Origin of the sequence: Pantoea sp. CS_6, assembly GCF_041954745.1 — a bacterium.
GTDB lineage: Bacteria > Pseudomonadota > Gammaproteobacteria > Enterobacterales > Enterobacteriaceae > Pantoea > Pantoea stewartii.
In genome coordinates this window covers 113,408-171,078 of the sequence record NZ_JAVAYG010000010.1, presented here as the reverse complement: position 1 = coordinate 171,078, position 57,671 = coordinate 113,408, and the positions used below count along the sequence as shown (strand labels likewise).

Below are 57,671 nucleotides of genomic sequence, written 5' to 3'. Positions count from 1 at the left end.
TGATCGCCACAGTCATCAACATCATTGCCTTTGATCTGTTTTTTGTGGCACCGAAAGGCACGATTGCCGTCTCCGATTTACAGTACCTGGTGACCTTTGGCGTAATGCTGGCGGTCGGCGTGATCGTGGGTAACCTGACGGCGGGCGTGCGCTACCAGGCGCGCGTCGCGCGTTATCGCGAACAGCGCACCCGGCAACTGTATGAAATGGCTAAATCGTTGGGCAGCGGTCTGACACCCGAGGATATCGCGGCCACCAGTCAGCGCGTGCTCGACGCCACATTGCAGGCCCGATCCCTGCTGCTGCTGCCGGATGAGCAGGGCGAGCTGCAAACCCTGGGCAACGCGCTGCCGGGAAATGAACCGGACTGGGCTATCGCCAAATGGAGCTACAGCAAAGGCCAGCCAGCCGGCGCAGGCACAGACACGTTACCGGCCGTGCCCTACCAGATTCTGCCGCTGAAGGTAGGAGAATCCTGTCGCGGACTGCTGGTCGTCGAGCCAGAAAACGTGCGCCAGTTGATGATTCCCGAACAGCAGCGGCTGTTAGAAACCTTCACCGTCCTGATTGCGAACGCGCTGGAACGTCTGGCGCTGTCGCAGAGTGAAGCGGCTTCGCGGCTGGCCGCCGAGCGTGAACAGTTACGCAATGCCCTGTTGTCGGCGCTGTCTCACGATTTACGCACGCCCTTAACCGTGCTGTTTGGTCAGGCGGAAATGCTGATGCTCGACCTGGCCAGTGATAATTCAAAATATGTGCCCCAGGCCAGCCAGATTCGCGAACAGACCCTGAGCACGATTCGTCTGGTCAGCAATATGCTGGATATGGCGCGTATTCAGTCCGGCGGTCTGAATTTACGGGAAGAGTGGCTGGCTCTCGAAGAGGTGATCGGCGGGGCGCTCAGTAGCATGGCACCGTCGCTGAAAGGAAAGGCGGTCGAACTCGATCTGCCTGCGGATATCGTCCTGATTAAGGGAGACAGCACCTTGCTGGAGCGGGTGTTTACCAACCTGATCGAAAACAGCCTCAAATACGCCGGTAACTGCGCGCCGCGCGGGATCCGCGCCTGGTGTGATCATGCCCGCCTGGAAATTGCCGTCTGGGATGGCGGTCCGGGCATCGCGGAACAGGACATGACCCGTATTTTTGATAAGTTTTCGCGTGGCGACAAAGAGTCGGCCGTGCCAGGCGTCGGACTGGGACTGGCCATTTGTAAAACCATCATTGAGAGTCACGGCGGTCAGATCTGGGCGGAAAATCGCCCGGAAGGTGGGGCCTGTTTCCGCCTTTCTTTACCCTTGCCGCCCGCACCTGAAATTTCTCCTGAAGGGCTGAAATAACTTCACAGATGATCGGTTATAATGCGCGACTTTACTGCTTATGACTGGGAAATTATGGAACGTTTTACCGAAAACCTGATGTATGCATCGCGCTGGCTGTTGGCTCCCGTTTACATTGGACTTTCGCTGGGATTACTGGCACTGACCATCAAATTTTTCCAGGAAATTGTTCACCTGTTGCCCAACATTTTTAGCATTGCAGAAAACGATCTGATCCTGCTGTTGCTGTCACTGGTGGACATGACGCTGGTCGGCGGGTTGCTCGTGATGGTGATGCTGTCTGGCTATGAAAACTTTGTCTCCAAACTCGATATTGATGAGGGCAAAGAGAAGCTGAGCTGGCTGGGTAAGATGGATTCCGGCTCGCTGAAAAACAAAGTGGCGGCGTCGATTGTGGCTATCTCCTCCATCCACCTGCTGCGGGTGTTTATGGACGCGCGCAATGTCGAAAATGATAAGCTGATGTGGTACGTGATCATCCATCTGACCTTCGTTTTGTCGGCCTTTGTGATGGGCTGGCTGGACAGCATGTCGCGGGCAGAGAAGAAAAACGTGTAACCGACGGCACGCGTTATCCGCGCCGGCGACTGACGTCGCTTTTCCCGCGAGATGCCGGCGTCAGCCTGACGCCGGCCGTGCCCCCGCCAGATGAGGCAACACCGCCTTGATCATGGCAAAAAACGCAGTCAGCCGGGCAGGATAATAGCTCGCCCAGGGATAGGTCAGCCATACCGGTAACGCCGGAGCCTGCCATTCCGGCATGAGCTGGACCAGCCTGCCCTCTGCTAAATCCTCTTGTATCACCCACGACGAGACGATGGCGGCCCCCAGGCCCGCCAGCGCGGCTTTGCGTACCGCATAGAGGCTGTCGCTGCTTAAAACAGGGGCGATCGGCAGATTCACCGGTTCACCTTTGTCCTGATGCTGTAACGCGATTTCGTTACGGTAGAAGCTGGTTAACGCGAGCCAGGGCAACGCGCCCAGCTGTTCGACCCGGGTGATCGGTGCATGCTGCCGGAGCAGCTCAGGGGCCGCGACAACAATGCGCGGCACTTCGGCCAGCAGCACCGCCACGACCGAAGGATCGGTAGGCGCGCCGACCTGAATGGCGCAGTCAACGTTCTCGGCCACAAAATCGGGTGTTCTGTCGTTAAGCATCCACTCAATGCGTAAACGGGGATAGCGGCGCATAAAGTCCACCAGCGGGGCGACCAGTTGATCCTGACCAAATGCATGCGGCGCGCGTACCCGCAGTGTCCCGACGGGATCGCTACCTGCGCCGGTTAAATCGTCTTCCAGCGCATGCCAGGTGGCGAGCAGTTGCCGTGCCTGTGCATAACAGCGTTCGCCATCATCGGTGAGCTTGAGCGCGTGCGTCGTGCGCAGTATCAGCTTCACGCCGAGCCCGTGCTCAAGCGCCTGCAACCGACGGCTGATAGTGGGCTGCGTTGTGCCAAGTTGCACTGCGGCGGCAGACAAACTGCCGCTTTCGACAATGCGAATAAAGGTATGCATCAATGCGATACGATCGTTATTGCTGAAATTGATCATGCGCCCCACGTATAACCGTTTTGTTTTTTATCAGTCTACCGCGTATGCCAAAAACAGGCTTTACTTGCCACACGCTTTTTTCGAGGATTTCACTATGACAGTGGTACACAACCTGAACCGGCATTCAACTGAGCGCCTGCCTGCGCCCCTTGTTTTTACGTTAGCAACCGGTGCGGGTCTGAGCGTGGCATCGATTTACTACAGTCAGCCCATGCTCGACATCATCAGCAAGCAGTTCCAGATAAGCGTTGGCAGCGTCGGTATGGTGCCCATGTTAACCCAGGCGGGTTATGCGCTGGGGATCCTGCTGCTGGCCCCGCTCGGCGATCGCCACGATCGTCGCACCATTATTTTGATCAAAGGGTTACTGCTAGTCATGGCGCTTCTGCTGTGTGGCTTTTCCGGCGGCATCAGCGCACTGCTTATCGCCAGTTTTATCACCGGCCTGACGGCGACCGTGGCACAGGACATTGTTCCGGCGTCGGCCGCGCTCGCCCCGGTGGCCAGCCGGGGTAAAACGGTTGGCACGGTGATGACGGGTTTACTGGTCGGCATTTTATTATCCCGTGTCGTTAGCGGTGTGGTGGCGGAGTATTTTGGCTGGCGCACCATGTACATGATTGCGGCTGTGGCCGTGTTGCTGATCAGCCTGACGCTGTGGCGCGTACTGCCACGCTTTGCGCCGGGTACGTCGGTAAGCTATCCCCGCCTGCTGTTGTCACTGGTGCACTTATGGCGTGCGCATCAAACCCTGCGGCGTGCGGCGCTGGCACAGGGACTGCTCTCCGTGAGTTTTAGTGCATTCTGGTCAACGCTGGCGATCATGCTTAGCGACCGCTTCCATTTTGACAGTGCCATTGCCGGTGCTTTTGGCCTGGCAGGGGCGGCAGGCGCGCTGGCGGCGCCGCTGGCCGGGAACGTGGCGGATCGTATTGGCCCGGCGCGCGTCACCCAGTTTGGTGCCGGTCTGGTGACGCTCTCTTTCGCGCTGATGTTTTTACTGCCTTTCCTGCCGCTGTCAGCTCAACTGGCCGTCATTATTATCAGCACAATAGGTTTTGACTTAGGCGTGCAGGCGACCCTGGTGGCCCATCAGACATTGATTTACGGTCTGGTTCCCGAGGCGCGTAGCCGGCTAAATGCCCTGCTGTTTACCGTGGTGTTTATCGGTATGGCCAGCGGGGCGGCACTGGGTAGCCTGGCGTTGGCGAACTGGGGCTGGAATGGCGTTGTCGTGTTATCCACCGTTGCCGCCGCTGTCAGCCTGTTGATCCGCCTCGCCAGTCGTCACCTCAGGGACTGATTCTTCCGCCCGCCAGCAAATGTGCCAGGCTTAGTCATAAACTCAATTAAAACGGTGCGTTATGAACTTCATTGCCTGGACAGCTGCGACGGGCTGTCTGCTGTTATTAATGTCGCTGGCATCAGGGTGGATCCACCGCGGCCCCGTGACCTCTTTTGGTCTTTTTTTATTAACCGGGATCGCCTGTGGGCCGTGGGGATTTGATGTGATTGAAATCGATATCCTCCGCCACGCTGAACTGGTCGCGCATATTACCGAGATAACGATGGCCGCGTCGCTGTTCATCACCGGGCTCAAGCTGCGTCTGCCGCTGAAAGCCAGGCAATGGCGCGCGGGCAGCCTGCTGGCGTTTCCGGCCATGTTGTTGACGGTCGCCGCAATGACGCTGCTGTCTCACTGGCTGGTGGGGCTGTCGTGGCCGATTGCGCTGGCCTTTGGTGCCATTGTTGCGCCCACCGATCCTGTGCTGGCCAGCCTGATTTCCGTCAGCGATGCGCAGGACGATGATGCCCTGCGCGTTGCGATATCGAGTGAGGCGGGCATGAATGATGGTTCGGCGCTGCCGTTACTCATTCTGGCCCTGTTGCTGTTTAACGGTGAAAGTCTGGGCACGGGCATGCTGGCACGCTGGGCAGCCATTGATGTGGTGTGGGCCATTGGCGGCGGCATTCTGCTGGGGTTTGGTCTGGGGCGGTTAGTCGGCCTGCTGGCCGCACGGCTTCGTCATGCGCATGGTGATGTCGCACCCAATGACTTTCTGGCGCTGGCGCTCATTGCGTTGAGCTATGCCCTTGCTGAATCGCTGGGCGCGTCGGGCTTTCTGGCTACCTTTGCGGCAGGCCTGGGATTACGTCGGGCTGAACTGGGTGTGTTCAAACGTTATCAGCCTGATGATATGCCGGATGACGATCGGGTGCTGCCTGCGGAAGCACTGGTCAATCCCAACCAGCGTTTACAGCAACACGGTAGCGGTATGGTGAAATCGGTCGGTTTAGTGGTAGGCGACGCGCTGTCTTTTGGCGATACTATTGAGCGTTTACTGGCGGCCACAATGATGGTGGTCCTCGGCGTGACGCTGGCCCATCACTGGAACATGCAGGGCGTGATGCTCGGCCTGTTGCTGTTTGTGGTCGTCCGGCCACTCGCCGTATGGCTGGTCACGCTGCGCTGCGGCGTATCGCTTCCTCACCGTTTGCTCATCGGCTGGCTGGGGATTCGCGGTATAGGTAGTCTTAATTATATTGCGTTTGCCTGGGTCCATGGTATGGGCGGCTCGCAGGCAACGATGATGGTTGATATGGCGCTGACGCTGGTGGTATGCAGCATCGTGGTGCACGGCGTGTCGGTAACGCCGCTGCTAAACTGGCGCCAGGCCCGACTGGATGCAAAGCAGCGCCAGTCATGAAAGTGGGTTAACTGATAACAGGAGAAGACGATGAAGATATCTCAGATACTGTTGCTGAGCGTACTGGCCTCTGGCAGTGCGCTGGCGGCAGACGACACGGAACAAAGTGCTTACGCCAGCCAGCTGTGTCACATCGTGAGCAGTGAAAAAAGCGTATCGACAGCCGATCAGTATGTCGAAAAAATGAAATCCAGCGTCGCAGGATCGCAGTCCTCTTCCGCCTTCAATAAACCTGAATTTGACGAGGAACTGGCGAATGAAGTCGCCAGCGCATGGCTGCAACTGGGTGACGAAGAGCGCGCTAAACTGCGTAAAAATACGCAGCAGTGTGAGCAAACGGTGATGACGCAGTTCCAGCAGGAAGATTAACCGCAGTTAAATCGTCAATAAACGCGCTAAAATGGCGCGTTTTTTAATGGATTTTCATGCCCGATTGCGTACATAATCGCCAGCGTCTTCACCAAACGTGCGATACATAATAAAAACGCAGCGGACCGACAGGGCCGTCTGACCTTTCTGGCATAGATTTAACAGGCATCATGATTACGCGTCGACGCTTTATTTTCGGCACAGGAGCGCTTGCGCTTTCACTGGCTACCAGCAAACTGTTTGCCCGCGATGATATTATTCCCCTCTGGCCGGACGAACCGCCCGGCGGTGGCGGCCCTGGCGGAAAATTACGTGTTGATGCATGGGGCTCCTGGTCGAATATCGTCAGCCCGGCGATTCAGCGTTTCAGACCTGAAAACCCCAACGGTGAAGCGGTGCTCATCGCGGCAGGCGGCGGCTACCGCTGGATCGGTATGGGACGTGAAGCCTGGCCCGTTGCACACTGGTTAAATGCCAACGGCTATACCGCCTATGTTCTCAGCTACCGTTTGCCGCGTGAAAAGTGGCAGGCCGGAAATCTGGCGCCTTTACAGGATGCCCAGCGCGCGCTGCGTCTGCTTCGCTCATTCGAACGAAAAGTGCATGTATTAGGATTTTCGGCCGGTGGGCATTTGCTGGGGATGGCGGCGGCGCGTCCGGACTTTCAGTCCTATCCCCCCATTGACAGAGTGGATCAGGAAATCCCCAAAGCGGACAGTGTCGGGCTGATTTATCCGGTCATTACCCTGGAAGCCCCTTATCAACATACCAATACACATCTGATGATGGTCGGTAATGATGCCAGCCCACAGGAAGAAGCCAGTTGGTCTGTGCAAAATTATGTCACGCACGCTTATCCGCCCACCTTCCTGGCGCAGGCCGGTGACGACCACACTTCGAAACCCTTTAACACGCAGTTAATGCGCGATACCTGTCGCCGCAATCGCGTGCCGGTTCAGTTGATTCAGCTTTCCAGCGGCGGGCATGGTTTTGGCCTGGGTAAAGCGGGCACGCCGGCTGCGCTGTGGGATCAGGCCTATGTGAAATGGCTGGAAAACCTTGATCAGAACCCCTCACCGTTGACGCATCGGTCTGCCACTGTCCTTTAGTTATCCTGGCGACGCCGGTCATAAAAAAAGCCGGCAGTTGCCGGCCTCGCTAAAACAGCGATTCTCAGGATTGAAGCGACACAGGGCAAAGCATGTGATAAAGCACGGTCACTGCGATTAAAACTGATAGGTCAGGCCCATCCCGACGCTGTCTTTCGTAGTGATACCGGTAGCACGAGTAAAGTCATTATCTTTCAACAGGTTAATGCGGTAATCCACATAGGTCAGCATGTTCTTGTTGAAGTAGTAATAGGTGCCCACCGCAATATATTTCTGCATGGTCTGGCTTCCACCGGCAAAGTTGCCTGCGCCTTGCAGGTTTTCCCCACGCTGCGTGACAAAACCAATGGAAGGGCGTAAGCCGTTGAGGAACTGATATTGCGCAATGGCTTCGAAGTTATGCGTCTTATCAGCAATCTGCGACAGCTGGCCGTACGGGGTCACATCGTTGGCCTCACCGTACATCGCGGCAAGGTAGATTTGGTTCGCATCGTATTTGGCCGAGGTCACCCATGCCGTCGCATCGTCACCCTGACCGTCAGCTTGCTGTGTCAGCGTACGATTGGCTTTCATACCGGCCGCAGCAATGCTCAAACCATCGGTAATGCTGTAGGTCACACCGGCACCGTAGCCGTCGCCGTTTGCCAGCTTAGCGGTTGAGCGGTCGTTTTTCCCCTGATACTGAAGAATGACCTTCAGGCCGTTCCAGTCTGGCGAGTGCCAGGTGGCCAGGCCGGTTGAGCGTTTTGACAGGAAGTTGTCGTTGGTGGTCATGGTGCCGGAACCGTAAATCGGTGCCATATCGGTGTAAGCCGATGCGGTATACAGCACGCCAAAGCTGCGGCCGTAATCGAATGAGCCAAAGTCAGCCAGTTTCAGACCTGCAAAACCCAGACGCGTCGCATTCCCGGTTTGTGCGTCAGTGCCGCCTTCGCTGTGGTTCAGCTGGAAGTTATATTCCCATTGACCATAGCCTGTCAGCTGATCGTTAATTTGGGTTTCACCTTTAAAACCCAGGCGCGCATAAGAGTTATCACCATCTTCGGCGGTATTGTCCGAAAAGACATGACGCGCATCGACTTTACCGTACAGATCAAGTTTATTACCGTTTTTATTATAAATTTCAGCGGAGCATGCAGAAAATGAGATCAGCAAACACAGTGCATGCGGCGCGCATATTTTTATTTTACGTTGCATATCATCTACCCTTTAATGTTGGTGAAGCATGAGGTTTATTTCCGCACAAGGCGGCATTGTTCAAAAATGTCAGTTTCGTTATGACGAAATAATTAAAAGCGTTACGTGGCTACATCATGTGGCCGTATTTTTATGGTTTTCCCTGGTGTTGATTATCAGGGCGCATAACGCCTTGATAATGTATTTATTATTAAATGGCTAAATCAGGTATATCGCTCAATATCGTTTGCGCGCCACTGTGTAAATATTTACGGGCGACAGCAGGGTCATTAATTGTGGCAATCGCAAATTCAATACCGGAATCGGCCAGGCGTTTCAGGTCGTCATCCGTCGCAAAGTCCGCCAGGAAGTGCAGGATCTGACAGCCGGTTCTGGCCAGTAATGCCACAGGATCTCTGGGAGGAACGCACACGGCCAGTCCACGCGGGACGTCAGGCATGATCCTTTCCGCAACCTTCAGCGAGAGCTCAGAAAAGCTGCTGATAAAGAGCTTCTTTTCATCCGCAGGCCACAGCGATTTCAGCTGCGTAATGGCAATTTCCGCAGTTTCAATTTCCTGACCTGACGTTGGTTTGATCTCCAGCTGAAGGCCAATACCTTTATCCAGCACAAATCCCACGGTTTCTGCCAGTGTAGGGACTTTAACGCCTTTGAACAGGTGGCCATAACAGACGCCCGCATCCAGCGACCGGATTTGGTCCAGGGTTAAATTGGCGACATAGCCGGTGCCATTTGTTGTCCGATCCACCGCGTCATCGTGAATGATGACCGGGTGCCTGTCTTTGGTCAGTTTGACATCCACCTCTATCCACGTCGCGCCATGCTCAACGGCCGCCTGAAAAGAAGGCAGTGTATTTTCTGGTGCCAGCAGAGGCGCACCACGATGTGCAATCAGGCGGGAATTCACTACGCGTACAGGGTGTTTTTTTGTCGGCATGCTCAGCGTTACCTTCTGTTGTCGGGTTAGCACAGGCTTACTTAAGTAAGACCTGGTTAGAAAATTCGGTTCTGACTTCGTCGCCCAGCGGTTTAGGCATGAACTGGGTGCCATGAACACGTTCTTTGCTGTTGATCAGACCAGCATCGCGATTCACTTCTTTATTTTGTGGCGTAATGCCATAAACCTGTTGAAACAGCCTTTGTGTCGTGGGCAGCGTCAGCCAGTGGATAAACAGCAATGCTGCCGCTTTGTGTGGCGCATTCTTGGGAATCGCCACCATATTTCCGCCGCCGGGCATGCCAAAATCGGGGATGTAGAGTCGGATGGTTTTGGGGACTTCGCCGTGGTTTTCTAAGCCCACCAGATAGTCTTCCCAGGCGGGGACCAGCAGAAACTCACCGCTCACCAGTCGCGTTACGCTGTCGGCGTTAGAGGCGGTAATGATGTAATCAGGACGCAGTTGTTTGAACCAGTTCCAGGCCGGTTGTAAGGCCGTCAGGCTTTTTACATCCGCATCGCCTTTAGTGAAATCAAAGCCAGGCACCAGCGTACGCGTGACAGATTCAATAAACGCCGGACCGGAACCGCCGTTTTCCACGTTAAAGCCAAACTCCTGAGGATGAGTCTGCAGGAAGGTGGTGAGCTGCGGCAGGGTACGGGGCAACTCGCTTTCTTTCATGCGGCGCGAATCGTAGGCCAGGCCCGTCTGATTGCCCCAAAATGCCACGCCATAACCTTTACTGTCCGTACCCTCAATGGTGTAGTTCAGGGTTTTGCCTTCCGGCAGCAGCGTATTAATCGGGCCAAAAAACGTTTGCTGAGGCGATACCGTACCGAATGCGCCTCCGCCAATCGAAAACACATCAATATCGCCTGTTTCCCGTCCCCGGTCAGCCATGAGTTTATTAATATTGCCTTGCAGCGGACCTTCAGAGATCGTAACAGCAATACCGTACTGTTTTTCAAACAGGCTGACCTGCTCTTTAAGACGATCCTGGTAATACCATTGGTACCAGGTTAATTTCCCTTCTTTTTTAGCCTCGTCAACAATATGTTGCCAGTCCATTTGTGTAATATCCTGAGCCTGAGTACAAAAAGCCCACGCAAGTAATAATAAGGTGGCAGATCGTCTGAACATGATTTTCCCCAGTTAAGCGAGTTAATAACCGTCAGCCTTTTCCAGCAAAAGCGGCGACGGGATTCTTTGTCAGTAATTTTTCAGCTATCAGCATTAAAATGACATTCGGCACGACCAGCATTAAAGAAATAACAGCGGCATTAGGTCTGATAAAGTTGTAACCCAGATAAGAATAAAGAATGGTCGGTACGGTAATAAAATCCGGCGAGCCGACAATAAAGCTAATGGCGAACTCTTCGATGGATAACGTAAAGACAATAATTAAGGCCGCAAATATGCCGGGTCTGATAGTTGGCAGGCAGGCAACTAAAAAACGATTTACTACAGACGCGCCCATATCGCGGGCGGCATCCAGGGTGTCCTGACGTATTTGAGAAAAGGAAAGGGTCAGAATCCTCACGGCATAGGGCATTAAGATGATGGTATGTCCCAGTAAAATGCCGACAAACCGACTGTGGATGCCCACCACGTTCAACAGCATGGAAAAAAACAGCGCAATCACAAAGCCGGGCACAATGAGCGGAAGCAAAATCGCATTCTGTAGCAGGGATTTACCCGTAAACGACATCCGGCCAAACGCCCAGGCCGCTGGCAGGGCCAGTAGCAACGTGAGCACAGAGACGGTTGCCGCCAGTAAATAGCTGTTCTTCAGCGCCTGCGGCAGGGCCGTGGTCGTCCAGACTTCGACCCAGCGGCCCAGGGAAAGCACGGGCGGCAGGGCATCCGGCCAGGCCCAGGGATGTGTTTTATCCACCAGGGACCACAGCACGGTCAGAATAAAGGGGATCACCAGCCACAACATGAACAGTGCGGTAATCAGGATCATCATCATGATACGCAGGGGCGACATGCTTTTTCTGGCTCTCATCATTTATGTTCTCCCACTTTTTGCAGCCACTTCGCCAAACCGGCCAGCACCACCGCACCGACAAACGCCGCCAGCATTAATATCACCGCCACCACGGCCGCAAGGTTCCAGCCCTGGGCGCTGATTTCCGGAAAGCGCAGCATGTATTGCGACAGGGAGAAAACGCTGGTGGGGCCAGCCACGACCTGGAATGAAAAGTCGCCCAATGCGCCAATGAAGATCAGGATCAGCGAGACCTGAACGGCTTTGATGGATAAGGGCAGAATGATCTGTAAAAGGCGGGCGGTTTTGCCTGCGCCCAGATCGCGGGCCGCATCAACGATTTCGTCCCCGATAGCGCGCAGGCTGCCGGTGATGATCAACAGGGCATAGGGAAGCTGTTTCCAGACCTGCAGGATAATGACACCAATGCCCCAGCGATCATTCTGCATACGGATGGGTTGCGAGATGATGCCCAGTTTGAGCAGGCCGAGGTTAATAAAGCCTTGCCAGGAAATCAGATTGATGAACAGCAGGGCGGCGACCAGCCCGTGTACCATCAACGGGGCTTTCAGTAAGCCGCTCATCAGCACAGAGCCGGGAAAGGGCTTTCTCAGCCACAGCGCCAGCGGCAGGGCCAACGCCACAGACAGGACGGCACTCACCACGCCAATTTTCAGGGAATAGCCGGTGGCGCGCCACAGCTGACTGTCGTTCAGGATGGTTTCCCAGTACTGCAGCGTAAAATGCGCAGGCGCGCCAAAGTTGAACAGTCCGACAGATTGCGCGATGGCCATAACGACGATCAGAATCAGGGTGAGCACGACGGGAGCGACCGCAGGCAGCACCAGTAACCAGGCGACTATGTTTCGGTTGTGCACTTTCATGACCAGCTTTCCTGCAAAAAGCGAATCCTGTCAGGCGCGATGGAAAAATTAACGCTATCTCCTTCCCGAATGTGATTTTTACCGACTAACTGAATATGCCACTGGTATTCCGGCTCTTCATGGTCCTTTGGGTAAACCTGTAGCTCGGACAGGTTGCCCAGAAAGCTCACGGCACCTATTTCGAAAGCACGGGTATTCATACCGGTTTCCTGTTCGCTCAGCAGAGCATCTTCCGGACGCCAGAAGGTGTATACCTTGTCGGAAAGGGGCGGAACAGGACTGTGAATGTTCATTTCACCCAGCACGCAGGAAACACGATACATTCCGGTGTGACTGTCACCGTCGATGACATGCGCTTTCATCACATTCGCCTGGCCAACAAAGCCCGCAACAAACCGGTTAACCGGCGAGTAATAAATATCTTCAGGGGTGCCGGTTTGCTCAATGCGTCCGGCGTTCATAACCACGACGACGTCAGACATGGACAGGGCTTCTGCACGGTCATGGGTCACATAGATAGCGGTAAACCCGTGTGAACGCTGCAGCTGGCGGATTTCGAGGCGGACTCTGTCGCGTAATGTGGCGTCGAGATTCGACAGCGGTTCGTCGAACAACACGATTTCGGGCCGCACAGCCAGCGCTCTGGCCAGCGCGACACGCTGCTGCTGACCGCCCGATAACTGCGCAGGCAGCTTCGGTAAGTGGGCGTTTAACGAGACCTGAGCGGCGGTTTGCGTGACGCGATCCTGTCTCTCCGCTTTGGCCATTTTCCTCTGCTTCAGCCCAAACCCAATGTTTTCGGCCACAGACAGGTGAGGGAACAGCGCATAGGACTGAAAGCACATGGCCGTATCGCGGTGCTCAGGTTTAACCTGATGCATGTCCTGCTGGTGAATCAGGACTTCCCCGCTGTCCAGGCTGTAAAAGCCCGCAATCACTTTGAGCAGCGTGGTTTTGCCACATCCAGACGGACCCAGCAGGGAAACGAACTGTCCTTTTTCGGCCTTAAGTGAAATGCCGTCCAGCGCGACAAAGTCGTCGAATCTGAGCATGGCATTATTGATTTCAAGCGTATTCACGTATGGCTGCCCCGTCATTGAAGAAATGTGTGCATCTTAATTAATGCGATGTGCATAATAATTTGATGCGGCGAAATTAGGCAATTTCAGGCAGGTTAAGAATTTATTAATTTTATAAAACCCATATTTAACATGATAATAATGAGTTGCTTTGATTTCGTACATTTACTCTGCTAACTATTATCATGCATAGTGAATAATATTGAAGGCAGAACGTTTGTCGGTCATATGAAGAAAAAAGCGGGGGAGGACAGCGCCGAAACGCTGTCCTGAAAAAACGGCAGGAAGAGAGCGCGGACTGACGGATATTCAGGCGGGGGTAAAGCGGGGGTGCGGAATAAACTGGGCGGAAAGGCGATTGAGTGCCGCGGTGCCAACACTCACATGTGTTGAACTTTTTTCCTGGCTCCCGGCCAGATGAGCATCCAGCCCTGCGGCTTTGCATAGGGCATAGCCCGCGGAAACATCCCACATACTGCTGAAGCACTCCTGATAGCCATCGACATAGCCCAGCACACTAAAGCTTAAACCGATGGTGGCACAGCGGTAGCGCACCACATTCCAGCCAGTATCCCGGTACGCTTTTTCAATGCAGAGCTGGTGGGTGAAGTCCCATGAAGGACTGTCGCCAATGGCAACGGTTTTGAGTCCCTGGGCGATTTCGGGTCGCGTAAAAGGCTGGCCGTTGAAATAAATGCCGGCCTCCTTGCCCCCGCTCAGCATGATGTTTAACACCGGATGAACAATCACCCCGATGACCGGTTTGCCGTCGATGACATAACCGACAGAAATGCCCCATAACGACGAGCCACGGAGAAAGTTACTGGTGCCATCAATCGGATCGACTGACCAGTAACGGTCACTGAGTTCGCCGCCTTGCTCTTCGCCAATGACGCGTTCATTGGGGAAATATTGCGCCAGACGTTGACGAATCAGCTTCTCAACCTCCTGATCTGCTTCACTGAACACATCCTGGGGCCTTTTTTCGCAGATTTCTAATTCACTGAGCTGCCTGAAATAATCCAGCGCCAGCTGTGATGCCTCTTGAGCAATACGTTCAATCACCTTTACGCGCGTATCCATTCTTAATCCGTTCATTTTGTGAAAGGTCCTGAGCTCGTTCGTTTACCTTGTGCTGCACAATGACTCAGCAACGGGAAACGCTGATTTAATATAATGCTTTACGCATGAAATTAGAGTGTCGGCCTGTTTTGTGTCAGTATTATGATGATTTGGTGATGCGATTTTTTTTAGGAATATCGTCCTGAATCAGCATGTTCACACAGCACGTAAAGGTCAGGCGCATGACTATTCGGAATGCATAAAAGCGTGCTAGGGTGTAACAGAACCTGTCATTAAAACGGTGAGGATAACGTGGTGGTTCATGGATATTCAGGTCGTGATGAAGTCGAACTTAATCGCAGTGAAAAACTTATTCTTGAGCTTGTTCGCCGCAATCACGGCATTTCCCGCTCCTCGCTGGTTTCACAAACGATTCTGAATCAGTCATCGGTTCACCGTATTGTTGATACACTGACCGAAAACGGTTTTCTCAGCCTGGGGGAATCGCCCTCACAGGGAAGGGGTAAGCCCAGCCCGTCGTTATCCCTGAATCCGGACGCACGTTACAGTTACGGTATTTCCATTAACTCTGACAGCGTGGCGGCAAGCCTGATTAATTTCCGCGGCGATATTATCGAATACTGCGTGCTGGACACGCTGCCCGGCAATCCTGCCCGAACGCTGCTGGATCTCAAACGCCATTATCTGGATACCTTAAAACATATTGGTATTTCGTCAGAAAAAGTGTGTGGCGTCGGATACAGCATGGCGGGCTTTCTGTATGACGCCCGGAAATATTTTAATCCGCCAGAACCGCTGAAAAACTGGATGGGCATTGATCTGCGCCGTGAAATTATGACGCTGTTTGACCGGCCCGTCTGGATTGAAAATAACGCCACGACGGCCGCGCATGCAGAAGCTTTTTTGGGCGCGGGCCTGCACTACGAGACCTTCGGCTACCTCTCTTTTAATTACGGCTTTGGTGGCGGCATTGTCATTAACGGCAAACCGTTTCAGGGCGCTTTTGGTAATGCGGGCGAGATCAGCCGGATTTTTTCGCCGGAAGAGGGCAAACTGCGTCCTGCGCTGGGGATCTTAATTGATCGACTGCGCAACGGCGGTATTGAAATTCACAACATTCGCGATCTGAATAATAAATTCGATCCGGACTGGCCCATTGCCCGGCAATGGGTCAACGAAGTCACGCCCAATTTACATCGGGCCATGGATGCCCTGAATGCCGTTATCGATCCCGGTGCCATTATTTTAGGCGGCGAATTGCCCCGTAAGCTGGGCGAAATGTTTTTAGCCATGCCCCGGGTCAGTTCGGGCAAACGCTGGAATATTTCGGCGGAGTATCCGGATATTCTGCTGAGCACTATTGAGGGCGACAGCTCGGCACTCGGTGCGGCGTTGACGCCGCTGCGGGAAACCTATTTCAACTGATAAATCGCTCACTGGCGCGAAGGCCAGCGAGCGGTGGTCTCTCTGCTGTCTGTCGGCAGCAGAGAGGAACGGGCTAGCGCATGGTGACAAACTCTTCCGCCGCCGTCGGGTGAATCGCCACGGTATTATCAAAGTCTTTTTTGGTCGCGCCCATTTTTAACGCGACCGCAAAGCCCTGCAGCATTTCGTCCATACCACTGCCAATGCCATGAATGCCGACGATTTTTTCCTCCGGACCGACGCAGACGAGTTTCATGCGGCACGGCTGGCGATGCTGCGTGACGGCGGTGTACATCGCGGTAAAGGCGGACTTGTAGACTTTCACCTGGTCATCACCGTACTGTTCGCGCGCCTGCGGCTCTGTCAGGCCCACCGTGCCGATGGGGGGATGGCTGAACACCACAGTCGGGATATTGCGGTAGTCCAGATGCTCATCCGGTTTGTTATTGAACAAACGCTCTGACAGGCGACGGCCCGCCGCGACGGCGACCGGCGTCAGTTCGACGGCACCGGTGTTATCGCCGACGGCATAAACGCCAGGCACGTTGGTGTTCTGGAATTTATCGACCTTGATGTAGCCTTTCTCGTCCAGCGCCACACCCGCTGCCTGAATATTCAGGCCGTCGGTTTCAGGAACGCGTCCAATCGCCCAGACCAGGCAATCAACCGTGTATTCACTGCCGTCTTCCAGCTGCAGCGTCAGGCTGCCATCGGCATTTTTTACTACCGCTTTTGGCGTCGCCTGCGTATGCAGCGTTGGGCCTTCCGCGTTCATCACCTCAACCAGCGTATCCGTAATTAGCGGATCAAAATTGCGTAGTGGCGCATGTTTGCGAACAAACAGATGGGTTTCTGAACCTAATGCGTTTACCACGCCCGCCAGCTCAACGGCGATATAGCCCGCGCCGACCACGGCGGTACGTTTTGGCAGGGCATCCAGCTCAAAGAAGCCGTCAGAATCAATCCCGTATTCCGCGCCGGGAATGTCGGGATGACTCGGGCGTCCGCCCGTAGCAATCAAAATATGATCGGCGGTGATCGTTTCGCCATTCACCTCAACGGTATGGGCATCAATAAAACGGGCAAAACCGTGGATCACATCGACCTTATTTTTCCCCAGAACATTGTCGTATGATTGGTGAATACGATCGATATAGGCGCTACGGTTTTTCACCAGCGTGCCCCAGTCAAAGCGATTAACGGTGGTATCAAAACCATAATCCGGCCCGTAAAGATGAATGGCCTCGGCAATTTGTGCGGCGTGCCACATTACTTTTTTCGGCACGCAGCCGACGTTGACACAGGTTCCGCCCAGCGCTTTGGCTTCAATCAGGGCGCACGTCTGGCCATAGCTTGCTGCACGGTTAATTGAAGCGATACCGCCGCTGCCGCCGCCGATGGCGAGATAGTCATAATGTCGGGTCATGGAAGTTTCATCCGGTTACTGGGAAAGTGATAGAGAGTGTAACGCCGCAGGGTACGGCGTCGCAAAAATTGCGCCTATGATTGTAACAGGCCTTATCGTTTCATTATTTACAGGGAAGCATAGCATGTACCTGACTTTTCTTGGCACCGGCGGGGGCGCGCCGAGTCTGCAACGCAATGTCACTGCCATCGCATTTACCCGCGACAAAAGCGGCGCCACCTGGCTGTTTGACTGCGGTGAGGGCACGCAACTCCAGTTTATGCGCTCAGACCTGAAGCCTGGCAAACTCGATAAAATCTTTATCACCCATCTTCATGGCGACCATATTTTTGGGTTGCCGGGCCTGCTTACCAGTCGCTCGATGGCGGGGTTAACCACGCCAATGACGGTTTACGGTCCAGCAGGGCTGAAAGCCTTCGTTGAAACGGCACTGTCGCTGTCCAGCTCGTATACCGATTACCCGCTGGAGATCGTCGAGATCGCCGCGGGTGAGGTACTGGATGATGGCGAATTTCGCGTGACCGCCTGGCCGATGAATCACACCATTGCCTGCTTTGGCTATCGCATTGAGCAGCATGACAAACCCGGTTTTCTGGATGCGCCTCGCCTGAAAGCAGAGGGCGTACCGCGCGGACCCTGGTATCAGCAGTTAAAGCAGGGCGACACGATTACGCTGGAAGACGGGCGTACCGTTAACGGCGCTGAGTATCTTGGGCCGCCAGTGAAAGGCAAAACGCTGGCCATTTTTGGTGATACTGCGCCCACTGACGTCGCGCTACAGCTGGCGGCGGACGTTGATGTGATGGTGCATGAAACCACGCTGGAAGAGGCGCTGGCTGAAAAAGCCAACGGGCGCGGTCACTCTACTACCTTACAGGCTGCGACGGTGGCAAAGCAGGCCGGAGCAAAGCGCCTGATTGCCACCCATTTTAGTTCGCGTTACCTCGCCCGGGACATGGCGCGCCTGCTGGCAGAATGCCAGCGCATTTTCCCTGACACCGAGATGGCGCACGACCTGGCGGTCTTCACGCTGTAGGGATCAGTGCGCCAGCGCAGGGTAGGTAAAGAACAGCAGGTGGGCCATGTTGAGTGCAAAATGGAACGCGGTCGCCAGCCACAGGCGGCCGCTCCAGTGCCAGACCAGGCCATAAATCAGTCCGGCCAGCGCGGCAAAGATCATCAGCAGCACCCCGCCAGATGCATGGGCCAGACCAAACAGCAGTGCCGTTACCAGCAGGGCGATCACGCCGCCCCATTTCTGGCGCAGGCGCTGCTGGAGATAACCCCGGAAAAACGCCTCTTCGGCCAGTGAGACAAAAAACAGATTGGCCAGCGCAAACGCCCCCAGCCAGTCCGGAAGGTGCGTTTCGACGGCAAGGCCGCCCAGCAACACGGCGCTGCCCAACAGCAGCGGCACGGCGGCGACAGGCGCGAGCCACCAGGCCGGCGAGCGCGGCGGATGCGCCTCTGCGTTGAACAGCGTCGGCAGACAGGCCAGCAGCAGAAAAGGAATCAGCGCTTTATCGAAATTAAAGGAAAATGAGAAGGGCACGCTGCGGGCACCGACCTTAACCGCCTCGACCTGCAGGGGATTATTGAATCCCGGAATAAGGTGCAGCATCAGCGCCAGCGCAATCAACACCAGAAGGGCTTCGCTGACGATCTGCCATCGCCGACTCCGGCGATCGTAGATACGAAACGCGACCAGGGCAGCGACAGCCGCAAACACAAAGGTAACGGGCCAGTCGAGGACGTTATGATAAACGCCCAGCGCCGTTGCCAGCGCGAGCAATAACAGAGAGAGGCGTTTCGCCGGTTGCAGGGCGGCCAGCGCGCCCGCCAGGATGATCCACATAAAAATGACCTACGTTCAACGCCGCCGTGCTGTGCGCGGCGACGTTAAGCTGGGAAAGGAATTATTCAGGTACGATTTGGTTAACGCTGAAATGGCCTGTGCCGGTTGGCACCAGCTTCTGATGCAGCCACGGCAACAGCGTGTTCATCTGATCGGCCAGCTTCCACGGGGGATTGATGACAATCATGCCGGACGCGGTCATGCCACGCTGATCGCTATCGGGGCGCACGGCCAGCTCAATCTGCAGGATATTACGGATGCCCGTGGCCTCCAGCTCGCGCAGCATATGTTTGATTTGCTGACGCAAGACGACCGGGTACCACAGCGCATAAATACCGGTACCGAAACGTTTGTGACCTTCCTGAATGCCTTTTACGACGGCCTGGTAATCACTTTTCATTTCGTAAGGCGGATCAATCAGTATCAGTCCACGACGTGACAGCGGTGGCAGCTTCGCTTTTAGCTGCTGATAGCCATCGGCCCTTTCAACGCGCGCGCGACTGTCTTTGCTGAACTCGGTACGCAGCAGCGGATAATCGCTGGAATGCAGCTCGGTCAGCTGAATCTTATCTTCAGGGCGCAGCAGATGGCGGGCGATTAGCGGAGAGCCGGGATAGTAGCGCAGCGTGCCGTTACGGTTCAGGGCATGAATCGCATCGAAATAGGGTTGCAGCAGGGCGGGCGCGTCCGGTTGTTGCCAGATGCGTCCGATGCCTTCCAGATATTCACCCGTGCGCTCTGCGTGCTCGCCGCTGAGTTGATAACGTCCTGCACCGGCGTGCGTATCCAGATAGAGAAACGGTTTTTCTTTCTCTTTTAACGCAGTGATGATGAGGCTCTGTACGGTGTGCTTAAGCACGTCGGCATGGTTGCCAGCGTGAAAACTGTGGCGATAACTCAACATAAAAAAGGGTATGTCCGCGGTTGAAGCTAAAAATAATCAAGTTGGCCCGATTATAACGACAGATAAGAATAATTGCTGGCATTTCGCGCACGGCAGCGGGCCTCTGGCCCTGGATTACAGGGTAAACCTTCTGCGCCATCGGTGTGTTAGCCTGTTTTATCCTCTGCTATGGTTAATCCAAACGCCGGCGGAAGGCCAGCCTGGCGCTATTCTGCTATTCATGACCGGTTACACCATTGATTTTCAGCATTCCAGACCGCATGTTAATAAGATTGCGTTGCGCGATTCATCGCGCCCCACACATTGTTAAAGGACTGCGCTATGACTAATCCGTTACTCACCTCGTTCACGCTTCCCCCGTTTTCGGCGATTAAGCCTGAGCACGTGGTGCCTGCCGTGACCGACGTTTTAAATGAATGCCGGGCGATGGTGGAAAAAGTGGTAGCGCACGGCGCACCTTACACCTGGGATAATCTTGTCCAGCCGCTGGCAGAAGCCGACGATCGCCTGAGCCGTATTTTTTCGCCGGTCAGCCATCTGAACTCGGTTAAAAACAGCCCGGAACTGCGTGAAGCCTACGAGCAAACGCTGCCGCTGCTGTCTGAGTACAGTACCTGGGTTGGTCAGCACGAAGGGCTCTATCAGGCTTACCGGGATTTAAAGGAAGGCAGTCATTACCGCACGCTGGATCAGGCGCAGCAGAAAGCCGTCGATAACGCCCTGCGTGACTTTGAGCTGTCCGGGATTGGTCTGGAAAAAGACAAGCAGCAGCGCTATGGCGAAATTGCCGCGCGTTTGTCTGAGCTGGGCTCTGCCTACAGTAACAACGTGCTGGATGCCACGATGGGCTGGAGCAAGCTGATCACTGACGAAAGCGAACTGTCGGGCATGCCGGAGAGCGCACTGGCCGCAGCGAAAGCGCAGGCTGAAGCCAAAGGTCAGGAAGGCTGGTTGCTGACGCTGGATATTCCCAGCTACCTGCCGGTGATGACCTACTGTGATAACGCCGCGTTGCGTGAAGAAATGTACCGTGCTTATTCCACCCGCGCCTCCGATCAAGGCCCTAATGCGGGCAAATGGGATAACGGCCCGATTATGGCCGAGGAGCTGGCTCTGCGCCACGAACTGGCTCAGTTGCTGGGTTTCGACTCCTTCGCGGATAAATCGCTGGCAACCAAAATGGCGCAAAGCCCTGCTCAGGTGATCGATTTCCTGAACGATCTGGCCGACCGCGCACGTCCACAGGGCGAGAAAGAGCTGGCGCAACTGCGTGCTTTCGCGAAGAAAGAGTACGGCGTGGAGACCATGAATCCCTGGGATCTGACCTACTATGGCGAAAAACAGAAACAGCACCTCTACACCATTAGTGATGAGCAACTGCGTCCTTACTTCCCGGAATCCCGTGCGGTGTCTGGCCTGTTTGAAGTCGTCAAACGCATCTATGGCATCACCGCCAAAGAGCGGACGGATGTGGATGTTTATCACCCGGATGTGCGTTTCTTCGATCTGTTTGATGAAAGTGGCGAGCTGCGCGGCAGCTTCTACCTTGACCTGTATGCGCGTGAGCATAAGCGTGGCGGCGCGTGGATGGATGACTGCGTTGGGCAGATGCGTAAAGCCGATGGCAGCCTGCAAAAACCGGTCGCTTACCTGACCTGTAACTTTAACCGTCCCGTCAGTGGTAAACCGGCGCTGTTCACGCACGACGAAGTGATCACCCTGTTCCATGAGTTTGGTCACGGCCTGCACCATATGCTGACCCGCGTTGAGGCGGCTGGCGTGTCAGGCATTAACGGTGTGCCATGGGATGCGGTGGAACTGCCAAGTCAGTTCATGGAGAACTGGTGCTGGGAGCCGGAGGCGCTGGCGTTTATTTCCGGGCACTACGAAACCGGCGAGCCACTGCCTGAAGACCTGCTGAATAAGATGCTGGCAGCGAAAAATTACCAGGCGGCGTTGTTCATCCTGCGCCAGCTGGAGTTCGGTCTGTTCGATTTCCGTCTGCATACTGAATTCAACCCAGAAAAAGGCGCACAGATCCTGGAGACGCTGCGCGAAGTGAAAAGCAAAGTCGCCGTGGTCCCCAGCCCGGAATGGGGCCGCTTCCCGCATGCGTTCAGCCATATCTTCGCGGGCGGATACGCAGCGGGTTATTACAGCTATCTGTGGGCCGATGTACTGGCGGCGGATGCGTATTCACGTTTTGAAGAAGAGGGCATTTTTAACCGCGAAACCGGTCAGTCCTTCCTCGACAACATTCTGACGCGCGGCGGTTCGGAAGAACCGATGGAGCTGTTTAAACGCTTCCGTGGCCGTGAGCCTCAGCTGGATGCCATGCTGGAACACTACGGTATTCAGGGATAAGCCGTACGTGAAAATTTGTTTGTTTGATGAAACAGGCGCCGGTGACGGCGCCTTATCTGTTTTGGCCGAACGCTGGCAACTGACGCATTGTGACGATGCGGTGCTGGCGCTGGTAAAGACCGCAACGCATCTTGAACTGCGTAAGCGGGATGAGCCTAAACTGGGCGGCATCTTCGTGGATTTTGTTTCCGGTGCCATGGCGCATCGCCGGCGTTTTGGCGGTGGCCGTGGCGAAGCGGTAGCAAAAGCGGTCGGCATTAAAGGCAGTTACCTGCCCGATGTGGTGGATGCGACCGCCGGGTTAGGGCGCGATGCGTTTGTGCTGGCGGCCTTAGGCTGTCGGGTGCGCATGCTGGAACGGCATCCCGTGGTGGCGGCGCTGCTGGAAGACGGGCTGGCGCGTGGCTATCAGGATGCGGAAATTGGTGGCTGGCTGCGTGAGCGTCTTTCACTGATTCATGCCTCCAGTATTCAGGCACTCACCGATATTGCGCCACCGCCAGATGTGGTTTATCTCGATCCTATGTATCCCCATCGACAAAAAAGCGCCATGGTGAAAAAAGAGATGCGGGTGTTTCAGTCATTAGTCGGCGCGGATGAGGATGCGGATGCCTTGCTGGAACCGGCACGCCGTCTGGCAAAGAAGCGTATCGTGGTGAAACGTCCTGATTATGCGCCACCGCTGGCCGGTGTCGTGACGCAGTCTGCGGTGGTCACGAAAAGCCACCGCTTCGATATCTATCCGCCGCTCGCGGAGTAGTCATGTCAAGCCGGTCGGCGACGACGTTCCTTCACGTCAACCGCCCCGGCTTTTTTCGTGCGGGTTATTCGTCATCCTCGTCGCGCAGTGGCACGATCAACATGTCGATATGCACGGTGTTGATCAACTGACGCGCTGATGACATCAGCTTGCTCCAGAAGTCCTGATGATGACCGCACACCACCATGTCCACGTCGTATTTTTTAATCGCATCGACCAGCACCTGGCCCAGATCGCCACTGCCGCTCAGGGTTTCGGTGATGGGATAGCCCGCTGCATCTGACAGATTTTTCAGCGCCAGATGGGTTTCTTCAGAAATCCGCTTTTGCATATCGCCCAGGTTGACGTCAATCAGGCCGGTGTACAGATCAGAGTAATTCACATCGACATGAATCAGCGAAATTTTGGCGTCGTAAGGGCGCGCGAGCGAGACAGCTTTATCCACTAATAACTGACTTTCTGGCGAAAGATCGACTGCAATCAGGATATGTTTATAAGCCATGATATAACTCCTTCCACGAGATTCAGAATGGCAGCGGTTTCCAGACGCGTCACAGCTGCGAAATCCATTGCGCGAACGGGCGATGAGCGCCACCAAAATGGGTAACCTGCAATACAGGCAATGCTGTTGTTATACCTGAAAGTATAGCCCTGTGTGTTAACAAATGCTTCTGAAGCCGTCTGGCTTGTGAATAAGATCAATGATGAATGATTTTTACTCGTATAAAACGAAAATCCTCGCTGGTAAAAAATTGAACATTTCTCCTAAACTAAAAAAAGCAGCCTTGATCACATGGCTGTTACTTTTCTGATGATTCAAAAATAAAACTACAAATCGCTTAACGGGGTTGTTGGCAAATTCTGCAGGGACTGTTCAGCACGGTGCGCGTTCTGCACTGTTCTGCGGTGCCGGTAAGGAGGGTGACATGATCAGCACTATCGCGCTTTTTTGGGCTCTTTGTGTGGTATGCCTTGTAAATATGGCGCGCTATTTCTCTTCGTTGCGTGCGCTGCTGGTGGTTCTCCGGGGTTGCGATCCCCTCTTATACCAATATGTTGACGGCGCGGGTTTTTTCACCTCCCATGGTCAGCCTGGCAAGCAGGTGCGGCTGGTCCGCTATATCTGGGCAAGGCGCTATCTTGATCATCATGATGACGAATTTATTCGCCGGTGTGAGCGGGTAAGAGGCTTGTTTTTGTTGACCAGTTCGCTGTGCGGATTAGTCATTATCAGTTTGATCGCCCTGGCTATCTGGCATTAAAAAGGGCGACCGAAGTCGCCCTGATGTGCTGCTTACTCAGATGAGCTTCAGCGCTATCCAGTAGAGTGAACCTGATAACAAAATACAGACCGGCAGGGTGAAAACCCAGGCCATGGCGATGTTTTTGATCGTTTTACTCTGCAGTCCGCCACCGTCGACCAGCATGGTGCCGGCCACGGAAGACGAGAGGATGTGGGTCGTGGAAACCGGCATGCCGGTGTAGCTGGCAATCCCTATGGACACTGCGGCAGTAACCTGCGCCGACATGCCCTGCGCATACGTCATGCCTTTTTTACCGATTTTCTCACCGATGGTGGTGGCCACACGGCGCCAGCCAATCATCGTGCCGATTCCCAATGCCAGTGCGACCGCCATGATAATCCACACCGGGGCGTACTCAATGGTGTTCAGCAGGTCGCCTTTGAGCTTGCCCAGGAAGCGTTTATCCTCTGGCGAGGTTTCCGGCAGCTTCGCCGCTTTATCGGCCGTATCGGAAATACACAACAAAAGGCGACGCATCTGGCTGCGTTGCTCAACCGACAAGTCGTTGTAGTTTTGCAGATTGTTCAGAAGCACCTGCGCACGCTGCACGGCCTGAAGCGCACGTGCACTGTCGCAGTGAAACTCTTTGGGACTGGTGGGTTCGACTTCTTCCGGCGTGGGCAGCTTAGGCGGTGCCATCTGGATAATATGGGTCAGTGATTCGCTGTGCTGCTGGTAATACTGTTCCAGGTGATTCACAGCATCGCGCGTTCGCGTGATGTCGTAACCCGACGCGTTCATATTGACCACAAAGCCCGCTGGCGCAACGCCAATCAGGACCAGCATAATCAGACCAATGCCTTTTTGCCCGTCGTTAGCACCATGTGAATAACTGACGCCAATGGCGGAGATAATCAGGGCGGTACGGGTCCAGAAAGGCGGTTTTTTCTTGCCGTCAATCTTCTCACGGTCAGCGGGCGTCATATGAATCCGTGCACGCTTTTTAGTGTTGCTCCAGTAACGGCGCAGAAGGAAAATCAGGCTGCCCGCAATCACCAGACCGACAATGGGGGAGAGAATGAGCGACAGGAAGATATTCAGCACTTTCGGAATGTTAAGCGCATCCACCACCGATGTCCCGCTCATTAACGCATTGGTCAGGCCAATACCGATAATCGCGCCGATCAGGGTGTGAGAACTGGAGGCCGGAAGCCCTAAATACCACGTTCCCAGGTTCCAGATAATCGCGGCCAGCAGCATGGAGAAGACCATAGCAAGACCGTGAGCGGAGCCAACATTGAGCAGCAGATCGGTCGGGAGCATATGCACGATGGCGTAAGCCACGCTTAATCCGCCGAGCAGCACGCCAAAGAAATTGAATACCCCAGCCATTAACACAGCAAGCTGAGCACGCATAGCGCGTGTATAGATGACCGTCGCAACCGCGTTGGCCGTATCATGGAAGCCGTTAATTGCTTCGTAAAACAATACAAACAGCAGAGCAAGAACCAGTAACAGGCCGGTGCTAAGATCGAGACCAGCAAACAGATGTAGCATAGACGTTACGCCATTTTGGAGGACATGAACGCGGCGCATTATCCGCGACAATATGTGGTCTGGGAAAGGAAAATATAGACCTGAACCGGCTTAAAAGTGTCAATTTTGTAAGCTTAAAGGCGTAAATTCCTTAAAAATTATAAAGTTACATTATGACATAATTGCGGCAATTTTTTGACACTGGCATCAACGCAGGCAGATCACTACAATCTGCCCCTCTTTTATCAGGTGGACAATGGCAGTGGAACAGTTTGACGTTATCGTGATTGGAGCAGGGGCCGCGGGGCTTTTTTGTGCCGCGCAGGCTGGACAGCGCGGTCGCCGCGTATTACTGCTGGATAACGGCAAAAAGCCGGGCCGCAAGATTTTAATGTCAGGCGGTGGGCGCTGCAATTTCACCAATCTCTATACCGAACCGGCCGCCTACCTGTCGAATAATCCCCATTTCTGTAAGTCAGCGCTGGCGCGTTATACCCAATGGGATTTTATCGATCTGGTGAATCGTCACGGCATTGCCTGGCACGAGAAAACGCTGGGGCAACTGTTTTGCGATGAGTCTGCGCAGCAGATGGTCGATCTCCTGCTTGCCGAGTGTGAAAAGGGGCGCGTGACCCTGCGTTTGCGCAGCGAAATCCTGAGTGTAACCCGCGATGAAGCGGGCTACGTCCTGCAACTCAACGGCAGCAGCGTACAGGCAGAGAAGCTGGTCATCGCCAGCGGCGGGCTTTCCATGCCGGGCCTGGGCGCGTCACCGTTTGGCTATAAAGTGGCCGAGCAGTTTGGGTTAACGGTGTTGCCAACCCGTGCCGCCCTGGTGCCCTTTACGCTGCATAAACCCCTGCTTGAACAACTGCAGACACTGTCCGGTGTGGCGCTGGACACGACCATCGAAGCGAAAGACGGCACCGTCTTCAAAGAGGCGATGCTGTTTACCCATCGTGGCCTGTCCGGCCCGGCGGTCTTGCAGATTTCCAGCTACTGGCAGCCGGGTGAGTTTATCTCGGTCAATCTCTCGCCTGCCACGCCGCTGGATGCGTTCCTCACGATTCAGCGTGACGCGCACCCGAATCTGAGTCTGAAAAACAGTCTGGCGAAAATTCTGCCTAAGCGCCTGGTCGAAATTTTACAGGAAATGCAGGTGGTGCCGGATGTCACGCTGAAGCAACTGAACAGCAAGCAGCAGTTAGCGCTGGTGCAGACGTTGCACAACTGGCAGGTGCAGCCCAACGGCACGGAGGGTTACCGTACCGCTGAAGTCACGCTGGGCGGTGTGGATACGACTCAGCTGTCCTCTAAAACAATGGAAGCACGTGACGTGCCGGGACTCTATTTTATCGGTGAAGTCGTTGACGTGACCGGCTGGCTGGGAGGCTATAATTTCCAGTGGGCCTGGAGCTCGGCCTGGGCTTGCGCGCAGGCCGTGTAACGAGCTTCGCCATCAGTGACGCGCTCAGGCATAGCGCGAAACCGCATAGTCTGCGTGCGCAATCTCGGGCTGTTTGCCTGAAATCACATCACTTAACAGTTGGCCGGATCCGCAGGCCATCGTCCAGCCCAGCGTGCCATGTCCGGTGTTCAGCCACAGGTTGGTGAAATGTGTATGACCGACAATCGGCGTGCCGTCAGGCGTCATCGGCCGTAATCCGGTCCAGAAAGTCGCCTGCTCAACGCGGCCGCCACGGGGATAAAGATCGTTTACCACCATCTCAAGCGTTTGCCGTCTCGCGGGCAGCAGGGTTTTGCTGTATCCCACGATTTCCGCCATACCGCCGACGCGGATGCGATTATCAAAACGCGTGATGGCAATTTTATAGGTTTCATCCAGTACCGTGGAAACCGGGGCACCGGCCTCATCGGCGAGGGGAATCGTCAGGGAATAGCCTTTCAGCGGATACACCGGAATGTACATCAGTGGTCGAAGCAACTGGGTAGAGTAAGCGCCAAATGCCATAACGTACCCGTCCGCCGTCAGCGTCTGATCGCCACAGACAATCCCGCTGATCCTGTCACCTTCGGTCAGTAGCGCATCCACCTGCGTGTTAAAGCGGAACGTGACGCCGGCATCGCGCGCCAGGGCGGCAAGTCGCTGGGTAAACAGCTGGCAATCGCCAGTCTCATCGTTAGGCAACCGTAAACCTCCCGTCAACTTGTGCTTGACGTCAGCCAGTGCAGGTTCGACGGTCGCCAGCTGGTCGGCTTCAAGCAGTTGATACGGCACGCCAGCCTCCTGCAGCACGGCAATATCACGCGCTGCGTTTTCAAACTGCTGTTCTGTGCGAAACAGCTGCAGGGTGCCGCCCTGGCGTCCTTCATATTCAATTCCTGTGCTGGCCCGCAGCGCACTGATACAGTCACGGCTGTACTCTGCCAGTCTGACCATCCTGGCTTTATTGACGGCATAGCTGTGAGGATTGCAGTTTTTCAGCATTTGCATCATCCAGGCCAGCTGGAAGCGAGATCCATCCGGCCGTACCGAAAGGGGCGCATGGCGCTGCACCATCCACTTCACCGCTTTAAGCGGCACGCCTGGTGCGGCCCAGGGCGCGGCGTAGCCAGGCGAGATCTGACCGGCGTTGGCGGCGCTGGTACCCAATGCCGGGCCCGCTTCACGTTCGATCACGGTGACCTGATGCCCTGCCTGCTGCAGATACCAGGCGGTGGTGACGCCCACCACGCCGCTGCCAAGCACAATGATTTTCATCGCAATGTCTTCCTGAAAGAGTGATCGTTAAAAGGTGGTCGCGTTGCGCCACCCGCTTGATGTGTTGTGAATCAGGCATGCATAAGGTTATGGGCCAGCCAGCACCTGACCGCCCGCCCGTCATCCTGAACGCGCAAAGGCTGAGGCGTGGCACAGCCACTTGTTGCCTGCGGACAGCGATCGCGAAAGAAACAGCCGGTTGGCAGGTGGCGGTTACCCGGTAGTTCGGTGTTGACGGGAGCCCCCTCCAGCGGCGCGCCAATACGTGGCACAGAGTCCATCAGCAATTGCGTATAGGGATGCTGAGGTGAATCGAGAACGTGCTGAGCCGCGCCCAGTTCGACAATCTGGCCCAGATACATGACCGCAACGCGATCGCTCATGTGACGGACGACCGAGACGTTGTGAGAGATCAGGATATACGTCAGATTGTACTGCTGTTGCAGTTCCACCAGCAGGTTCAGAATCTGCGCCTGAACAGAAATATCCAGTGCCGAGGTAGGTTCATCCAGCACAATGATGTCGGGTTGGGAGGACAGTGCCCGGGCGATGGCAATGCGTTGACGCTGACCGCCGGAAAACGCATGCGGTGGCCGGTCCAGGTATTCCGGGCGAATCCCCACCTGACGGGCCAGGGATTCGGCCAGGGCGCGTCGCGTTTTTTCTGACGCGCGTGACTGAATCCAGACCGGTTCGGTCATGATACGCCAGACCGGCAGGCGGGGATCCAGTGACGAGAGCGGATCCTGAAAGACCATTTGCATGCGACGTTCCCGGCCTCCGCCAGCGGCGGTGGCCAGGTCAAGCTGACCCGTTGTCGGACTCAGCATGCCCATCAACAGTTTCGCCAGGGTGCTTTTGCCGCAACCGGATTCACCGACAATGCCCAGCGTTTCGCCCTGTCTGACCTGGATATCCAGGCCATTCAGTGCATGAACCCGTTCCGTCACTTTGCCACGCCAGTTCTTCTTCGCAGGAAAGGCAACGTGTACGTTTTGTAGCGTGAGCAGAGCATCAGACATGGCGCGTCTCCTGTTGTGGATACCAGCAAGCCACCTGCTGGGCAGCGTTGCCCGTCGCCTGTAAACGTGGTGCGCGGGTGCAGCGTTCGCCTGCCGCGAAGCAGCGCTCGCGAAACGCACAGCCCGAGGGCAGGCAGGTCAGGTTGGGGACGGTGCCGGAAATGGACGCTAACGGGGCGCGTGGTTCGCTGGCATCGGGCGAGCAGGCAAGCAGGCCAATGGAATAGGGATGGCTCGGTGAATGCAGGACGGTTTCCGTCAGGCCGCTTTCAATGACTGCGCCGGCGTACATGACGTAAATCCGGTCGCACAACTGCGAAACCACCGCCATATCGTGGCTGATAAACAGCACCGCCGTGCCCGTTGCCTCCGCTTTTTGTTTTAACAGGCGCAGTACCTGACGCTGTACGGTGACATCCAGCGCGGTCGTGGGTTCATCGGCAATCAGCAGATCGGGTTCACAGGAAAAGGCCAGGGCGATCATGACGCGCTGACGCATACCGCCAGAAAGCTCGAAGGGATAGCGCGCCATCACGTTCTTTGCGTCCGCGATTTGCATATCGCCCAACAGCGCAAGCGCCCGTGCGTTGGCCTCACGGGCTGACACGGGACGATGTTGTCGAATGACATCCACCATCTGCTTGCCGATGCGGCGAGTGGGATTCAGGGCGGTCATGGGTTCCTGAAAGATCATGGCAACGCGATTGCCGCGCATTTTACGCATCGCGGCCTCACTGGCGGTCAGGACATTCTGTCCCGCCAGTTCCAGTTTGCCGCTTTTGATCTGATAGCTGTGTTCGGGAATCAGCCGCATCGCCAGCATGGCGGTGACCGATTTCCCCGAACCGGATTCCCCGACTACGCCGACAATTTCACCACGGTTAATGTGCATTGACACATTGTTCAGCACATTCACCTCGCCCTGATAGACCGGGAAACTGAGGCGTAAATCCTCAATCGTCAGGATTCTCTCTTGCATCAGTGACGTCCTCCTGCTTTCGGATCCAGCAGATCCTGAATCCCATCGCCAAACAAATTGAATCCAACGGCGGTGATTAAGATCGCCGCGCCGGGGAAGGTGCAGTACCACCACTGGTCCAGCACGTAGTTGCGCCCGTTCGCTACCATCGCGCCCCATTCAGCGGTCGGTTGCTGCGCGCCTAAGCCAATGAAGCCCAGCGTCGCGGCCATCAGAATGGCGCTGCCGATATCCAGTGAGGCCTGTACCACCAGCGGCGGCAGTGCATTACGCAGGATATGCCAGCTAATCAGATGCCAGCGCGAGGCACCAAAGGTTTTGGCGGCTTCGACAAAGGTATGCTGTCTGACAATCAACGTCTGACCGCGTGCCAGCCGGACGTAAAAAGGAATACGCACAATGGCGATGGCGAGCATGGCGTTAAACAGGCTCGGTCCCAGCGCCGCGGCCAGCGCCATGGTCAGCACCAGCGAAGGGATAGACAGCATGATGTCCATCAGGCGCATAATGAGCGCATCGCTGCGACCGCCCAGAACACCGGACAGACAGCCCAGTAATGAACCGCTGATGCCCGCCAGCAACACCACGGCCAGTCCGGCCGCGACAGACTGCTGGCTGCCGACCAACACGCGACTAAACAGATCCCGGCCCACTTCATCGGTGCCAAACCAGTGCGCAGCACTGGGCGGCTGAAGACGGTCGGTCAAACTGATGGCATTCGGATCGTGGGGCACCAGCCAGGGCGAGAACACCATCAATCCCAGCATCAGGACAATAATGGCGGCCCCCAGCAGGGTCAGTGGACTTTTACGCACCATCCAGAGGCGACGCTTCCAGACGAGAAGCGTGGGTTTCGCCTGACGTACAGCAGGCTGTTCTTGCGTCATCATCATGCGTTACGCTCCCCGACCCATGCGCGGGTCAATCCACAGATAAAGAAGATCCACAAACAGGTTGACCAGCACGTACGCAAAGGACACGACGATGGCAAAACCCATCACGGCGGGAAAATCGAGTGCCTGAATCGAGGACACCACGTACGCGCCCATACCGGGCCAGGCAAACACGGTTTCGGTCAGGACGGCACCATACAGCAGGTCACCCAGGGCCAGCCCCAGCACGGTCACAGAGGGGATCAGGGCGTTGGGCAGGGCATAGCGCACGACGATAGTAAACTTAGGCAGTCCGCTCGCCAGCGCGGTGCGAATATAGTCTTCGCTTAACTGTTCCAGCATGGCCGAGCGAATCTGACGCGCCACGATGCCCAGATGGACAAAGGCCAGCGTGGTGGCAGGCAAAATCAGATGCTGCAGGGCGTTCATAAAGACCTCAGTATTGCCTTCCAGCAAGGCATCAACCAGGTAGAAACCGGTGATGCGTGTGGGTGGATCAAGCCAGTCATCCAGGCGTCCGCCGCCGGGCAGCAGGTTCAACTTGCCATAAAACAGGACGATGGCACCCAGTCCCAGCCAGAACGCCGGGGTCGAAATACCGGTCAGCGCCAGCAGACGCACCAGATGATCAAGCCAGCGGTTGCGATAAACGGCAGAAAGCACGCCCAGCGGCACGCCGACCAGCAGCGCGATCAACAGCGCACAAAAGGCCAGCTCCAGCGTGGCGGGAAAGAATGCCCGCAAATCGTCTAACACCGGGCGGCCTGTGCGGATCGAGGTGCCCAGATCGCCATGCAAAAGTTGCTGTACATAACGGATAAATTGTTGCCACAGCGGTAAGTCCAGCCCTAACTGCTGGCGGATGTGTTGGACAATTTCATCACTGGCACGATCGCCGGCCAGCAGCCTGGCCGGATCCCCGGGAATAAGATGCGAAATAATAAACGTAATGACGCAGACGCCAGCGACCACCAACAGCAGTCCCCAGCTACGCTGTCTTAACAGACTCCAGTAACTCATCATGTCTTCCTCAGCAGGGCCAGGCAGGCCCTGCGTGAACGGGCGTGAAGGTTGTTATTCTTTATGCATGGTGGCGAGGTTAAAGATTTGCTCCAGCATCGGATTAAACACGTAGCCTTTAACCGACTTATTCATCGCAACCTGATAATTTTTCTGGAATAAATACACGTAAGCCGCATCGTTAATCACGATCTGCTCGGCCTGCTGGTAATCGCGGGTCCGTTCAGCCTGATTAGTCGTGGAAACCGCTTTCTTCAGCAGCGCATCGACCGCCGGATTGGAATAAAAAGATCGGTTGCCGGGCAGACCTTTTTTGTCTGATTCAAACCAGTAGTTCATGAACATGTAGGGATCGGCAAAATCCGGGCTCCAGTTGCCAATGGCAATGTCATAGTCCGCTTTACCGATACGCTCGCGCATGGTGGCGTTGGCCAGTTTTTCCAGCTTAACGTTGATGCCCAGCGTCTTCAGATTGGCCTGCATGGAAAGGGCAATCGGCTCCCAGTTTGGATCGTTGTCCGAATAGAGAAAGGACAAAGTCTGCGGTTTGCTGGGCAGTTTAGCCAGTTCAGCCCTGGCTTTATCCATGTTAAAGCTGTACTGCATGGCCTGAGGATCATAGCCCCACATGCCTTCCGGAATCGGACCGCGCATCTGTTTACCGTTGCCGCCCAGAATGCCCTGTACCATGCCCTGGTAGTCGGTCGCCCAGGAGATCGCTCTGCGTAAATCAGGCTGATTTAGCGGTGCTTTGCTGTTGTTCAGATAGAGGTAGGTCACACGCAGGGCGGGATAATCCATGACGGCAACGTCACCTTGCTTCTTCAGCGCGGCGAACTGGTCTACCGGTAACGCATCGGCAATATCGACATCGCCTTTTGCCAGCTGCAAACGACGAGCAGAGCTTTCGCTGATAATTTTCACGGAAACGCGCTTAAAGGCCGGTTTAGGCCCCGTAAAGTGCGGGTTAGGCACCAGCACCAGCTGCTGACCTTTCTGCCAGCGTTGCAGCATATAGGCACCGGATCCTGCGGTATGCTCGGCCAGATAGCCGCGCGCATCATCGGCGGCGTTCGCTTTCAGCACGGCAGGGTTAATAATGGACGCGCCGTCATTCGCGAGCGTATAAAGAAACGGTGCGAACGGGGTGTTCAGCGTGAAACGCACGGTATGCGGATCGACTACCTCGACTTTCATGTCGGCTGGAAAGGCTTCCGACGGGCCTTGTTTGATACGCATCAGACGCTCAAAAGAGAGCTTAACCGCCTCAGCATTCACGGGTGAGCCATCGGCAAACGCGGCATCCGGACGTAGCGTAAACGTCCAGACCTTGCCATCGTCACTACTCTGCCAGCTTTGAGCCAGATCGCCCTCGATCTCCGTGGTGCCTTTACCGTCTTCTGTTTTGTATTTGATCAGGCGCTGGTAGGCAGGATACGTAACGGTCCAGTCATTGTTATCAATCGTCACCGCCGGATCCAGCGTCTGCGGATCGGCCGCTTTCCCGATCACCAGCATGTCTTTCGGTACCGCAGCCAGCACGGATGTCGTCGTGGCCGCGAGGGTAATAGCAAGTAACAAAGGGCGAAAATAACGGGGTGCTGTGTGCGTCATTGTCATGGTAAAACTCCGTCAGTCTGGGCTGGGGATATGCAGGTGAAAACATCGTTAATCAGCGGATAACGGGCCGCTTCCGGTAACTCGAAATGCCACCATTCGGTCGCAATGCCAGTAAAGCCACCGCCAAACATCACGGCATTAAGCAGTAGCCTGTTGCGCTGAGCAGCCAGCGGCACGTCAGGATGGTAGGGGTGCGACAGCGCCTGCATTTCATCAAACCCGGTTCCCATATCCAGAATGTGCCCGTCAGCATCGATTAACGTGACATCAATCGCGGTGCCACGGCTGTGATTCGAGCCTTGCGATAAAGGCACGACGTAATTCTGATCAGGACAGGCGTGCCAAAGCAGCTCCTGCGCTTTTTGTGGGCGATAGGCGTCCAGCACCAGCAGCGTAAAACCCGCCACGCTGGCAATAGCAATACTTTTCTCCAGCGCGACGGCGGCATCGGGATGCAGCAGGCAGCGGGCTACGCTGTAGATGGGCTGGCCCGTGATGTTATCGGCGGTGGCATATTTCAGATCGATAGTCAGCGCCGGAAAGGCCACTGCGATATCGACCAGCTCTGTTTCCTGCATCATTCTGTAATCCCTGTTTTATCAATGTTCAAACTGACCAAATTCCTGCTGCAACAGTCGGTTTTGTGCCAGGCGCTGAGAAAGCGCGGGGCCAAGGCGTTCGACAACTGCAGACAGCAGAAGGTTGAAAAGGCAACTGATGGGGGCCAGCGAATCCCAAAAATTGGCGGTGTCCGTTTTTACCTGGAGTAAATCCACCGGATAATCCCGGGCCCACGGACACCAGATATCGGTAACCAGCGCCATCGACACGCCACGTGCGGTGGCGACCCGACAAAACTGTCTTGCTACGGTGGAATAGGCTCGCGTATCCGTAAGAATGACGTAAGGCTTTGACGACTCGGAGTTCAGCGACTCCAGCCAACTGCCCGAGCTGCCATCGGCATAGGTCACGCGCGGTCGCAGATATTCCAGATGACTGAAGAAGGTGTTCGCGATGCCCCGGGTGGACTGAATCCCCAACACGATGACGGTTTCGGCCTCGGCTATTTGCTGGCTGATATGGCGAAAGGTCTCCGTCTGCGCCAGCTGGTAGACATAGCGGATAGCCTCTAACTCCATTTGTAATGACTGACTGGCCGGATCCGGCAGCGTGCGTTGCTGCTCCCATGAATCAAGACGGTCAATCACGCCCCATTGCTTGTACGGCGTATTCGGCACATCGCGCAGCAGGTTTTTCACATCATCAAGATTTTTAAATCCCAGCTTGCGCAAATAACGCCCGACAGTAATTCCGCTGGTGCCGGTCGCCAGGGCAATGCTGTCCGCCGTTTCAAAGGGGATTTGTTCGGAATGGCTGAGCAGCCACGAACTTATCCGTTTTTCGCTGGGCGTTTGCTGGCTAATGGCAGCCTCGATTTTTTTCAGCAGTTCGGTGTGAGCGCTCATGTCGTCCTCAATGTTACCTGGCTGTCATTGCTCGCAATGTTGTTATTGAAGTAACAAGCACAATGCATGCCAGTTTGCCCTGGCCTGTTAAAAAACAGCCACGTCAGGTGATTATGTGCAGCGGAATGGTGGAGTTGATAGCCTGCCGAAAAATTAAGCGCAATCGAGGTGCAACGTAATTGAAACGTGCATCACACTAGTGCAACAAAATAACCCGGTTATGTGATCCAGACTGAAGAAACGATGTTTCTCTTTCCGCGTACGAGCAAGTGGCCGATCCTTTACGTCGGGGCCGGCAACAAGGTGCGTACGATGCACGGCGCTGTCGACCGCCGCGATGAGCTGCCATCAGGCGACAAAAGCGGTTTGTGCCCTGTCGTTTTATGGCGTGCATCGGGCAGACCGGATTGCGTTAAGAAGGGCATCATCGTCAGGGATGAATGAATGCGTTTCGCCATCTTTTATAAAGGGGGAGAGCAGAACGCGAAAAAATCAGCAACATTTACCGCTTCGTTAATCAGGCTTTTAAGAATGTTTACCGGCAATAAAATGGCAGCAAAGCCAATTCGGTCACATACTTGTGTTTTTTAACTCAGTAAGTGACCTGTCATGATCAGCTTTGTTCGTTCCTTGTTCGCCAGCCCGGATAAATTCCTCCAGATAATGAGCCGCCAGGACATAAACGACTCCATTGCCGATGGTGAGCGCATTATTATCGATGAAAACGGTAACGCCGCGGTCAATATCCTCAGTGAGGAAGTAAAGGAGGATTTCAACCGGCACGTCAATAGTTTAAAAGGAGTCTGAGGTGGGTACCGCGATTTTTATGGTATTGATGGTAAGTGGTTACTGGTACACCAGTCGGGATCTTTCCAGCCGTTTCAAAATGCGCCGTACCTCAGGCTGGGATGTCTATTTTCTGGTGGCGTTATACGGTTGTATATTCGTGCTTCAGGGGGTTTTTGCCACCGCATTTATTTGGTTTGTCTTATTTATTATTTCCTCCGTTTCCAACGCGCTTTATATTTTCCCCGGCGATCATCTTCAGCTGCAAATGAAGTTTATGAACTGGAGCTTTTTAGGTATTCAGGCACCGGTAGTCATTATGCTGACCTTCGCCATTCTGTTTTGCCTTTATCGCTCGAACTGGGCGGGTAGCGCACGGCTGAATGTCTCTGGCCGAAAAGACCTCTATCAAAAACTCTCCCATTCTAACGGCGTCGAGCAGATGCTTTTCCAGTGCATGGAGGAGGGGGAACTGGCATGGATCACGCTAAAATCGCGACGCATCTACATAGGCATGGTGCATGCGGCAACTTTTGAATATGAAAGCACCGCCAATATCGTGCTCATTCCGATGTTGAGCGGTTATCGCGACAGCCATACATTAAAGCTGGCGGTCGAACATAATTACAGTAGCTGGTACGCCGAGCACGGCATCACGCTGGATTCAGAACCCAAAAATGCCATGGCGTTTCGCAAAGTGATCATGCTGGACCAGATCGAGAGCTTCTCATTGTTCGATCCCGCCAGCGCGACAGCCCTGGCAATGGGAGAAGATCATCCGCAGAGTGTGGAAAAGAGCCGGGATGGCAACAAATCTTCGCCGCCTGATCAGCAGATTGAGTAACCCAAGCAGGGCGTATCAGGACACACAGCAGGGTCGGAGCGGCGGTATCCGCACAAAACAGCCTGTATAATGCAGTGCATGCGCTAACCCGCCTCTACTCTGCTTACTGACTTCATCAACGAGGACAATCCTATGGCTCATCAGGGGAAAATCTTAGTTATCGGCGCGTCGCGCGGCATTGGACTTGCCGTGGTTAACGCGTTTGTAGCCCATCACTGGCAGGTGACGGCCACTTACCGTAGTGCTATTCCGCCACAAGGCGAGCACCCTGAGGTTGACTGGCATCAAGTGGATATAACGGATACCGACGCGGTTAAACACGTTGCGGTCCAGCTGAGTGGAGAGCCTTATGACGCCATTTTGATTAATGCAGGCGTTTACGGGCCAGCGCATCAAAAGTTGGCCGAGACGGATGACAGCGAACTGATGCAGCTGTTCCTGACCAATGCCGTCGCGCCGGTACGTTGCGCTGAGATTTTGCTGCCGTTGCTGAATCAGCAAAAGGGCGTGATTGCGTTAACGTCTTCGCAGCTTGCCAGCCTGAATGAGAACCGCAGCGCGGACGCTCCTCTGTATTCGGCCAGTAAAGCGGCGCTCAATATGTTGACCCGTTCCCTTGCCAGAGGGGTAGAAGCGCAGAATGGCACGCTGTTAACGCTGCATCCCGGCTGGGTGAAAACGGATATGGGCGGCGATAAGGCCCCCCTTACGGCTGAAAAAAGCGCGGAAGGGATCTTCACGCAGTTGACGATGTTTCAGGGGCGCGGTGGTCACCACTATGTGGACTACGCGGGAAAAACGCTGCAATGGTAATGGCGTAAAGGAATTCGCCCTCAGGCCTTCACGACAGGCAGGGGCGATCCGATACACTGAAGTTTTGCAACAGACCAGTCCCGGCATTACACTGCCTTTTTTATTTCATTGATTGAAGGTGCTTATGTCTCAGCCCTATCAGCGTCAACCGCTACCGTTGCCCGGTGGACACAAAAAAGTGCTTCTGCACTCCTGCTGTGCGCCCTGTTCAGGGGAAGTCATGGAAGCCATGCTGGCCTCCGGCATTGAATACACGATCTATTTCTATAACCCGAATATTCATCCGCTTAAAGAGTACGAACTGCGTAAAGAGGAGAATATCCGCTTTGCTGAAAAGTTTAATGTGCCTTTTGTCGATGCAGATTACGATCGTGATGACTGGTTTAAACGGGCCAAAGGCATGGAATGGGAGCCTGAGCGTGGTGAGCGATGCACCATGTGCTTCGATATGCGTTTTGAGCGTACGGCGCTCTATGCGCATGAAAATGGTTTTCCTGTTATCACCAGTTGTCTGGGGATTTCCCGATGGAAGAACATGCAGCAGATTAATGACTGCGGTGTCCGTGCGGCGGCAAAATATCCCGATTTGACCTACTGGGAATTTAACTGGCGCAAAGGCGGCGGCTCGGCGCGTATGATCGAAATCAGTAAGCGCGAAAGCTTTTATCAGCAAGAGTACTGCGGATGTATTTACTCATTACGCGATACCAATCGTCATCGTGTTGCCAACGGGCGAGAGCGAATTCAGATTGGCGTGCAATATTATAAGCCGGACGAGTAACGCCTGTATTTAAAAAAAGCGGACTAAATCGTCGCTGCTCCGGGTGTCATTTATTCCGCTGTAAACCGGCTTTTTTGCCTTTTTCGGCGTCCGTATGCAGAGACTACAGGGATGCGCACCGGTGGACGTGGCGCTGTCCGTTCCCCCTTTCATTTGTCTTTTGCGGCAAACGCTGGGCGTACAGCCCATCATCTGTTTAAACGAGCGCGTAAAAGATTGTTGGCTTTCAAAATGGTATTTAACGGCCAAGTTGATAATAGGTGTACGGCTGTTTTTGAGATCGTTAATACAGGATATTAATTTCTTCTTGCGAATATAGCGTGCAAGCGTTTCATCGTTATAGCGGGAAAATAACTTCTGCAGATACCATTTTGAATAGCCCGCCTTTTCCGCAATATCATCAATGCTTAATCGCTGATCGAGATTTTCATTAATCCATTCAGTAACAGAAATAATTACGCTCTCATTGTATTTGTTCTCATTCATAACACCCCCTTAAATAATGAAGATGATTTTAAATTAACATATGTTTCTCAAAATAGGCGTTACGTAAAGATTCTCAAGGAAGTGCATGGTTATTTCCAGGGATGTGAAATAACATGATGAGCAATTATATTTATGCGTGATATGTATATTATTTGTTGCAAAGGTGGGAGGGGTGACTTTGTGGTAATATTACATCACGTTACCATGCCGCAAGTAAAATGTCACCCTGAGCAAAGTTAAAACAGACCTCTCTGCGACACGTTGTCGCATCGCAGAGAACGACTGCCTACAGCAGATTTTGCTCCGCCAGGTCGAGCGCAAAATAACTGAAGATCAGATCGGCACCCGCACGTTTAATGGCCCCCAGGCTCTCAAGCACCACGTTACGTTCATCAATCGCGCCGGCCTGCGCGGCAAATTTAATCATCGCATATTCACCGCTGACCTGATAAGCCGCCAGGGGAAGCTCAGTGCGTTCACGAATGTCGCGCAGGATGTCCAGATAGGCGCCAGCCGGTTTCACCATCAGCGAATCGGCACCTTCGGCGGCATCAATCAGTGATTCGCGAATGGCCTCGCGGCGATTCATGGGGTTCATCTGATACGTTTTGCGATCGCCTTTCAGCGCGGTTCCGGCGGCTTCACGGAACGGGCCGTAGAAGGATGACGCAAATTTGGTGGAATAAGACATAATCGCCGTTTGCGTAAAGCCCGCAGCATCCAGTGCCTGGCGGATAGCCTGCACCTGACCATCCATCGCGGCCGAGGGCGCGATAAAGTCAGCGCCTGCCGCTGCCGCGACAACGGCCTGCTTACCCAGGTTGATAAGGGTTGCGTCGTTATCCACGCCGTGATCGCACAGCACGCCGCAGTGGCCGTGGCTGGTGTATTCACAGAAGCAGGTATCCGACATCACAATCATTTCAGGCACGGTATCTTTGCAAATGCGCGACATCCGTGCGACCAGGCCGTTTTCATTCCAGGCATCGCTGCCGGTCGCGTCGGTATGATGAGAAATCCCAAAGGTCATCACGGAGCGGATGCCTGCCCTGGCGATACGTTCAATCTCGTGGGCCAGACGTTTTTCCGGGATACGCCTTACGCCTGGCATAGCCTGAATGTCTTTATAGTCATCAACGCCTTCCTCAACAAAAATGGGTAAAGCCAGGTCGTTGATACTGAGGGTGGACTCCTGAAACATTGCACGCATGGATGCGCTGGCGCGCAATCTTCTGGGACGTTGGGTAAGGGAAAAATCAGACATAGTTACTCACGTAGCTAATTCAAATAAGACGGACAGTCTACTCCGATTAAGAGCAGGCGATGAAGGTTTGTGTGCGGTGCGCTGAGAGAATAAAACGTCTCCCGCCACAAGGCGGGAGACGGGAGAGCTTACTCGTTAATGTCCGGGTGCTGCTGCACCAGATTTTTACGTTTCGCTTCGAGACGGGCAATTTCTGCGTCGATATCTTCGATTTTCTGTTCGATGTTATCGTGGTGTTCCTGAAGGATTTCGCGCGCCTCTTCTAAATCTGATGCGGCAGGCGTCGCCCCTTTCAGCGGCTTATTCGCGGTCTCTTTCATGTAAAGACCGGTAATCAGACCGACCACCGCCACGACCATCAGATAGTACGCGGGCATGTAGAGGTTGTTGGTCGCTTCGACCAGCCAGGCCGCGGCCGTTGGCGTCAGACCGGCAATCAATACCGAAATATTGAAGGCGCTGGCTAAGGCGCTATAACGAATATGCGTAGGGAACATTGCAGGCAGAGACGATGCCATCACACCCGTAAAGGCATTCAGGATTACCGCCAGTAGTAGCAGTCCGGCAAAAATCATTCCCAGCACGCCGCTGTTGATCATCATAAAGGCGGGAATAGCAAAAACCATCAACGCAATACTGCCCAGAATCACAAACGGACGGCGGCCAAAACGGTCGCTCAGCATGCCCATTACCGGCTGCACAAACAGCATCCCCATCATGATGGCGATGATGATCAGCACGCCATGATCTTCTGAGTAATGCAGGTTGTGTGACAGATAACTTGGCATGTAGGTGAGCAGCATGTAGTAGGTCACGTTGGTCGCAATGACCAGGCCGATACAGGCTAACAGGCTGCGCCAGTGTTTGGTGGCGATCTCTTTGAAAGAGACTTTCGGACCATCACGCAGGCCTTCGCGATCCCCCTGTTCCAGCTTATCAACGTGCTGCTGGAATGCTGGCGTTTCTTCCAGCGCATGACGCAGATATAAACCAATAATGCCCAACGGCAAGGCCAGGAAGAAAGGAAGACGCCAGCCCCACTCAAGGAAGTTCTCTTCGCCAATAATGGTCGAGATCAGGACGACAACGCCCGCACCCAGTACAAAACCGGCAATAGAACCGAAGTCGAGCCAGCTTCCCATAAAGCCACGTTTGCGGTCCGGTGAATACTCCGCCACGAAAATCGATGCGCCGGTATATTCCCCGCCCACGGAAAAGCCCTGCGCCATTTTGGCCAACAGCAGCAAAATCGGTGCCCAGATGCCGATGGAGGCGTAAGAGGGAATCAGACCAATACAGAACGTACTGACCGACATAATGACAATGGTAATGGACAGTATTTTCTGACGGCCATATTTATCACCCAGCATGCCGAAGAACAGGCCACCCAGAGGACGAATCAGAAAAGGAACAGAGAACGTTGCCAGGGCGGCAATCATTTGAATGCCCGGTGAGGCATCCGGAAAAAAGACTTTACCTAAGGCATAAGCCACAAAGCCATAAACACCAAAATCAAACCACTCCATGGCGTTACCCAACGACGCGGCGGTAATGGCTTTTCGTAAACGGGCATCATCAATGATGGTCACATCATCGATCCCAATCGGTTTTACACGCTTCCTACGCAATTTCATAGAATTACCCTGTAATGGAACATGAAAGTCCTCAACGGCGCGAACCGACCACAGCGTTCAGACCGCTGCGTTGAGGAAATTTAAGCATAGCCGTAAAACAGCATTATCTGTCGACGTATAAATACAACGAAAACTGCCGTGATTCATTTCATCGACCGCAGAGTATAACGTTTTTGTGTGATATTTGTCATGTTTGGCCTGAAAGTGACCAACTCTGCCTTGTGTTTACACCAGTCTTACTGGCTAAAAAAAGAAGCAGGCGAACGCGTTTGCCTGGTAACTATACGTGCCGATCGCAAATGAAAACGCGCTCTGACGCATTACAGGTTAAAATTACTTATGATTTTTCGTGTTGACCGTTGAGGCTTGCCTAATCAATTCCCTTCAGTAATACTCATCCCCCTTGATTTGGATAGAAATTGTCAAGGAGGATATCGCCATGAGCCAAAATCCCTGGGTGGCGCTCATCGATAGTGTGGAAAAAAAATTAATCTATCCTGCCACTCTGTTGTCCGCTGATCGGCAGCGCGGCGAGAGGACACAGATGGACTCTGCGCCGGGTTGGTTTCGCTGTCGGGGGAAACGCTGGATAAACCGACTGACGAAGCTGAGCGAAACGCTTATCACGTCGACGACAACGGGAAAGCAGTGCTCGGCATATGAAGAATGCCAGCAGTTACTCCAGCAGTCGGTGCCAACGCTACAGCGGCTAAGCCAGCGTACCCGTCGGCCCTGTGAAGGCCTGTCTGTCTGCCAGCAGGAAGAAACGGTAGCCGTCGCATTGCGCGCGGCACGTAAACGGCGCTAAATCCCTACAAAATCATTTCGTGCTGTTGTCATCCGATGGTGACCTGATGTGCTCTAGAGCGCTTCAGGAGGCACTGGCAAATGACCATATTTTTCCATCCATGCAATGAAGGCGCTGTTTTCCATAGGGCGGGCATAAAAATAGCCTTGCACGAAGGTCACGCCGTGCTGTTGCAGGTAGTGGAATTGCAGTGCAGTTTCAACACCTTCACCTAATACCTGTAGCTTAAGCTTGTGGCTCAGGCTGATAATGGCGTCCAGCACAGGCGTTTCGCCATCCAGTGATTCAATGGCATTAATAAAGCCCCGATCGATTTTGAGATAGTCCAGCGCGAAAGTTTGCAGATAACTGAGCGAGCAATGGCCGGTTCCGAAGTCATCAATCGCGACTTTCATCCCCGCCGCACGCAATCTTTCCAGTTTGTCCGCCACCACGTTACCTTCCTTAATCAGGCTTCGTTCGGTCAGCTCCAGAGTAAGGTTGAATTCCGTTACTGCCATCTTTTCCGCGAAGCTCAGCATCTCATCGACGAAGTCTGGATGCTGAAGATGGTCGGCGGCCACGTTAATTGCCAGATGAAAACCGGGATTCGTTTTCCACTGCCGCGCGTCTTCAACGATTAAATCCATTAAATGGCGGGTAACGGGAATGATCATTCCCTCGGCTTCCGCCGCGCTGATGAAGGTATCGGGACGTACGCTGTCACCATTGGGCAGCGTCCAGCGCAAAAGGGCTTCTGCGCCGGTGCAGCGTTTAAGCGCATAGCTGTAGGTGGGCTGATAGTGCACGCTGAACTGCCCGGAACGAATGGCGCGACGAATGTCATCTGCCCATGAAAATCGCCGGCGTAGCCATGATGCCGTGAGAATCATCAACAAAACGGAAAACACGGAAGCAAAAGGCATAATCAGGAGCAACAACTGTTTCAGTGCTTTTATGCGTTCTGTGCCCGGTGCCAGTAGCGTTACGCTGATGGGATAGCGCGATGACGTGGCGCGATAAAGTTGAGGAGAAGGCCCGGTATCCCCGGTAAAATCATGTTCACCTGACACAATTGACGCACCGTCACTGAAGCGCATCGTGATCTGATAATCGTGCGTGCTCCCTAACGCACTCATAAAATCGATGAGATATTGCCCTTCCACCATTACCCAGACGGCTCTGCCTGCGGTAAGGTTACGCACAAAGATGACGGCGGGCCGGTCGGGTACGCTGTAGGAGCCGCGCAGAGACAAACTCCACCCGTCTTTGCGCGCCACCGGCGGCGTTACGCCAATCATCGCCTTCAGGGTTGAGGGTTTATTACCGTAAGCCGAAGAGCAGGTGATCACGTCGTTTTCCAGCGTGCCCAGGCCACGAAAGTAGGGATAAAGCGTGCCGTTAAGCCGCAATGCATGCTCAATTTGCTCGCAGGGCTGCTCCTCGTACTGCCGAAGCCAGGCAATCATGCTCCAGGCGTTGTCGCTGATTTTTTCTGCCTGAGACAGTAAAGTCGCTGCCGTGTTGATCTGTTGCTCGCGCACAGTTTGACGCGCATCAATAGCACAAAAAAACAGTCCCAGAAGGAGTGGCAGGACGCCAGCAAAGACGATAAGTAGCCTGGTATGGGCCGGTTTTTCTTTAATCAGCGGCACCGTATAACCTCTGAATTGTAATCATGTTTTTGAGCGGTGCTAAGGGTTTATTCAGCATAGCACGCCAGTTCACACCACGGGTGAACGGTCGGATATCCTTTGCCTCCGATAATCGTCATTATCGGCCTCGTCCATAATTTATTGACAGAAAATTCATGCCCGGATTGGGTGAAAGACGGCATATGACAGAGTGTACTGATGAAAGTGAATACTCACATTTTCTGCAAAGTGTCCCTGTGGCCGGCAGGCAGGCCGTGTGCGCGGGGCAAAAGAATGTCCCCGCGCGGTGGGGAAAGCAAAAGGGCGTTGACGCCGCAGCCACGGACCACATGCGCCGGGTCAACGGAACACGATGGCTTCTGGTCTGGCATGTCCCCTCCAGCGGCACCGTGGTGGGCTAATCCTGGAAGTAGATTTGCTTCAGCGCGACTTCTACGCCACGCAGCTCGGCCAGCCCCTTGAGCCTGCCGATTGCTGAATAGCCCGGATTGGTGCGCTTGTGCAAATCGTCCAGCATCTGATGACCGTGATCGGGACGCATAGGAATAGCGCGTAGATTGCCTGCACGGCGACGGCGCTGCTCCTCAGCCAGAATGACTTTGATGACGCCAACTATATCAACGTCTCCCGCCAGATGAGCGGCTTCGTGGAAGCTGTTGGGGTTTGCTTCGCGTTTTGTGGCGCGTAAATGCACGAAGTTAATACGATCGGCAAAGGTTTCGGCCATCGTAACCAGTGGGTTATCGTCGCGAACGCCGTACGAACCTGTACAGAAGCAGAATCCGTTATGCAGGCTGTCGACAGTCTCTTTCAGCCACTGCATATCCTCCTGGGTGGAGACAATGCGCGGCAGGCCAAGAATAGGACGCGGCGGATCGTCGGGATGTACCGCCAGTTTGATGCCTACCTCTTCTGCCACTGGCACAATAGCCCGCAGGAAGGTGGCCATATGCTCGCGCAGTCTGGCTTTATCAATGCCATCATATTGGGCCAGCTGGGCCTGGAACTGTTCAAGCGTGTAGCCTTCTTCCGCACCGGGTAAACCCGCAATGATGTTGCGCACCAGCGTGGCTTTCTCTTCTTCGTTCATCGCGGCAAAACAGGCAGCAGCGGCCTGCTGCTCGGCGGGGCTGTATTCTTTTTCCGCACCGGGACGTTTTAACAGGTACAGTTCAAACGCAGCAAACGCATCGGCGTCAAACCGCAACGCTTTCGCCCCATCCGGCAAGGTCCAGGCCAGATCGGTACGCGTCCAGTCAAGCACCGGCATAAAGTTGTAGCACACGGTATCGATCCCGCAGGCGGCCAGATTACGAATCGACTGCTGATAGTTGGCGATATAGCGCGAATAATCGCCCCGTTGCGTTTTAATGGATTCGTGAACGGGAATGCTTTCAACAACAGACCAGGTGAGTCCTTTTTCCGCCAGTAGCGCCTGACGCGCTTTGATTTCGGCTACGGGCCACACGTCGCCGTTTGGGATGTGATGAAGTGCCGTAACAATACCGGTTGCACCTGCCTGGCGAGCATCGTCCAGTGAAACAGGATCGTTGGGGCCGTACCAGCGCCATGTATGTTCCATTATTACTCCTTGATGAACGGGTGGCCCAGTGGTCAGGCCGCTGGACCAAGAGTAAATTAGCGCGTAAATTAAGGCCGTGATCCGGATCGCAGCATAGTAAATACGTCCGGCTGGATTCTGCAAAGACGGCCATAACAGGAGAAGGTGATGGTGCTACCGGTACTGAAAACTGAACGACTTTATCGACAGATCGCCAATGCCATTATCGCGGGCATTCAGCGTGGGGATTTCGTACCCGGCGGTGCGTTGCCACCGGAGCGAGAGCTGGCAAAGCAGTTGGGTGTCAGTCGCTCGTCCGTGCGTGAAGCGCTGATTGCGCTTGAGATGACGGGCTACGTCACTATCCAGACCGGAACGGGCGTATTTGTCGCCCAAACCCTGCCTCAGCCCTCAGCGGTCAAAGACACCGAACATTTCAGCCTGCAGGATCTTTTACAGGCGCGCGAAGCCTATGAAAGTCTGCTGGCAGGAATGGCGGCGCGTAACGGCAGTGAGGCGCAACGTGAGCGGCTCATGGCGATGAGCATCAGTCTCCAGCAATTTAATGAAAACGATGCGGCGTTTATAGAACAGGATAAAGCCTTTCATCTTTTGATTAGCGAGATGAGCGGTAACGATCTGCTGCGGGAGATGATGGAAAACCTGTGGAACAAACGCGACAGCGCGCATTTTCGTCGGCTGGAACGCCATTATGCCGACAATACCTTTGCTGACGAAATGAACGCCGACCATCAGTGCATTGCAGAGGCCATTGTCGGGGGAGATGAGCAGGCTGCACAGGCTGCGATGAGAGCGCATCTGCAGCATGTGCAGCAGCGTTTACTTGGTTAGCAGCCGGGCAGGTTTAGGACGTCCGGTGCCCAGCATGATTGCCAGCCGGCTTCCGCCTGGCGTGGTTTCCATCAAAATTTTTGTAATGCTGGTCAGCGGTACGGAGAGCAGCATACCGACCGGGCCCAACAGCCAGCCCCAGAAGATCAAGGACAGAAAGACCACCAGTGTCGACAATCCCAGTCCGCGCCCCATGATGCGCGGCTCTAACATATTGCCAAACACCATATGAATGGCGGTAAACAGCGCCGCCACCATCGCCGCGTCAAACACACTGTTCAGCAACAGTGCCTGCAGGAAAGGGGGAATACCGGCGATAATCGGCCCGATATTGGGAATAAAATTCAGGATAAAGGCTACCACGCCCCACAGTAATGCAAATTTCACATCCAGCAGGTACAGCGTCAGCCAGACCGAGATACCGGTAATCAGGCTGATCAGCGTTTTTAATGCCAGGTAATGCGTCACGCCTTTAAGCGCTTTGTGTAAACCCGCAATACGAATTTTGGGGTTCACAAACGAGTTGCGCATTTTGTAAGGCAGGTGGTGCACTTCAAACAGCATAAAGACGACGGTAAGGATCAACAGGACAGTATTGGTCATTGCGCCGGAAAAACCACTCAGCGCCACGCTGGCCAGATTCATCAATGTGTTGGGATCGAAGCGCTGAACCAGCGCATCGGTAGAGACATTCAGATGAATGCTGGCCGCCAGATGCTGAACGACCAGCATTTTCTTTTCCATGATGGTGCGCAGTTGAGGATAGAGATCGTAAAACTCACTCATGGAGCTGGCCAGTACGGCCCCCAGCAGCAAAATCACAACAAAAATGACCGTGATCACCAGCGTAATCGCCATCCCGCGCCGCAGTCCGCGCCGCATCAGTATCGTGACTAAGGGATTCAACACAATGGCAAAAAACGCCGCCAGGAGTAACGGCACCAGAATATCGGAAGCGGCTCTTATCCCGGCAAGGATAATCACTAACATCGCCAGTTTGATTAAGATATTTTGTCCAATTCTTTCCTGCTGCAACCCGTTCATTCGTTCTCTCTACGCATAAATAACTGATTGAAGTGTAGTTGAAGGAAAAATCAGAAGCGGATTCGTTGAGGAAAAGGGTAAGCGAGGCGAGACGGTGACGGGAAACAGGACGCGAAAGGCTGTTAAGCGTCCTGATGCCGCGGCGGACAATGGCGACTGTCACGGCGATATGCTGTCAACAGCGATGCCGCCGCAATGAAACGACGCAGGCGGCCGCCTGCCGCCGCCTTACACTGAGGGCGCAGACTCCTCTTTCGTGGCGTCCTGTGGCACCGGCTCCTGCCCGCCGGGAATCAGAATATTCAGCACGATGGCAACAATCCCGCCGCTGGTGGCGGCTGAACCAAACAGGTTCGCAAACAGGGGCGGCAGATGGGAAAGGGCAGCAGGCACGGACTCAATCCCTAAGCCGAAGCTGAAGGCCAGGCCGACAATCAGCATCTCTCTGCGCGTCAGCGCGGTCTGGCTGAGAATACGAATGCCGGCCGTTACCACGCAGCCAAACATCACCATGGTCGCGCCACCCAGGACGGGCGTGGGAATCTGACGCAACGCTTCGCTAAACGGCGGAAACAGAGCCAGTAAAATCAGCATCACACCGATATAGCGGCCAACAAAACGGCTTGCCACACCGGTCATCTGTATGACGCCGTTGTTTTGCGCAAAGGTGGTATTTGGAAAGGCACTCAGCATGGCGGCAATCATACAACTCAGTCCGTCAGCCAGAATGCCGCCTTTCAGGCGCGCACTGAACGCTTTATCCGTAATCGACTTACCGGAGATCAGGTGGTTTGCGGTAAGATCGCCTACCGCCTCAATGATGCAGACCAGTGAAACCAGCACTACAGGCACAAAAAGGCTGCTGTTGAAGTGAAAGCCAAACGGAAACAGCGCGGGCAGGCGAAACAGGCTGTCCCCCAAACCATGCACCTGAAATTTGCCGCTCAGTGCCGCCGCGATGCAGCCGGTGAGAATGCCGACCACGATGGATGACAGACGCAGCCAGCGGTTCCCCGAACAGCTCAGCAGCACGATCACGCCAAGCGTCAACGCCCCCAGGGCGAGGTTGCTAAGGCTGGCAAAATCCTGTGCATTCTGACCGCCGCACCAGTTAATCACGCTGACCTTAATCAGGCTGATACCGATTAACGCAATCACGCTTCCCGTCACGACCGGCGTAAAGACCCGTTTTAAGGTATCAATAAAGCGGCTGACGATAACCGGAACCAGCGCGGCCACGGCGTTGACGCCAAACAGCATCGCCATAATGTCCTCAGGGCTGCCGCCCTGGGCTTTGACCCACAGGCCACCTGAAATGGCGACGCTGAGAAAAGCAAAGCTGGTGCCCTGCATGCATATCATGCCCGCGCCCACGCCCCACACGCGATTTGACTGCAGAAAGGTGCCGATGCCCGAAGCAAGGAGCGACATACTAATTAAATACGGAAGCCAGGCTTCCAGACCAAGCGCGGTGCCAATTAGCAAAGGCGGCGTGATAATCCCGACCAGACCTGCCAGTACATGCTGCGATGCGCTAAAAAAAGCCTGCACAGGCGGAATTCGCTGATCAAGGCCGTACAGTAAGCCACTGTTTTTTTCGTCAGACACGGTTATCTCATCTTAGTGCGGGGAAGTCACCAGATGTTGCATAAAGCAGGCCAGGTTTATCTGATAAACGTTCCTCTGCTATCAATGCCTTTAAAATCATAGGGATAATGTTGTGATAAAACGTGTTGCTCGCCCAGGGAAAGTGAAACACATGATTCCTGATGGGGCAGTGAAGAAATTATTGGTTCATGAAATGACGATTAACGCCCTTTTTTGCACTGCGTTAGTGCGTAGTGATGTTTTTTCACCAGACAACTGTCCTCATGGCCAGCAGCCATTTTTCTGGCCGACTCTCAGCAAAAAGAAATGTATATTTCATATTTTAAATTGATGAAACATATCCGGGCTGCTTAATGCCGTCAGGCCGAAAACCTTTCATCCCGCAAAGGTGTTAAACCGCCCTGAAGCGACAATGTCATGGGGACCCCGATTACACCGTCAGCGATGACGAGCCAGAATGGCCGCCGCGAAGGCGTCAATCCTTTATGAAAAGAGAAATGCGATCTGTGCCGCTAAAAAGTAATTTTCCAAAAATATCTATTTGAAAAATTTATTCCATTGTAATAGTTTTCCAGCATGCTTTTGGCTTTTCCTGCCCAGCCAGCATGCCACTTCTGTGCTCTGCCCGCTGGAACCGTACATACCAAAGAGGCAACATCATGACTATCGTAGGAAATTTTATTGGCGGTCAAACCACATTCAGCGCCAGCAACGAAACCATTCCTGTGTTCGATCCGGCAACCGGCAAGGTTATCCGTGAGCTCACGCAAAGCAGCGCAGATGAAGTGGCTAAGGCGATTGATGTGGCACATGCGGCCTTTCCTGCCTGGTCAAAAACCTCCCCGCTGCGCCGCGCACGCATCATGTTCAATTTTAAAGCTCTGATGGAGCAGCACCGCGATGAACTGGCGGCGCTGATTGTGTCTGAGCATGGCAAAGTCTGGTCAGATGCGCTGGGTGAGCTGACGCGCGGTATCGAAGTCATCGAATTTGCCTGTGGTATTCCGCACCTGCTAAAAGGCGAGTATTCCCCGAATGTAGGCGGTGGCGTAGACAGTTACTCGCTGATGCAGCCGGTGGGCGTCGTGGCAGGGATTACGCCCTTCAACTTTCCGGCAATGGTGCCATTGTGGATGTTCCCGATTGCGTTGGCCTGCGGTAACACCTTTATTCTCAAGCCGCCTGCGCTGGATCCGTCAGCGTCGGTGCGCATGGCCGAGCTGTTGAAGGAGGCGGGCCTGCCGGATGGCGTATTTAATGTCGTGCACAGTTCCAATGACAATGCAGAACAGCTTTATAAAGATCCGCGTATTGCCGCCGTCAGCTTCGTTGGCTCATCCGGTGTGGCCGAGCATATTTACAAAACGGCCAGTGCGCACGGTAAGCGCGTTCAGGCTTTTGGCGCGGCAAAAAATCACGCCATCGTTATGCCAGACGCCGATTTGGACGCCACGGTAAACGCGATTATGGGCGGTGCGTTTGGCTCGGCGGGCGAGCGTTGCATGGCGCTGCCGGTTGTCGTTGCAGTGGGCAATGATACCGCCGATAAGCTCATTTCGCGCCTGACACCGCTGATCAACGCATTACGGGTTGGGCCGGGAATCCAGCAAGGCAGCGATGAAAATGAAATGGGGCCTGTGGTTTCTGCGGCACACCAGAAAAAAGTGCTGGGCTATATCGATCTGGGCGAGCAGGAAGGGGCGAAGCTGGTCGTTGATGGCCGCAACCACAAAGTCGCCGGTTTCGAAGAGGGCTACTACGTCGGCGGTACGCTGTTCGATAACGTTACCGCCGAGATGACCATCTGGCGTGAGGAAATTTTTGGTCCGGTGCTGAGCATTATGCGCGCGCCGGATTACGACAGTGCCCTGAAGCTGGTTAACAGCCACGAATTTGGTAACGGCAGCGCCATCTTTACCAGCAATGGCCATACCGCGCGGGAGTTTGTGCAGGATGTTGAGGCCGGAATGGTCGGCGTCAATGTGCCGGTGCCGGTGCCGATGGCCTTCCACAGTTTTGGGGGCTGGAAACGGTCAGTCTTTGGTGCGTTAAACGTGCACGGGCCAGACGGCGTGCGTTTTTACACCCGCATGAAAACCGCCACCGTGCGTTGGCCAGGCGGTCAGCAAACGGTGTCCGAATTCAGCATGCCAACGTTAGGCTAAATCACCTGCACCACTGACGCAGCGTTCCACACACAGGGGCGCGGGTTGTCAGGTGAAGGACCGCAAAACAGGAGGAGGCGAATGGCCTTACTTTCGAAGGTAAAACAGCCCGACAATAACGGCTGCATTCAGCAGGTGACGCCAGCGCGCGCCGGTTGGCGTTATGTCGGTTTTTCATCCTATCTGCTGAAAAAAGGGCAAACGCTCGACCTGAAAAGTGGCGACAGCGAACTTTGCCTGGTGCTGGTCGCGGGGCTGGCTTCCGTCACCACGCGCCACGCACGTTTCCCGAATATCGGCAAACGTCTGTCACCGTTTGAGCGCACGCCGCCTTATTCTGTGTATGTTCCTCATGATGATGACGTCAGGGTACAGGCTGAAAGCGATCTTGAGCTGGCGGTCTGCCAGGCACCCGGGCAGGGCGGCAAGCTGCCCGCTCGCCTGATTGCGCCGGAGGATGTTGGCGTTGAACGGCGGGGCAAAGGGCAAAATCAGCGCCTGGTGCATAATATTCTGCCGGACTCTCAACCGGCAGAGAGCCTGCTGGTCGTGGAAGTGTATACCGATGAGGGCAATACCAGCTCTTACCCGAGCCACAAACACGATCAGGAAAACAGCGAACACGAAACCTATCTGGAAGAAACCTATTACCACCGTTTTCAACCCGAGCAGGGGTTTGCCATGCAGCGCGTTTATACTGACGACCGTTCGCTGGATGAGTGCATGGCAGTGTATAACCGTGATGTGGTCATGGTGCCGCGCGGCTATCATCCTGTGGCGACGCTGGCAGGCTACGACAATTACTACCTTAACGTCATGGCGGGGCCGGTACGTTTGTGGAAGTTCAGTTGGGAGCACGATCACGCCTGGGTTAACAGCGACAGTTATCCGCGACGTTAATCCGTGGCGAGGACTGACAAGGCAGCGCTATTCGCTGCCTTTTTTATTGCGTGATGGTACCTTTAAGTTGACCAGAGAACGGTGTTCGGCGACAGGCTCTGTCTGTTACCTGACGAGGCCGTCTCTGATTGACCGGCGCAGGCTACGCCGCCCTGTCAGGTGGCGCGATCGTCAGGATGCGGGGGGCGTCCGGGCATTGTTCAGTGCCAGGGAAACCGCCAGCGTCTGAGCCAGACAGAGTGACGCCACCTGAGAGCGGAAACCGTCAACCTGGGCTTCCCGTACCACAAAGCAAACGTCGCTGAACGCGGCCAGAGGGCTCACCTGGCTGTCCGTAATCGCAATCAGGCGGGCACCGCGCCTGGCGCCCAGCTCAACCACTTCTACCGCTTCGCGGGCGTAAGGCGAACAGCTGATAGCAATCACCACGTCTTTCGGATTCACCAGCGTCAGCTGTTCAGTGAACATGCCGCCTAACCCGTCAATCAGAAAGGCGCGGCGCTCCAGATGGCGCAGGGCGTAAACCAGATAGGAGGCGACACTGAACGAGCGACGCAGGCCGATAACATAGACATTCTCGGCATCATTGAGTAACTGCACCGTTTTGTTCAACTGCTCCGGGCTCACCTGCATCGCCAGTTGCTGCAACGCCTGGCTGTTTACCATGGTGAAGACATTCAGAATTTCCGCCGGGCTTTCAGGCGCGTTCGCTGCGTCGTCTGCGGCGGTCTGGCGGAACAGGCGTGCCCGTTCGGTGTAGTTAACCGTCTCTTCCATCAGATGCTGACGAAAAATTTGTTTCATTTCGTTGAAGCCGCTAAAACCAAAGGCGTTGGCAAAGCGAATCAGGGTCGAAGGCGGCACATCGGCCTGCTGAGCAATAGACGCGACGGTATCAAAGGCGATGCTGTTACTGTTATCAAGAATATAACGAGCCACCTGCTTCAGACGCTTACTCAGCGTTTCATAACGGCGACGAATCTCGTCCTGCAGCAGTGAAAGTTGGGAAGGGTTATTGCTCATTACGTCGGCTCATGTGCGGAAAGCGTGGCTGGATAAGAATCGCTATGATACCAGATGGATGGAAAATTTCATTTGTTTGTTTTTCAGGCATAATTTATTTCATTGGTTTATGAAATGACTCACAGATTCGTCGTCAAACGGTGCGATCGGGCTGAAAAAAGGCTGCTCTGGGGCAGCCTTAGGCATATCGTCCTGCGTCAGGGTGAATTTACAGCCCGGTGTGCTCGCGAATATATTTTCGTGCCTTCACCGCATACTCAAATGGATTCGCCAGCGCGGGATCCTGCTCTGCCTCCACCACCATCCAGCCTTGATAGCCGTAATCATCAAGGATTTTAAACACGGGTTTAAAGTCGATCACGCCATCGCCCGGCACGGTAAAAGTGCCTTTTTTTACGCCGTCCAGGAAAGACAGATGCTGATCTCTGACTTCAGCGACGATGTCATCCCGCACATCTTTGAGGTGCACGTGGAAAATACGTGGCAAGTGGTTTTCCAGTACCGCCAGCATGGCCTGCTGTGAGCCTTCGGAATAGTAGATATGGCCGGTGTCGTAAAGTAAGCCGACAGTATCGTTCGTCATGGCCATAAAACGGTCAATTTCTGCTGGCGTCTGGATAGCGGTGCCCATGTGATGGTGCAGGCAGACGCGCATGCCTTTACGGGCGGCGATCGCGGCCAGTTCATTGTAGCCTTCCGCCGTGCGCTGCCATTCATCGTCGTTAAACACGGGCTTATCGTCCAGCACCGCCAGCGTCGTGCCTTGTATGCTCTTGCTTTGTTCAGAGCACCCAATCACCCGGGCGCCCATCTCGAAGAGGAAATTCATGTGCTCGGTGAATCCCTCAATCGTTTTCGCTTTGTCGCCCTGTGCAAAGAAGGTGCTGAACCAGGCGTTACAGATCTCAATACCGCGAATCTCCAGCATCGGTTTCAGAACCGCAGGATCGCGTGGGTATTTACTGCCGACTTCACTGCCGGTGAACCCGGCCAGCGCCATTTCACTGACCGTTTGCTGGAAGGTGTTTTCGCTGCCCAGTTCGGGCATATCATCATTCGTCCAGCCAATGGGCGCGATCGCCAGCTTAACCTTTTGATTGTTCATCAGTTACCTGCCTGAAGGCGAGAGGAGTCAGTTATAAAATGCCGGACGGGCGGGCATTTCAATGGGTTCGATCGCGCCGCTCTTCTGCGCTTTGATACAGGCGTCAGCAGCGACCGAGGCGGCAAAACCATCCCATGCGGAAGGACCGGTTAACTGGCCCGCTTTTACGTCGTTGATAAAGGCCTGCAGCTCAACGTCGTATGCCTCAATAAAGCGATCTTTCCAGTCGACCAGAATGGTATTGGACAGTTTGGCGTCTTTACGTAACTGTACCGATGACGGCTCGGGCAGCCTGGCGATACCTTCCTCGCCCACGACTTCGCACTGAATATCGTAGCCGTAGGTACAGTTCACAAAGATCTCCACATCAATGCGAATCCCTTTTTGCGTTTCAAACAGAACGATTTGCGGGTCTTTCAGGTGTGGACGGGCTTTAGAACTGACGCGCGGGAACACCACCTGCACGGTTTTATAGTCGTCGCGGGTCAGCCAGCGCAGGACATCCAGCTCGTGGATCAGCGTATTGGTAATCGCCATTTCGGTGTTGTAGTTTTCCGGCACCGTCGGGTTGCGGTGCGCGCAATGCAGCATCAGCGGCTCACCGATATCGCCATCGGTAATCACCTTTTTCAATGCCCGATAACCGGCATCGTAGGGGCGCATAAAGCCGACCTGTACGAGACGTTTGCCGTGTTTGATCTCGGCGTCCACGATACGACGACAGCCTTCAGCGCTCATCGCCAGCGGCTTCTCACAGAAGACCGGTTTGCCCGCCTCAATGGCAGCCAGCGTGAACGCTTCATGGGTCGGGTCCCAGGAGGTGACGAGCACGGCATCCACGTTGGGTGACTGAATGACGGCGAAGCCATCCTCGCATACGTCTGCATCACTGTTCAGACGTTGCAGCGCGGCTTTGGCGCCTTCCGCATTGATATCGGATACCGCAACCACTTTTGCCCCTTGTAAGACATTGTTGCAGCGGCGAATGTGCTCCTGACCAATCGCACCTGTTCCAATCACACCAAGTTTCAATGTCATAATTACACCTGTAGGGTTAAATCGGAGAGTAGAAACATGGGCCGTCAGACGGCCCGGAAATCAGTATTTACGGGCCTGAGCCAGATGCGTATTCAGCGTGTTCGCCACCTGTTGCGCGCGCGTCGAGTGGGCGGTTTGTGCCACACCAACGTGCCACCAGCTGAAGTAGTTGTGAATCATGGTCTTGGGCAGCACTTTGATATCAATCAGCGTGGAAACGCGCTGCGTTTTTGCGTCTTCCAGCGCGGCGGTAAGCTGCTCCAGCGTACTGACGCGATAGGTTTTGCAGCCATAACCGGCGGCAATGGCGGCAAAATCCACCGGAACCAGTCCGCCGTCGAGCTTGCCACCGTCCGGATTACGGAAACGGAACTCGGTAACAAAGCTGTCCATGCCGTGCCCCATTTGCAGGTTGTTAATGCAGCCATTGCTCATGTTATCCAGCAGGACCACATTGATTTTCGCCCCTTCCTGAAGGGAGGTCACCAGCTCGGAATGCAGCATCATGAACGAGCCATCGCCTACCAGGGCATAAACCTCTCGCTCAGGCTGCGCCAGTTTGACGCCCAGTGCCGCATTCACTTCGTACCCCATGCAGGAGTAACCATATTCAAGGTGATAGCCGTTATAACCCCGCGTACGCCAGGCGCGTTGCAGGTCGCCGGGCAGGCTGCCCGCAGCGCCCACGATCACGGCATCGGCAGGCAGGTGCTGATTCAGCGTGCCCACTACGCTGCTTTGTGTCAGCAGAGACTGCGTAAGGCGGTTAAATTCGGCATAGACGGCTTTTCGGTCAAGGTGATCGGTAATCTCAGGCTCAAAGGCGGTATCGTTGGGCGTGATGTGATAAACGCGCTGTGTCTCGTCTTCCAGCTGCTGCCGGGCCAGGGCAACCTGATCGCCCCAGTCGTTGGCATAGTGCTGTGAAACCAGTCCATGACTGAGCGCCAGCAGTGCTTCACGTGCGTCGGCCAGCAGCTGCACGCCATCAAGCTTATAACTGTCAAAGTTGCTGACGTTGACATTCAGAAAGCTCACATCAGGATGCTGGAAGATCCATTTCGACGAGGTGGTGAAATCGGTGTAGCGCGTTCCAATGCCTATCACCAGATCGGCCTCTTTTGCCAGCAGGTTGGCCGCCAGACAGCCGGTTTCACCCACGCCGCCGACGTTGAGAGGATGATCAGATAATAAGGTACCTTTTCCCGCCTGGGTTTCAGCAAACGGAATCTGATAGCGTTCGGCAAATGCACGCAGTGCCTCGCCTGCGCCGGAATATTTCACGCCCCCGCCGCAGATAATTAATGGCTTACGTTTACGGATGATGAGCTTCAGCGCATCTTCGAGCTGGGCAACGGTGGGTTGACGCCGATCCAGACGATGAACGCGTTTCTGGAAGAAATAATCCGGATAATCCCAGGCTTCACCCTGAACATCCTGCGGTAAAGAGAGCGTGACGGCACCCGTTTCAGCCGGATCGGTCAGGACGCGCATGGCGTTAATACAGGCGCTCATCAGTTGCTCCGGACGGCTGACGCGGTCCCAGTATTTACTGACGGCACGAAAGGCGTCGTTGGTGCTGATACTCAGATCCCAGGGCTGCTCAATCTGCTGCAGGACCGGATCGGGCTGGCGGGTGGCAAAGACGTCGCCAGGCAGGAGCAGAAGAGGAATTCGGTTTGCGGTGGCAGTGGCGGCGGCCGTCAGCATATTGGCGGCGCCGGGCCCTACGGACGACGTACAGGCGATAATCTGGCGGCGCAAAGACTGTTTGGCAAAGCCCGTTGCGGCGTGGGCCATCCCTTGTTCATTACGCCCCTGATAGACCACCAGATCGCCGC

Annotated in this window: 53 protein-coding genes (2 of these 53 running past the window's edge); 21 read left to right on the top strand and 32 right to left on the bottom strand. The window is 54.6% G+C overall.

Annotation, left to right across the window (positions count from 1 at the left end; genetic code table 11):
- Both kdpD and RAC90_RS16125 read left to right on the top strand, forming a co-directional pair.
- On the top strand, positions 1-1,340 hold the 3' portion of the coding sequence (kdpD, locus tag RAC90_RS16130; RefSeq protein ID WP_375124548.1) for a two-component system sensor histidine kinase KdpD. It extends 1,336 nt beyond the left edge of the window; the window shows 1,340 of its 2,676 coding nt (coding positions 1,337-2,676); its start codon lies beyond the left edge, outside the window; it ends in the stop codon at positions 1,338-1,340.
- Positions 1,341-1,394: 54 nt separating this feature from the next.
- Entirely contained in the window at positions 1,395-1,898 is a 504-nt protein-coding gene (locus tag RAC90_RS16125) for a TIGR00645 family protein (protein ID WP_006121131.1), read from the top strand.
- 60 nt (positions 1,899-1,958) lie between these two features.
- Here RAC90_RS16125 and RAC90_RS16120 read toward each other — a convergent pair whose 3' ends face one another.
- Positions 1,959-2,891 carry a LysR family transcriptional regulator gene (locus RAC90_RS16120; RefSeq protein ID WP_367143556.1) on the bottom strand — a complete coding sequence of 311 codons (933 nt, stop codon included), beginning with the start codon at positions 2,889-2,891 and terminating at the stop codon, positions 1,959-1,961.
- Between the two features lie 94 nt (positions 2,892-2,985).
- Here RAC90_RS16120 and RAC90_RS16115 point away from each other — a divergent pair, with 94 nt between their 5' ends.
- The 4 genes from RAC90_RS16115 (at position 2,986) to RAC90_RS16100 (ending at position 7,077) form a co-directional block, all read left to right on the top strand.
- Positions 2,986-4,194, top strand: a complete 1,209-nt coding sequence (locus tag RAC90_RS16115) for an MFS transporter (protein ID WP_375124547.1) — start codon at positions 2,986-2,988, stop codon at positions 4,192-4,194.
- Between the two features lie 61 nt (positions 4,195-4,255).
- Positions 4,256-5,599, top strand: a complete 1,344-nt coding sequence (locus tag RAC90_RS16110) for a sodium:proton antiporter (protein ID WP_006121128.1) — start codon at positions 4,256-4,258, stop codon at positions 5,597-5,599.
- 30 nt (positions 5,600-5,629) lie between these two features.
- Positions 5,630-5,968: a hypothetical protein gene (locus tag RAC90_RS16105; RefSeq protein ID WP_006121127.1), complete on the top strand. Its 339-nt coding sequence runs from the start codon at positions 5,630-5,632 to the stop codon at positions 5,966-5,968.
- A 170-nt stretch (positions 5,969-6,138) separates the two neighbouring features.
- Positions 6,139-7,077, top strand: a complete 939-nt coding sequence (locus RAC90_RS16100; protein ID WP_006121126.1) for an alpha/beta hydrolase — start codon at positions 6,139-6,141, stop codon at positions 7,075-7,077.
- A 117-nt stretch (positions 7,078-7,194) separates the two neighbouring features.
- Here the strand turns inward: RAC90_RS16100 and RAC90_RS16095 are convergent, their stop codons facing one another.
- The 7 genes from RAC90_RS16095 to RAC90_RS16065 all read right to left on the bottom strand — a co-directional run bounded on the left by RAC90_RS16095 (position 7,195) and on the right by RAC90_RS16065 (position 14,248).
- Positions 7,195-8,274: a porin gene (locus RAC90_RS16095; protein WP_050504762.1), complete on the bottom strand. Its 1,080-nt coding sequence runs from the start codon at positions 8,272-8,274 to the stop codon at positions 7,195-7,197.
- A gap of 190 nt (positions 8,275-8,464) precedes the next feature.
- A complete protein-coding gene (locus RAC90_RS16090) occupies positions 8,465-9,211 on the bottom strand; it encodes a glycerophosphodiester phosphodiesterase family protein (protein WP_375124545.1) in 747 nt (248 codons plus the stop codon).
- Between the two features lie 37 nt (positions 9,212-9,248).
- Positions 9,249-10,352 (bottom strand): extracellular solute-binding protein, encoded by a 1,104-nt coding sequence (locus tag RAC90_RS16085; RefSeq protein ID WP_033738282.1) that lies wholly within the window; start codon positions 10,350-10,352, stop codon positions 9,249-9,251.
- 31 nt (positions 10,353-10,383) lie between these two features.
- Positions 10,384-11,220, bottom strand: coding sequence for an ABC transporter permease (locus RAC90_RS16080; RefSeq protein ID WP_006121122.1), 837 nt, complete (start codon positions 11,218-11,220; stop codon positions 10,384-10,386).
- Positions 11,220-12,086, bottom strand: coding sequence for an ABC transporter permease (locus tag RAC90_RS16075; protein WP_006121120.1), 867 nt, complete (start codon positions 12,084-12,086; stop codon positions 11,220-11,222). The genes RAC90_RS16080 and RAC90_RS16075 overlap by 1 nt, the downstream gene beginning before the upstream one ends.
- Positions 12,083-13,183 (bottom strand): ABC transporter ATP-binding protein, encoded by a 1,101-nt coding sequence (locus tag RAC90_RS16070; protein ID WP_375124544.1) that lies wholly within the window; start codon positions 13,181-13,183, stop codon positions 12,083-12,085. Before RAC90_RS16070 ends, RAC90_RS16075 begins: the two co-directional genes overlap by 4 nt.
- A gap of 291 nt (positions 13,184-13,474) precedes the next feature.
- Positions 13,475-14,248 (bottom strand): inositol monophosphatase family protein, encoded by a 774-nt coding sequence (locus tag RAC90_RS16065; protein WP_375124543.1) that lies wholly within the window; start codon positions 14,246-14,248, stop codon positions 13,475-13,477.
- Between the two features lie 294 nt (positions 14,249-14,542).
- Here RAC90_RS16065 and RAC90_RS16060 point away from each other — a divergent pair, with 294 nt between their 5' ends.
- A complete protein-coding gene (locus RAC90_RS16060) occupies positions 14,543-15,673 on the top strand; it encodes an ROK family transcriptional regulator (RefSeq protein WP_033738268.1) in 1,131 nt (376 codons plus the stop codon).
- Between the two features lie 73 nt (positions 15,674-15,746).
- Here the strand turns inward: RAC90_RS16060 and gorA are convergent, their stop codons facing one another.
- The gene (gene gorA, locus RAC90_RS16055; protein ID WP_033738266.1) at positions 15,747-17,099 is read right to left on the bottom strand and encodes a glutathione-disulfide reductase; all 1,353 of its coding nucleotides are present in this window, start codon (positions 17,097-17,099) and stop codon (positions 15,747-15,749) included.
- A 124-nt stretch (positions 17,100-17,223) separates the two neighbouring features.
- On the opposite strand from gorA, the gene rnz reads away from it, so the two are divergent.
- Positions 17,224-18,135 (top strand): ribonuclease Z, encoded by a 912-nt coding sequence (gene rnz / locus RAC90_RS16050; RefSeq protein ID WP_033738264.1) that lies wholly within the window; start codon positions 17,224-17,226, stop codon positions 18,133-18,135.
- Positions 18,136-18,138: 3 nt separating this feature from the next.
- Here the strand turns inward: rnz and RAC90_RS16045 are convergent, their stop codons facing one another.
- A complete protein-coding gene (locus RAC90_RS16045) occupies positions 18,139-18,954 on the bottom strand; it encodes a CPBP family intramembrane glutamic endopeptidase (protein WP_133745840.1) in 816 nt (271 codons plus the stop codon).
- 61 nt (positions 18,955-19,015) lie between these two features.
- Positions 19,016-19,858 (bottom strand): 23S rRNA (adenine(2030)-N(6))-methyltransferase RlmJ, encoded by an 843-nt coding sequence (locus RAC90_RS16040; protein WP_006121111.1) that lies wholly within the window; start codon positions 19,856-19,858, stop codon positions 19,016-19,018.
- Between the two features lie 321 nt (positions 19,859-20,179).
- Here RAC90_RS16040 and prlC point away from each other — a divergent pair, with 321 nt between their 5' ends.
- Positions 20,180-22,222 carry an oligopeptidase A gene (gene prlC / locus RAC90_RS16035; RefSeq protein ID WP_054632922.1) on the top strand — a complete coding sequence of 681 codons (2,043 nt, stop codon included), beginning with the start codon at positions 20,180-20,182 and terminating at the stop codon, positions 22,220-22,222.
- Between the two features lie 7 nt (positions 22,223-22,229).
- The gene (gene rsmJ / locus RAC90_RS16030; protein ID WP_033738260.1) at positions 22,230-22,982 is read left to right on the top strand and encodes a 16S rRNA (guanine(1516)-N(2))-methyltransferase RsmJ; all 753 of its coding nucleotides are present in this window, start codon (positions 22,230-22,232) and stop codon (positions 22,980-22,982) included.
- A 64-nt stretch (positions 22,983-23,046) separates the two neighbouring features.
- Here the strand turns inward: rsmJ and uspA are convergent, their stop codons facing one another.
- Complete coding sequence (gene uspA, locus RAC90_RS16025) at positions 23,047-23,484, bottom strand: universal stress protein UspA (protein ID WP_006121100.1); 438 nt, start codon at positions 23,482-23,484, stop codon at positions 23,047-23,049.
- A gap of 424 nt (positions 23,485-23,908) precedes the next feature.
- Between uspA and uspB the strand changes: the two genes are divergently transcribed.
- Positions 23,909-24,244: a universal stress protein UspB gene (uspB, locus tag RAC90_RS16020; protein WP_006121097.1), complete on the top strand. Its 336-nt coding sequence runs from the start codon at positions 23,909-23,911 to the stop codon at positions 24,242-24,244.
- Positions 24,245-24,280: 36 nt separating this feature from the next.
- Here the strand turns inward: uspB and pitA are convergent, their stop codons facing one another.
- Positions 24,281-25,783 carry an inorganic phosphate transporter PitA gene (gene pitA, locus RAC90_RS16015; protein ID WP_039342786.1) on the bottom strand — a complete coding sequence of 501 codons (1,503 nt, stop codon included), beginning with the start codon at positions 25,781-25,783 and terminating at the stop codon, positions 24,281-24,283.
- Positions 25,784-26,024: 241 nt separating this feature from the next.
- Between pitA and RAC90_RS16010 the strand changes: the two genes are divergently transcribed.
- A complete protein-coding gene (locus tag RAC90_RS16010) occupies positions 26,025-27,209 on the top strand; it encodes an NAD(P)/FAD-dependent oxidoreductase (RefSeq protein WP_375124556.1) in 1,185 nt (394 codons plus the stop codon).
- A 24-nt stretch (positions 27,210-27,233) separates the two neighbouring features.
- Here RAC90_RS16010 and RAC90_RS16005 read toward each other — a convergent pair whose 3' ends face one another.
- The 8 genes from RAC90_RS16005 to RAC90_RS15970 all read right to left on the bottom strand — a co-directional run bounded on the left by RAC90_RS16005 (position 27,234) and on the right by RAC90_RS15970 (position 35,484).
- Positions 27,234-28,484, bottom strand: coding sequence for a D-amino acid dehydrogenase (locus tag RAC90_RS16005; RefSeq protein ID WP_039342784.1), 1,251 nt, complete (start codon positions 28,482-28,484; stop codon positions 27,234-27,236).
- Between the two features lie 71 nt (positions 28,485-28,555).
- The gene (locus tag RAC90_RS16000) at positions 28,556-29,506 is read right to left on the bottom strand and encodes an oligopeptide/dipeptide ABC transporter ATP-binding protein (protein ID WP_110268708.1); all 951 of its coding nucleotides are present in this window, start codon (positions 29,504-29,506) and stop codon (positions 28,556-28,558) included.
- On the bottom strand, positions 29,499-30,485 hold the full coding sequence (locus RAC90_RS15995) for an ABC transporter ATP-binding protein (RefSeq protein ID WP_058701451.1): 987 nt from the start codon (positions 30,483-30,485) through the stop codon (positions 29,499-29,501). Before RAC90_RS15995 ends, RAC90_RS16000 begins: the two co-directional genes overlap by 8 nt.
- The gene (ddpC, locus tag RAC90_RS15990) at positions 30,485-31,378 is read right to left on the bottom strand and encodes a D,D-dipeptide ABC transporter permease (RefSeq protein WP_006121090.1); all 894 of its coding nucleotides are present in this window, start codon (positions 31,376-31,378) and stop codon (positions 30,485-30,487) included. The genes RAC90_RS15995 and ddpC overlap by 1 nt, the downstream gene beginning before the upstream one ends.
- 3 nt (positions 31,379-31,381) lie before the next feature.
- Positions 31,382-32,398: an ABC transporter permease gene (locus RAC90_RS15985; RefSeq protein WP_054632925.1), complete on the bottom strand. Its 1,017-nt coding sequence runs from the start codon at positions 32,396-32,398 to the stop codon at positions 31,382-31,384.
- 54 nt (positions 32,399-32,452) lie between these two features.
- A complete protein-coding gene (locus RAC90_RS15980) occupies positions 32,453-34,018 on the bottom strand; it encodes an ABC transporter substrate-binding protein (RefSeq protein ID WP_375124542.1) in 1,566 nt (521 codons plus the stop codon).
- A complete protein-coding gene (ddpX, locus tag RAC90_RS15975; protein WP_039342773.1) occupies positions 34,015-34,599 on the bottom strand; it encodes a D-alanyl-D-alanine dipeptidase in 585 nt (194 codons plus the stop codon). The genes RAC90_RS15980 and ddpX overlap by 4 nt, the downstream gene beginning before the upstream one ends.
- Positions 34,600-34,617: 18 nt before the next feature.
- Complete coding sequence (locus RAC90_RS15970) at positions 34,618-35,484, bottom strand: MurR/RpiR family transcriptional regulator (protein WP_172913582.1); 867 nt, start codon at positions 35,482-35,484, stop codon at positions 34,618-34,620.
- A gap of 609 nt (positions 35,485-36,093) precedes the next feature.
- On the opposite strand from RAC90_RS15970, the gene RAC90_RS15965 reads away from it, so the two are divergent.
- From RAC90_RS15965 to RAC90_RS15950, 4 genes are all read left to right on the top strand, one after another.
- The gene (locus RAC90_RS15965) at positions 36,094-36,291 is read left to right on the top strand and encodes a hypothetical protein (protein WP_033738245.1); all 198 of its coding nucleotides are present in this window, start codon (positions 36,094-36,096) and stop codon (positions 36,289-36,291) included.
- Position 36,292: 1 nt separating this feature from the next.
- A complete protein-coding gene (locus RAC90_RS15960; protein WP_375124541.1) occupies positions 36,293-37,114 on the top strand; it encodes a hypothetical protein in 822 nt (273 codons plus the stop codon).
- Positions 37,115-37,246: 132 nt separating this feature from the next.
- The gene (locus tag RAC90_RS15955) at positions 37,247-37,927 is read left to right on the top strand and encodes an SDR family oxidoreductase (RefSeq protein WP_033738243.1); all 681 of its coding nucleotides are present in this window, start codon (positions 37,247-37,249) and stop codon (positions 37,925-37,927) included.
- A 124-nt stretch (positions 37,928-38,051) separates the two neighbouring features.
- Entirely contained in the window at positions 38,052-38,708 is a 657-nt protein-coding gene (locus tag RAC90_RS15950) for an epoxyqueuosine reductase QueH (RefSeq protein ID WP_006121081.1), read from the top strand.
- 9 nt (positions 38,709-38,717) lie between these two features.
- On the opposite strand, the gene RAC90_RS15945 is transcribed toward RAC90_RS15950, so the two are convergent.
- The 3 genes from RAC90_RS15945 to proP all read right to left on the bottom strand — a co-directional run bounded on the left by RAC90_RS15945 (position 38,718) and on the right by proP (position 42,092).
- Positions 38,718-39,194, bottom strand: a complete 477-nt coding sequence (locus RAC90_RS15945) for a helix-turn-helix domain-containing protein (protein WP_054632927.1) — start codon at positions 39,192-39,194, stop codon at positions 38,718-38,720.
- A gap of 286 nt (positions 39,195-39,480) precedes the next feature.
- Positions 39,481-40,458, bottom strand: coding sequence for a porphobilinogen synthase (gene hemB, locus RAC90_RS15940; RefSeq protein ID WP_006121079.1), 978 nt, complete (start codon positions 40,456-40,458; stop codon positions 39,481-39,483).
- Positions 40,459-40,586: 128 nt separating this feature from the next.
- Positions 40,587-42,092, bottom strand: a complete 1,506-nt coding sequence (proP, locus tag RAC90_RS15935) for a glycine betaine/L-proline transporter ProP (protein WP_006121078.1) — start codon at positions 42,090-42,092, stop codon at positions 40,587-40,589.
- 439 nt (positions 42,093-42,531) lie between these two features.
- On the opposite strand from proP, the gene RAC90_RS15930 reads away from it, so the two are divergent.
- Positions 42,532-42,900, top strand: coding sequence for a hypothetical protein (locus RAC90_RS15930; protein ID WP_226376310.1), 369 nt, complete (start codon positions 42,532-42,534; stop codon positions 42,898-42,900).
- Between the two features lie 53 nt (positions 42,901-42,953).
- Here RAC90_RS15930 and RAC90_RS15925 read toward each other — a convergent pair whose 3' ends face one another.
- Together RAC90_RS15925 and uxuA are read right to left on the bottom strand one after the other, a co-directional pair.
- Entirely contained in the window at positions 42,954-44,534 is a 1,581-nt protein-coding gene (locus tag RAC90_RS15925) for an EAL domain-containing protein (RefSeq protein ID WP_054632928.1), read from the bottom strand.
- Positions 44,535-44,931: 397 nt separating this feature from the next.
- The gene (uxuA, locus tag RAC90_RS15920; RefSeq protein WP_375124540.1) at positions 44,932-46,116 is read right to left on the bottom strand and encodes a mannonate dehydratase; all 1,185 of its coding nucleotides are present in this window, start codon (positions 46,114-46,116) and stop codon (positions 44,932-44,934) included.
- 147 nt (positions 46,117-46,263) lie between these two features.
- Between uxuA and RAC90_RS15915 the strand changes: the two genes are divergently transcribed.
- A complete protein-coding gene (locus RAC90_RS15915) occupies positions 46,264-46,947 on the top strand; it encodes a FadR/GntR family transcriptional regulator (RefSeq protein ID WP_039342744.1) in 684 nt (227 codons plus the stop codon).
- Here the strand turns inward: RAC90_RS15915 and RAC90_RS15910 are convergent.
- Both RAC90_RS15910 and RAC90_RS15905 read right to left on the bottom strand, forming a co-directional pair.
- Positions 46,936-47,991, bottom strand: a complete 1,056-nt coding sequence (locus tag RAC90_RS15910) for an AI-2E family transporter (RefSeq protein WP_006121073.1) — start codon at positions 47,989-47,991, stop codon at positions 46,936-46,938. The two genes, RAC90_RS15915 and RAC90_RS15910, sit on opposite strands and share 12 nt — an antisense overlap.
- A 228-nt stretch (positions 47,992-48,219) precedes the next feature.
- Positions 48,220-49,599, bottom strand: a complete 1,380-nt coding sequence (locus tag RAC90_RS15905; RefSeq protein WP_283788584.1) for a nucleobase:cation symporter-2 family protein — start codon at positions 49,597-49,599, stop codon at positions 48,220-48,222.
- 112 nt (positions 49,600-49,711) lie between these two features.
- On the opposite strand from RAC90_RS15905, the gene RAC90_RS15900 reads away from it, so the two are divergent.
- The 3 genes from RAC90_RS15900 to iolB all read left to right on the top strand — a co-directional run bounded on the left by RAC90_RS15900 (position 49,712) and on the right by iolB (position 52,664).
- Positions 49,712-49,930 (top strand): hypothetical protein, encoded by a 219-nt coding sequence (locus RAC90_RS15900; protein WP_152998347.1) that lies wholly within the window; start codon positions 49,712-49,714, stop codon positions 49,928-49,930.
- A 328-nt stretch (positions 49,931-50,258) separates the two neighbouring features.
- Positions 50,259-51,764: a CoA-acylating methylmalonate-semialdehyde dehydrogenase gene (locus RAC90_RS15895; protein ID WP_375124539.1), complete on the top strand. Its 1,506-nt coding sequence runs from the start codon at positions 50,259-50,261 to the stop codon at positions 51,762-51,764.
- Between the two features lie 81 nt (positions 51,765-51,845).
- Positions 51,846-52,664, top strand: coding sequence for a 5-deoxy-glucuronate isomerase (gene iolB, locus RAC90_RS15890; RefSeq protein ID WP_054632931.1), 819 nt, complete (start codon positions 51,846-51,848; stop codon positions 52,662-52,664).
- A 171-nt stretch (positions 52,665-52,835) separates the two neighbouring features.
- Here iolB and RAC90_RS15885 read toward each other — a convergent pair whose 3' ends face one another.
- The 4 genes from RAC90_RS15885 to iolD form a co-directional block, all read right to left on the bottom strand.
- Entirely contained in the window at positions 52,836-53,687 is an 852-nt protein-coding gene (locus RAC90_RS15885; protein WP_006121069.1) for a MurR/RpiR family transcriptional regulator, read from the bottom strand.
- Between the two features lie 208 nt (positions 53,688-53,895).
- Positions 53,896-54,792, bottom strand: coding sequence for a myo-inosose-2 dehydratase (iolE, locus tag RAC90_RS15880; protein WP_006121068.1), 897 nt, complete (start codon positions 54,790-54,792; stop codon positions 53,896-53,898).
- A gap of 27 nt (positions 54,793-54,819) precedes the next feature.
- On the bottom strand, positions 54,820-55,830 hold the full coding sequence (locus tag RAC90_RS15875; RefSeq protein WP_033738232.1) for a Gfo/Idh/MocA family protein: 1,011 nt from the start codon (positions 55,828-55,830) through the stop codon (positions 54,820-54,822).
- 60 nt (positions 55,831-55,890) lie between these two features.
- A protein-coding gene (gene iolD, locus RAC90_RS15870) for a 3D-(3,5/4)-trihydroxycyclohexane-1,2-dione acylhydrolase (decyclizing) (RefSeq protein ID WP_058701441.1) crosses the window boundary here: on the bottom strand, positions 55,891-57,671 show its 3' portion. Its footprint extends 160 nt past the window's final position; the window shows 1,781 of its 1,941 coding nt (coding positions 161-1,941); its start codon lies off the right edge, out of view; its stop codon occupies positions 55,891-55,893.

What these genes read in the sequence shown, in the direction of transcription:
- prlC (WP_054632922.1), top strand. Translation starts at nt 20,180, where the DNA reads ATGACTAATCCGTTACTCACCTCGTTCACGCTTCCCCCGTTTTCGGCG.
- RAC90_RS15965 (WP_033738245.1), top strand. Translation starts at nt 36,094, where the DNA reads ATGATCAGCTTTGTTCGTTCCTTGTTCGCCAGCCCGGATAAATTCCTC.
- RAC90_RS16065 (WP_375124543.1), bottom strand. Translation starts at nt 14,248, where the DNA reads ATGGATACGCGCGTAAAGGTGATTGAACGTATTGCTCAAGAGGCATCA.
- RAC90_RS16045 (WP_133745840.1), bottom strand. Translation starts at nt 18,954, where the DNA reads ATGTGGATCATCCTGGCGGGCGCGCTGGCCGCCCTGCAACCGGCGAAA.
- RAC90_RS15885 (WP_006121069.1), bottom strand. Translation starts at nt 53,687, where the DNA reads ATGAGCAATAACCCTTCCCAACTTTCACTGCTGCAGGACGAGATTCGT.
- RAC90_RS16120 (WP_367143556.1), bottom strand. Translation starts at nt 2,891, where the DNA reads ATGATCAATTTCAGCAATAACGATCGTATCGCATTGATGCATACCTTT.
- RAC90_RS15915 (WP_039342744.1), top strand. Translation starts at nt 46,264, where the DNA reads ATGGTGCTACCGGTACTGAAAACTGAACGACTTTATCGACAGATCGCC.
- gorA (WP_033738266.1), bottom strand. Translation starts at nt 17,099, where the DNA reads ATGACCCGACATTATGACTATCTCGCCATCGGCGGCGGCAGCGGCGGT.
- RAC90_RS16095 (WP_050504762.1), bottom strand. Translation starts at nt 8,274, where the DNA reads ATGCAACGTAAAATAAAAATATGCGCGCCGCATGCACTGTGTTTGCTG.
- RAC90_RS15930 (WP_226376310.1), top strand. Translation starts at nt 42,532, where the DNA reads ATGAGCCAAAATCCCTGGGTGGCGCTCATCGATAGTGTGGAAAAAAAA.
- RAC90_RS15910 (WP_006121073.1), bottom strand. Translation starts at nt 47,991, where the DNA reads ATGAACGGGTTGCAGCAGGAAAGAATTGGACAAAATATCTTAATCAAA.
- RAC90_RS15950 (WP_006121081.1), top strand. Translation starts at nt 38,052, where the DNA reads ATGTCTCAGCCCTATCAGCGTCAACCGCTACCGTTGCCCGGTGGACAC.
- hemB (WP_006121079.1), bottom strand. Translation starts at nt 40,458, where the DNA reads ATGTCTGATTTTTCCCTTACCCAACGTCCCAGAAGATTGCGCGCCAGC.
- iolE (WP_006121068.1), bottom strand. Translation starts at nt 54,792, where the DNA reads ATGAACAATCAAAAGGTTAAGCTGGCGATCGCGCCCATTGGCTGGACG.
- RAC90_RS16100 (WP_006121126.1), top strand. Translation starts at nt 6,139, where the DNA reads ATGATTACGCGTCGACGCTTTATTTTCGGCACAGGAGCGCTTGCGCTT.
- uspA (WP_006121100.1), bottom strand. Translation starts at nt 23,484, where the DNA reads ATGGCTTATAAACATATCCTGATTGCAGTCGATCTTTCGCCAGAAAGT.
- proP (WP_006121078.1), bottom strand. Translation starts at nt 42,092, where the DNA reads ATGAAATTGCGTAGGAAGCGTGTAAAACCGATTGGGATCGATGATGTG.
- RAC90_RS15980 (WP_375124542.1), bottom strand. Translation starts at nt 34,018, where the DNA reads ATGACAATGACGCACACAGCACCCCGTTATTTTCGCCCTTTGTTACTT.
- RAC90_RS16085 (WP_033738282.1), bottom strand. Translation starts at nt 10,352, where the DNA reads ATGTTCAGACGATCTGCCACCTTATTATTACTTGCGTGGGCTTTTTGT.
- RAC90_RS16070 (WP_375124544.1), bottom strand. Translation starts at nt 13,183, where the DNA reads ATGACGGGGCAGCCATACGTGAATACGCTTGAAATCAATAATGCCATG.
- RAC90_RS15970 (WP_172913582.1), bottom strand. Translation starts at nt 35,484, where the DNA reads ATGAGCGCTCACACCGAACTGCTGAAAAAAATCGAGGCTGCCATTAGC.
- RAC90_RS16075 (WP_006121120.1), bottom strand. Translation starts at nt 12,086, where the DNA reads ATGAAAGTGCACAACCGAAACATAGTCGCCTGGTTACTGGTGCTGCCT.
- RAC90_RS16040 (WP_006121111.1), bottom strand. Translation starts at nt 19,858, where the DNA reads ATGTTGAGTTATCGCCACAGTTTTCACGCTGGCAACCATGCCGACGTG.
- RAC90_RS15875 (WP_033738232.1), bottom strand. Translation starts at nt 55,830, where the DNA reads ATGACATTGAAACTTGGTGTGATTGGAACAGGTGCGATTGGTCAGGAG.
- RAC90_RS16090 (WP_375124545.1), bottom strand. Translation starts at nt 9,211, where the DNA reads ATGCCGACAAAAAAACACCCTGTACGCGTAGTGAATTCCCGCCTGATT.
- uxuA (WP_375124540.1), bottom strand. Translation starts at nt 46,116, where the DNA reads ATGGAACATACATGGCGCTGGTACGGCCCCAACGATCCTGTTTCACTG.
- RAC90_RS16105 (WP_006121127.1), top strand. Translation starts at nt 5,630, where the DNA reads ATGAAGATATCTCAGATACTGTTGCTGAGCGTACTGGCCTCTGGCAGT.
- RAC90_RS15995 (WP_058701451.1), bottom strand. Translation starts at nt 30,485, where the DNA reads ATGCAAGAGAGAATCCTGACGATTGAGGATTTACGCCTCAGTTTCCCG.
- ddpC (WP_006121090.1), bottom strand. Translation starts at nt 31,378, where the DNA reads ATGATGATGACGCAAGAACAGCCTGCTGTACGTCAGGCGAAACCCACG.
- RAC90_RS16115 (WP_375124547.1), top strand. Translation starts at nt 2,986, where the DNA reads ATGACAGTGGTACACAACCTGAACCGGCATTCAACTGAGCGCCTGCCT.
- RAC90_RS16080 (WP_006121122.1), bottom strand. Translation starts at nt 11,220, where the DNA reads ATGAGAGCCAGAAAAAGCATGTCGCCCCTGCGTATCATGATGATGATC.
- ddpX (WP_039342773.1), bottom strand. Translation starts at nt 34,599, where the DNA reads ATGATGCAGGAAACAGAGCTGGTCGATATCGCAGTGGCCTTTCCGGCG.
- RAC90_RS15945 (WP_054632927.1), bottom strand. Translation starts at nt 39,194, where the DNA reads ATGAATGAGAACAAATACAATGAGAGCGTAATTATTTCTGTTACTGAA.
- RAC90_RS15955 (WP_033738243.1), top strand. Translation starts at nt 37,247, where the DNA reads ATGGCTCATCAGGGGAAAATCTTAGTTATCGGCGCGTCGCGCGGCATT.
- RAC90_RS16125 (WP_006121131.1), top strand. Translation starts at nt 1,395, where the DNA reads ATGGAACGTTTTACCGAAAACCTGATGTATGCATCGCGCTGGCTGTTG.
- uspB (WP_006121097.1), top strand. Translation starts at nt 23,909, where the DNA reads ATGATCAGCACTATCGCGCTTTTTTGGGCTCTTTGTGTGGTATGCCTT.
- RAC90_RS16110 (WP_006121128.1), top strand. Translation starts at nt 4,256, where the DNA reads ATGAACTTCATTGCCTGGACAGCTGCGACGGGCTGTCTGCTGTTATTA.
- pitA (WP_039342786.1), bottom strand. Translation starts at nt 25,783, where the DNA reads ATGCTACATCTGTTTGCTGGTCTCGATCTTAGCACCGGCCTGTTACTG.
- rnz (WP_033738264.1), top strand. Translation starts at nt 17,224, where the DNA reads ATGTACCTGACTTTTCTTGGCACCGGCGGGGGCGCGCCGAGTCTGCAA.
- RAC90_RS16000 (WP_110268708.1), bottom strand. Translation starts at nt 29,506, where the DNA reads ATGTCTGATGCTCTGCTCACGCTACAAAACGTACACGTTGCCTTTCCT.
- RAC90_RS15895 (WP_375124539.1), top strand. Translation starts at nt 50,259, where the DNA reads ATGACTATCGTAGGAAATTTTATTGGCGGTCAAACCACATTCAGCGCC.
- RAC90_RS15985 (WP_054632925.1), bottom strand. Translation starts at nt 32,398, where the DNA reads ATGAGTTACTGGAGTCTGTTAAGACAGCGTAGCTGGGGACTGCTGTTG.
- iolB (WP_054632931.1), top strand. Translation starts at nt 51,846, where the DNA reads ATGGCCTTACTTTCGAAGGTAAAACAGCCCGACAATAACGGCTGCATT.
- RAC90_RS16005 (WP_039342784.1), bottom strand. Translation starts at nt 28,484, where the DNA reads ATGAAAATCATTGTGCTTGGCAGCGGCGTGGTGGGCGTCACCACCGCC.